The 41,328-nt window shown below is 70.0% G+C and carries 44 protein-coding genes (1 of these 44 only partly in view); 10 read left to right on the top strand and 34 right to left on the bottom strand.

Annotation, left to right across the window (positions count from 1 at the left end; translation table 11 throughout):
- Positions 1–29: 29 nt before the first annotated feature.
- The 25 genes from SSMG_RS41645 to SSMG_RS41525 form a co-directional block, all read right to left on the bottom strand.
- Positions 30–584 carry a hypothetical protein gene (locus tag SSMG_RS41645; RefSeq protein ID WP_009086492.1) on the bottom strand — a complete coding sequence of 185 codons (555 nt, stop codon included), beginning with the start codon at positions 582–584 and terminating at the stop codon, positions 30–32.
- A 591-nt stretch (positions 585–1,175) separates the two neighbouring features.
- Positions 1,176–1,667, bottom strand: a complete 492-nt coding sequence (locus tag SSMG_RS41640) for a hypothetical protein (protein ID WP_009086490.1) — start codon at positions 1,665–1,667, stop codon at positions 1,176–1,178.
- Between the two features lie 88 nt (positions 1,668–1,755).
- Positions 1,756–3,510, bottom strand: a complete 1,755-nt coding sequence (locus SSMG_RS45880) for a hypothetical protein (RefSeq protein WP_037719327.1) — start codon at positions 3,508–3,510, stop codon at positions 1,756–1,758.
- Positions 3,511–3,653: 143 nt separating this feature from the next.
- A complete protein-coding gene (locus SSMG_RS41630; RefSeq protein ID WP_009086486.1) occupies positions 3,654–4,865 on the bottom strand; it encodes a hypothetical protein in 1,212 nt (403 codons plus the stop codon).
- Positions 4,862–5,347 carry a hypothetical protein gene (locus SSMG_RS41625; RefSeq protein ID WP_009086484.1) on the bottom strand — a complete coding sequence of 162 codons (486 nt, stop codon included), beginning with the start codon at positions 5,345–5,347 and terminating at the stop codon, positions 4,862–4,864. Before SSMG_RS41625 ends, SSMG_RS41630 begins: the two co-directional genes overlap by 4 nt.
- An 86-nt stretch (positions 5,348–5,433) precedes the next feature.
- Complete coding sequence (locus SSMG_RS41620) at positions 5,434–6,366, bottom strand: hypothetical protein (RefSeq protein ID WP_037719325.1); 933 nt, start codon at positions 6,364–6,366, stop codon at positions 5,434–5,436.
- A 259-nt stretch (positions 6,367–6,625) separates the two neighbouring features.
- Positions 6,626–7,099: a hypothetical protein gene (locus tag SSMG_RS41615; protein WP_009086479.1), complete on the bottom strand. Its 474-nt coding sequence runs from the start codon at positions 7,097–7,099 to the stop codon at positions 6,626–6,628.
- A 318-nt stretch (positions 7,100–7,417) separates the two neighbouring features.
- Positions 7,418–8,317, bottom strand: coding sequence for a hypothetical protein (locus SSMG_RS41610; RefSeq protein ID WP_009086478.1), 900 nt, complete (start codon positions 8,315–8,317; stop codon positions 7,418–7,420).
- Positions 8,318–8,656: 339 nt separating this feature from the next.
- Positions 8,657–8,950: a hypothetical protein gene (locus SSMG_RS41605; protein ID WP_009086476.1), complete on the bottom strand. Its 294-nt coding sequence runs from the start codon at positions 8,948–8,950 to the stop codon at positions 8,657–8,659.
- A 117-nt stretch (positions 8,951–9,067) separates the two neighbouring features.
- Positions 9,068–9,343, bottom strand: a complete 276-nt coding sequence (locus SSMG_RS41600; protein ID WP_037719319.1) for a hypothetical protein — start codon at positions 9,341–9,343, stop codon at positions 9,068–9,070.
- A gap of 259 nt (positions 9,344–9,602) precedes the next feature.
- The gene (locus SSMG_RS41595; protein WP_009086471.1) at positions 9,603–10,754 is read right to left on the bottom strand and encodes a DnaJ domain-containing protein; all 1,152 of its coding nucleotides are present in this window, start codon (positions 10,752–10,754) and stop codon (positions 9,603–9,605) included.
- A 151-nt stretch (positions 10,755–10,905) separates the two neighbouring features.
- The gene (locus SSMG_RS41590) at positions 10,906–11,706 is read right to left on the bottom strand and encodes a hypothetical protein (protein ID WP_158688172.1); all 801 of its coding nucleotides are present in this window, start codon (positions 11,704–11,706) and stop codon (positions 10,906–10,908) included.
- A gap of 196 nt (positions 11,707–11,902) precedes the next feature.
- Positions 11,903–12,391: a hypothetical protein gene (locus SSMG_RS41585; protein WP_009086467.1), complete on the bottom strand. Its 489-nt coding sequence runs from the start codon at positions 12,389–12,391 to the stop codon at positions 11,903–11,905.
- A gap of 81 nt (positions 12,392–12,472) precedes the next feature.
- Positions 12,473–12,988, bottom strand: coding sequence for a hypothetical protein (locus SSMG_RS41580; protein ID WP_009086465.1), 516 nt, complete (start codon positions 12,986–12,988; stop codon positions 12,473–12,475).
- A gap of 109 nt (positions 12,989–13,097) precedes the next feature.
- The gene (locus SSMG_RS41575) at positions 13,098–14,063 is read right to left on the bottom strand and encodes a hypothetical protein (RefSeq protein ID WP_037719316.1); all 966 of its coding nucleotides are present in this window, start codon (positions 14,061–14,063) and stop codon (positions 13,098–13,100) included.
- Between the two features lie 269 nt (positions 14,064–14,332).
- A complete protein-coding gene (locus SSMG_RS41570) occupies positions 14,333–14,665 on the bottom strand; it encodes a hypothetical protein (RefSeq protein WP_009086462.1) in 333 nt (110 codons plus the stop codon).
- A gap of 72 nt (positions 14,666–14,737) precedes the next feature.
- Positions 14,738–15,142 carry a hypothetical protein gene (locus tag SSMG_RS45875; protein ID WP_158688171.1) on the bottom strand — a complete coding sequence of 135 codons (405 nt, stop codon included), beginning with the start codon at positions 15,140–15,142 and terminating at the stop codon, positions 14,738–14,740.
- 59 nt (positions 15,143–15,201) lie between these two features.
- Positions 15,202–16,245 (bottom strand): hypothetical protein, encoded by a 1,044-nt coding sequence (locus tag SSMG_RS41560; protein ID WP_100267209.1) that lies wholly within the window; start codon positions 16,243–16,245, stop codon positions 15,202–15,204.
- Between the two features lie 181 nt (positions 16,246–16,426).
- Complete coding sequence (locus SSMG_RS41555) at positions 16,427–17,308, bottom strand: hypothetical protein (RefSeq protein ID WP_037719312.1); 882 nt, start codon at positions 17,306–17,308, stop codon at positions 16,427–16,429.
- Positions 17,309–17,518: 210 nt separating this feature from the next.
- A complete protein-coding gene (locus SSMG_RS41550) occupies positions 17,519–19,126 on the bottom strand; it encodes a DNA cytosine methyltransferase (RefSeq protein ID WP_037719310.1) in 1,608 nt (535 codons plus the stop codon).
- 999 nt (positions 19,127–20,125) lie between these two features.
- Positions 20,126–20,629: a hypothetical protein gene (locus SSMG_RS41545; RefSeq protein WP_009086455.1), complete on the bottom strand. Its 504-nt coding sequence runs from the start codon at positions 20,627–20,629 to the stop codon at positions 20,126–20,128.
- A gap of 338 nt (positions 20,630–20,967) precedes the next feature.
- Positions 20,968–21,576 (bottom strand): hypothetical protein, encoded by a 609-nt coding sequence (locus SSMG_RS41540; protein WP_009086453.1) that lies wholly within the window; start codon positions 21,574–21,576, stop codon positions 20,968–20,970.
- 156 nt (positions 21,577–21,732) lie between these two features.
- Positions 21,733–22,302: a hypothetical protein gene (locus SSMG_RS41535; RefSeq protein WP_037719308.1), complete on the bottom strand. Its 570-nt coding sequence runs from the start codon at positions 22,300–22,302 to the stop codon at positions 21,733–21,735.
- Positions 22,299–22,829 (bottom strand): hypothetical protein, encoded by a 531-nt coding sequence (locus SSMG_RS41530; RefSeq protein WP_037719305.1) that lies wholly within the window; start codon positions 22,827–22,829, stop codon positions 22,299–22,301. The genes SSMG_RS41535 and SSMG_RS41530 overlap by 4 nt, the downstream gene beginning before the upstream one ends.
- Positions 22,830–23,276: 447 nt before the next feature.
- Complete coding sequence (locus tag SSMG_RS41525) at positions 23,277–23,591, bottom strand: hypothetical protein (RefSeq protein WP_158688170.1); 315 nt, start codon at positions 23,589–23,591, stop codon at positions 23,277–23,279.
- A gap of 260 nt (positions 23,592–23,851) precedes the next feature.
- Between SSMG_RS41525 and SSMG_RS41520 the strand changes: the two genes are divergently transcribed.
- Positions 23,852–24,364 carry a hypothetical protein gene (locus SSMG_RS41520; protein WP_009086444.1) on the top strand — a complete coding sequence of 171 codons (513 nt, stop codon included), beginning with the start codon at positions 23,852–23,854 and terminating at the stop codon, positions 24,362–24,364.
- A gap of 35 nt (positions 24,365–24,399) precedes the next feature.
- Positions 24,400–24,693 carry a hypothetical protein gene (locus SSMG_RS41515; RefSeq protein ID WP_009086442.1) on the top strand — a complete coding sequence of 98 codons (294 nt, stop codon included), beginning with the start codon at positions 24,400–24,402 and terminating at the stop codon, positions 24,691–24,693.
- A 225-nt stretch (positions 24,694–24,918) separates the two neighbouring features.
- On the opposite strand, the gene SSMG_RS44200 is transcribed toward SSMG_RS41515, so the two are convergent.
- Both SSMG_RS44200 and SSMG_RS41505 read right to left on the bottom strand, forming a co-directional pair.
- Entirely contained in the window at positions 24,919–25,803 is an 885-nt protein-coding gene (locus SSMG_RS44200) for a DUF3558 domain-containing protein (protein ID WP_234392923.1), read from the bottom strand.
- Positions 25,804–25,906: 103 nt separating this feature from the next.
- Positions 25,907–26,434 carry a hypothetical protein gene (locus SSMG_RS41505; protein WP_037719297.1) on the bottom strand — a complete coding sequence of 176 codons (528 nt, stop codon included), beginning with the start codon at positions 26,432–26,434 and terminating at the stop codon, positions 25,907–25,909.
- A gap of 487 nt (positions 26,435–26,921) precedes the next feature.
- On the opposite strand from SSMG_RS41505, the gene SSMG_RS41500 reads away from it, so the two are divergent.
- Positions 26,922–27,152 carry a hypothetical protein gene (locus SSMG_RS41500; protein WP_009086436.1) on the top strand — a complete coding sequence of 77 codons (231 nt, stop codon included), beginning with the start codon at positions 26,922–26,924 and terminating at the stop codon, positions 27,150–27,152.
- Positions 27,153–27,314: 162 nt separating this feature from the next.
- Here the strand turns inward: SSMG_RS41500 and SSMG_RS41495 are convergent, their stop codons facing one another.
- A complete protein-coding gene (locus tag SSMG_RS41495; protein ID WP_037719295.1) occupies positions 27,315–27,767 on the bottom strand; it encodes a hypothetical protein in 453 nt (150 codons plus the stop codon).
- 760 nt (positions 27,768–28,527) lie between these two features.
- On the opposite strand from SSMG_RS41495, the gene SSMG_RS41490 reads away from it, so the two are divergent.
- Positions 28,528–29,178, top strand: a complete 651-nt coding sequence (locus SSMG_RS41490; protein WP_037719293.1) for a hypothetical protein — start codon at positions 28,528–28,530, stop codon at positions 29,176–29,178.
- 159 nt (positions 29,179–29,337) lie between these two features.
- Here the strand turns inward: SSMG_RS41490 and SSMG_RS41485 are convergent, their stop codons facing one another.
- Positions 29,338–29,847, bottom strand: coding sequence for a hypothetical protein (locus tag SSMG_RS41485; RefSeq protein ID WP_037719290.1), 510 nt, complete (start codon positions 29,845–29,847; stop codon positions 29,338–29,340).
- A 352-nt stretch (positions 29,848–30,199) separates the two neighbouring features.
- On the opposite strand from SSMG_RS41485, the gene SSMG_RS41480 reads away from it, so the two are divergent.
- Positions 30,200–30,496: a helix-turn-helix domain-containing protein gene (locus tag SSMG_RS41480; protein ID WP_009086430.1), complete on the top strand. Its 297-nt coding sequence runs from the start codon at positions 30,200–30,202 to the stop codon at positions 30,494–30,496.
- 80 nt (positions 30,497–30,576) lie between these two features.
- On the opposite strand, the gene SSMG_RS41475 is transcribed toward SSMG_RS41480, so the two are convergent.
- Positions 30,577–31,002: a hypothetical protein gene (locus SSMG_RS41475; protein WP_158688168.1), complete on the bottom strand. Its 426-nt coding sequence runs from the start codon at positions 31,000–31,002 to the stop codon at positions 30,577–30,579.
- 722 nt (positions 31,003–31,724) lie between these two features.
- Here SSMG_RS41475 and SSMG_RS41470 point away from each other — a divergent pair.
- Positions 31,725–32,204 (top strand): hypothetical protein, encoded by a 480-nt coding sequence (locus tag SSMG_RS41470; RefSeq protein WP_009086426.1) that lies wholly within the window; start codon positions 31,725–31,727, stop codon positions 32,202–32,204.
- A 1,142-nt stretch (positions 32,205–33,346) separates the two neighbouring features.
- Here the strand turns inward: SSMG_RS41470 and SSMG_RS41465 are convergent.
- Both SSMG_RS41465 and SSMG_RS41460 read right to left on the bottom strand, forming a co-directional pair.
- Positions 33,347–34,342: a hypothetical protein gene (locus SSMG_RS41465; protein ID WP_037719285.1), complete on the bottom strand. Its 996-nt coding sequence runs from the start codon at positions 34,340–34,342 to the stop codon at positions 33,347–33,349.
- 571 nt (positions 34,343–34,913) lie between these two features.
- Positions 34,914–36,194, bottom strand: coding sequence for a hypothetical protein (locus tag SSMG_RS41460; RefSeq protein ID WP_009086422.1), 1,281 nt, complete (start codon positions 36,192–36,194; stop codon positions 34,914–34,916).
- Positions 36,195–36,504: 310 nt separating this feature from the next.
- Between SSMG_RS41460 and SSMG_RS41455 the strand changes: the two genes are divergently transcribed.
- Together SSMG_RS41455 and SSMG_RS47875 are read left to right on the top strand one after the other, a co-directional pair.
- Positions 36,505–38,001 (top strand): tyrosine-type recombinase/integrase, encoded by a 1,497-nt coding sequence (locus SSMG_RS41455; RefSeq protein WP_009086420.1) that lies wholly within the window; start codon positions 36,505–36,507, stop codon positions 37,999–38,001.
- Positions 38,002–38,385: 384 nt separating this feature from the next.
- Positions 38,386–39,084 carry a DUF4158 domain-containing protein gene (locus SSMG_RS47875; RefSeq protein WP_353611833.1) on the top strand — a complete coding sequence of 233 codons (699 nt, stop codon included), beginning with the start codon at positions 38,386–38,388 and terminating at the stop codon, positions 39,082–39,084.
- Here SSMG_RS47875 and SSMG_RS41450 read toward each other — a convergent pair.
- Complete coding sequence (locus SSMG_RS41450) at positions 38,981–39,373, bottom strand: hypothetical protein (RefSeq protein WP_009086416.1); 393 nt, start codon at positions 39,371–39,373, stop codon at positions 38,981–38,983. The two genes, SSMG_RS47875 and SSMG_RS41450, sit on opposite strands and share 104 nt — an antisense overlap.
- A 308-nt stretch (positions 39,374–39,681) precedes the next feature.
- Here SSMG_RS41450 and SSMG_RS41445 point away from each other — a divergent pair, with 308 nt between their 5' ends.
- A complete protein-coding gene (locus SSMG_RS41445; RefSeq protein WP_037719282.1) occupies positions 39,682–40,134 on the top strand; it encodes a hypothetical protein in 453 nt (150 codons plus the stop codon).
- Between the two features lie 113 nt (positions 40,135–40,247).
- On the opposite strand, the gene SSMG_RS41440 is transcribed toward SSMG_RS41445, so the two are convergent.
- Entirely contained in the window at positions 40,248–40,490 is a 243-nt protein-coding gene (locus tag SSMG_RS41440; RefSeq protein ID WP_037719280.1) for a hypothetical protein, read from the bottom strand.
- Positions 40,491–40,694: 204 nt separating this feature from the next.
- Here SSMG_RS41440 and SSMG_RS41435 point away from each other — a divergent pair, with 204 nt between their 5' ends.
- Positions 40,695–41,328 carry the 5' portion of a hypothetical protein gene (locus SSMG_RS41435; protein ID WP_158688167.1) on the top strand. The gene runs 584 nt beyond the window's last position, so only the first 634 of its 1,218 coding nucleotides appear in the window; the start codon lies at positions 40,695–40,697; its stop codon lies beyond the right edge, outside the window.

Raw genomic sequence — 41,328 nt, 5'->3', positions numbered from 1 at the left:
CCGGGGACGACCCCGTCTGCGTGGTGCGGTCAAGCGGAACGGCGGAGGGCGCGGGGCAGTCCTCGGCGGGAGTTCGCGAGGGCCCTGCGCTCGGACAGGGCGTCGTGCTCCCCGTCCCACCGGCGCATCAGGTCGGCGAAGTCGGCTGCGTCCTCGGCGAAGCCGATCGCACCGTTTTCCCAGGCGCGGCGCAGCATGTTCTCGACGTGGCGGGCGGTGTTGTGGTCGTGGATTCCGTTGTGGCTGATCCGGTCGTCGATATCGAATTCCCGCAGCGCCACGGGCTGGCCGAGCAGCTCGCCGAGCAGCGCGTGCGTTTCCTGCAAGCGGACTTCGGTTCCGGGGCAGCAGCGACCGGGGTAGACGCTCGCGACGCTCGGGGCGCACTGGCTGCACGGGGTGAAGAAGTCGGAGTCGGCGAGCCAGACCACTTCGAACGGGCGCCGCTGGAAGTCTGCCTCGCCGGGGAACCGCTCGACGTACATCGCCCACACCGTGCGGGTGTTTCGTGGCAGTTCCGGATACGCGGCGTTGAACAGCTCGCTGGCGTTCGAGGCAGAGGTATAGGAAAGCGGGATGCGCATCGTTGCTCCTGTGCTGAATGAGTTCAATCTGTTGGGCCGAATTCCGGTTTGTCATTCCGGTCCGTGCCACTTCCACAACCGTATCGGCGATTTGGGGCGGCAACAGCGGTCTCAGTGCCCTTCTTGAATTCATGCGCTTTTTCGGGAACGGCTCCCGTTTCCGCCTCGGGAGAAGGGGCGGCAGAGATCCGCTGAGGGCACGGCAGCACTCGGCGGTGCAGCGAAGGACGCAGGCCAGCAGAATCGGGGAGGTGCCGTTGAGCGGCGGCGGGGCCGTCCCCTTGCCCGAATCCCGGCCAGGGCAAGGCTTCATCAGTCGGGCCCTGCGTGGCCGTCGGCCGGGGCGACCTGATCGGCTCCGGGGTTGCCCGACCGTCCCGCCGAACGACGGGCGCGCGATGGCCTGCGGCGGCTCGGCGACGGTGCGGCCGGGCATGCGCGAAGCCGTTCTCGGGCAGGGAATCGGAGCATGGACAGCTCGCCCGACCCGGGCCGACAGGGGCCGGCCCGGGTGGTGAGCCGCATTCGCAATGGCGGACGCCGGGCCTCGGATACCCGGATGCGCGGCCCAGGCCGCTCACGCCCTCGGTGCTACCTGTCCTGATTGGACGGGCGACCGTCCCACAGCCAGTTCTCGACCTGCTCTGTGACGTACCTGTAGTCAACGCCTTCGACGTCGGCGGTCTCGGCTGTGTCCAGACCGCCGAGCGAGTAGTCCAGGCACGCGTCGACCCAGTTGAGGACGGTGTCGGGCAGTTGGCCCGACTCGATCCACCGCGCAATGTCCCGCTTGGCTGCTTCCACGATCCGGTCGAGCCGCTCGACCGGGAGAGTCAGGTCGGACACGGCTGTCTCGCCCCGGTATTCGGTGTCCGCCCACTGAATGTCGTCGCCGTTGGCGGCTTCGACCCAGCCGCGCGGGCCTCCGCTGCGGACCTTCTCCACGTCCCCTTCGGTGTAACCCATGGCGAGGAGGTCTTCGATCATGTCCCCGCGAGACGGGAAGTCGTCGGTTATCCAGACCACCCCGTCGTCCGGATCTTGCTTGTTCTGGATGGCCTCGGTGATGTACAGCTTGAACATTCTCGCTCCCTCTGGCGGTTTCTTCGGGCGGGACAGACCTGCCGGTGCTCGGCGTCCGGGCTCGGACGCCGAGCACCGACGGACGCGATCAACCTCCTGAACCGCAGAAGTCGCCGGTGCAGGGGTAGACGTCGGCCAGCAGGATCCGGCCGGTGTCGCCGTACGGCCGCCAGGCTGTCGCCTTCCCGAATCCCAGCCCGTGCAGCGCTTCGTCGGCTTTCTCCTCCATCGCGACCGGCCCGGGGCCGACGAGATCGCCGCCGGTGTCGTCGAGAACGACGACCGGGCCGCCGAGCGACCAGCGGGCGACAAGCCGCGGCGGCGCGGCGACGGTGCGGCTGGGCATGCGGGAGGTCTCGTTCATCCACGGCAGGCCCATGGCGCGGTCGCGGTCGGCTGCGGGCTGCGCGGCCAGCGCGAGCCACCTCGACCGGCTGAACGTCGGCTCGCCGTGGGCGTCGCAGGGGGCGCTGAACAAGCCGAGGTCGCGGACGTAGGTGTGCACCTCGCCGGGTTCGCTGTCCCGGGGCGCGTCGTAGACGGTGAACGCGACTTCGGGGGCGGCCTTCATCAGCGCGTGGGCGAAATCGCGGGCCATGCGGTAGGCCTCGGGGTGGGCCTTGAACCACATCCCGACGTGCAGGACGTCGGCGGCGCCGTCGCCGTCGTAGAGGTAGCTGTATTCGCGCAACGCGGCGAGAACGGCGCGCACCCTGCGCGGCGGGCAGTCGTGAATCGCGGCGGCGGCATGGGTCGTTTCGGTCATGGCAGGTCGTCTCCTGGGCATCGGTGCGCGGGCGATCGCGGGGGAAGAGAAGGGGAGCGCGCGGCGTCGGCCTTGTTTGCGGGCCGGGCGCGGAAGACCGTGCGCGCAGGCGTCAGCGGGGCATGGCGAGCCGACGCCTGCGCGGTGGACGGCGGGGTTCGGCCTAGACGCGGATGGCCAGTTGTCCGCTCCAGAGATGCATGGCGATCGCGCTGATCGCTTCTGTGCCGCGTGTTCACGGCGCGACCGGCTCTGGAGAGCGTCGGCCGGGACGGGGAAAGCCCCGACGACGACCCTGGCGCCCGGGATGTCCAGCCGTTGCGCTGCGCGTTTCGCGCGGGCCTCGGAGCAACAGTCGCCGACCGGCGCGGTCGCGGTGTGGCGGCAGCGCGAGCGGTCGGCCTCGCCGCTCGGATCGACGCCGAGCACCTCCGGCCGCCGGTATGCGTACCCGGGCTTCGCGGTGGCGGTGGCGATCCACAGCATCGTTCCGGAGCGGGCCGCGAGTTCGGGGATCACCGAGCGGGCAGTCATCGCGAGCGGGCGAGATTTCCTGCCGTCGTAGCAGTCCCATTCGGTGCCGTCGGTGCGCTTGACGCGGAGCCCACTGGCGGTGATCGCGATGCGCACGGCGCCGAACACGGTCGTGACGCGCACGGTCCCGGTCAGGACGTCGGCACGGGCGTTGTGCCCGGTCTCGCGCAAGGCTGCCGCCAGGCCGAGGGTCCGCCACCGCACGGCCAGCTTGGTGACTCGCACGTGCTCGATCAACCCGCCTTCGTCGTACGCGTCGTCGGCGCTGTCCAGCAGCTCGTCGGCGCGCAGGTCCAGGACGTCGATCCAGTCCAGCACGCACCGGCAGAACTTGTCGGGGTCGGGCTCGGTGCGGTCCCGGCCGCGGCCGAGGCAGCGCGGGCAGTGCTTCACCGCGTACGTCCGGTGCGCGTCCGCGACCGGCACCAGGTCGGCCGCGCTGAAGTCGTTGACGACCTCGTCGCACAGCGAGTCACACGGCTCGCCGGGTTCGGCGCCGCAGGTGCAGGAGCGCGTGCTGGGGTCGTCCTCGTGCTCAACCATCGGGTGTCTCCTCAATTGAATGCGTTCAATCTGTCGCTGCTGTTCCCGGGGCGTCACCCCCGGCCTCGGCCGCTGCCCTTACTCTATTCCACAAAACGACTGTCGCGACCGTCCGCGAACACCTGAAAAGAATTCGCGCGCATTTATGCGTCGACCAGCTTCGGCTGGGTGAAGGCGTGCCATTTCTCCTCGAACCCGGGACGTTTCTTGTCGTCGGTCCCGGCTTCGCTGACGACGTAGAAGCGCTCGGTCATCGGGTAGCGCTCGACGGCGGGGTACCGGCGCAGCCAGGCGCGTTCGATGCCCTCCTTCCCGGTCCGTTCGATGCCGACGCGGTGGTCGCGGGCCAGCTCGGCGAGTACCTCGCGGGCTTCTCCGTACTCGCCGGTCGTGGCCACGGTCTTGACGCTGCGCCACGGGCTTCCCTTGAGGCGGGGGTTGCGGCCCTTGCCGTCCTTGCGGGCGTCGATGCCGCGGCGGACCTCGTAGACCGACCATGCGGGCACGGTCTTTTCCCATTCGTCGTACAGGTCGGCGACCTCGTGCAGGTTCTCCCGGTACGCCACTTCGTGCGCGCCGATCGACCCGAACAGCAGCATGCGCGGGTTGAGCGCGAGGCCGTGCCGGGCGACGGCCAGGGCCTGCGCGCCGGCGCCGGGCTCGGCCCGCCACCGGGCGACCAGCTCGGCGCGGCCGGCCTTGGCAAATTGGAACGGGCACCAGAGGCAGCAAGAACGAGGAAACCGGAATCCGAGCGCTTCTTCCAGCATCGCGTCGCACGCCTGCCGGTCGTAGTCCCACGTGATCAGCGGGTACTCGGGATTGCGGGAATTGGTGCCGTAGGTCGAATCGCGCAAGGCTCTCGCCTGCTCGTCGGCCGAGAACCCGATGACGTGCCGGAAATCGGGAGCGAGGCGACCGGCGGCGATCTCGTCGGCCATGAAGGCGTCCAACTGGTCGCCTTTCGCGCGGGCCGAGCAGATCCGTCTGCCGTGGGCGACCTGCGGCACGGTCCCGGCGCGCAGCAGCTCGTCCGACAGCCGCCAGTGGTTGCCGCGCATGAACATCCGCCGGGGAGCGGTCGAGTCGTCCAAAATTTCGTAACCGGCCGATTTGGACTGCCCAGCTCGCGCGATTTGCACGTAGCGCAACCCGACCTCGCGGAACCACGGCAGCACGACCCGGTTCATGGCGCTCTCCGTCGCCTCGTACTCGTTGCCGGTCATCGAGGTCACCGCCAGGCACCGCGACCAGTCGAAGTCACGCGCCCCGGGGACCGTCATGTACTCGTGGATGATCTTGACGCTGTCCAGCCCCATGCCGAAGCTGATGCACACGGTCGCGGGACGGGTCACTCCTGCTCACCGCCGAGCGGCTTGTCTTCGAAGCCGTGCGCGGCGAACCACTCGGCGAGGTACTGGCTCACGTCCACGGCGGGCCACCGGCCGTCCGGCTCCGCCATCCTCGTCGTGATCTCGCGCCACAGCGCCCGCACCTCGGCGGCTGCCGCGCTGTCGTCGTCGGCCAGGCGCGGCGGTGCGGCGGCGCACTGCGGGGCCGGGTCCTCGGCGAGCGCGAAGGACCAGTGGTTGGCCGCGTCCAGCACCGCGGTGGCGGTCGGGGCGGCGCAGTCCGGCGCCGCGTCGCGGAGGAGCTCTTCGAGTTCGGTCTCGCCGAGTTCGGCCAGCAAGTAGGTGATCTGCGCTTCGAGCCCGCCGTTGTTGATGGCGCTGGCGGGGAGACTGTGCAGGTCGTGGACGACGTCGTTGAGGTCGAGCGGGTCCAGGTCGAGTTCGGCGGCCAGCGCGAGCAGGTTCTGCAGGGGCGTTTCGGGCATGACGGTCTTCCTTTGCGGAGTGGCTTTCGGGGACGTCGCGGGCCGGGCGGGCCCGGCCCGCGACGGATCTGGTCGAGCGGGGATGCTCAGACCGTCGGAGAGGCCCAGAGCAGGTCGGTGACGGGCAGCGCCTGCACGAGGGTCGCGGCGGCGAGGCGAACGTCTCCGCCGAAGGCGTCGGCGACCTGGCGCAGGGTCAAGCCGCGCTTGGCCAGAGCCAGCGGCCAGAACTTGACGTGCATGCGGAGGTCGTCGGCGACCCCGTACATTTCCCCGCCGCCCAGGAGTTTGACCATTCCTGCGGCCAGTCCGTGCACGCTGGCGATGGCGCTGCGCCAGGTATCTGCCCCGATCTCTCCGGGCCGGTCGCCGAAGCCGAAAAAGCCGTTTCCGGGAATTGGAAGGCCGAGGATGGCGGGGACCGTGTGCCAGTCGGCGATCGATTCGAGCGGCCGGTAGCGGCCTTCGACCAAGCCGCGCGAGTACTCGCGCACAGCGCGGCGGGCTTGCGGGGTCCAACCGTCGACGGTCGTGGTGAGCAGTCCGTGGATTCCCGGCGGGACCCGGGACGTGACGCTGTCCTCGCCGCGCAGGCTCAGCGCGGGCGGCAGGACGGTCATGTCCGCGACGTAGTGCACGGACACGCGGTCCTCCCTCGTCCAGCCGGGCAGAAGGTCCGGCGCCCGGTGCCGCAGCACCTCCTCGAACACCTCACCGGCTCGCGCGACCGCGCCGTCGGCATCGGCCCGGCCGGTGGAGGCATTGCGGCGCCACAGGTCGTCCTCGCCCGCCCGCACGCGGAGGACCAGGCAGGTCCCTTCGGATCCGTCGACAGCCTCCGCCAGCAGCGAGGTCGCGGTCGGGAACTCCGCGCGCAGCAGCGCGTACGCGTGCTGAAGGGTCCAATGGACGTGTTCCTTGATCGCGTGCTCGACCGCGTCGAGTGCGAGGTCCGAACGCCGGTCCAACTCGTCGGCGGGCTCGTGCCCGCGGCAGGCGGGATCGTTGGTGGAAGCCATAAGAAGACAGCGCCTTTCGATATCGTGAATGCGTTCAATCTGTTGCGGCGAAACGGGCGTCACCCTCGTTCTGCCGACACCACAACTCTATACAGTCTGCGCGTTTCAGCAGAGCGAACGGAACCTTCTTTTTATTTTCACGATCATTTTACGGGGAACCGTCGCGCAATTCCGGAGCGGCGAAACGGCCGGTGGAGCGGATCGTGGCCGGGCTCCCTGCGCAGGGAGCCCGGCCACGGGCAGGAGTGGAGGACGGCTGTCAGGACAGGTACGCCAGGACCAGCCACTGCGGCCGGTCCTGGCGCGGGGTGATGCCCAGCGCGGCGAGCGCGGCCGCGAGCCGCCGGTTCCGGAGTTCGAGGTCGGCCGGGTCGAACAGTTCGGCGGGGTTCAGCGGCATCGAATCGCCTTCCTCGACCGAGACGCTGCTCGTCGCGAGTGCGTAGGAAGTGTCGTTCGGGTCGCCGTGCCTGACGATGTGCACGTCGAGTGATTTTTCCGCTGCTTTTCTGCGGTCGTGGTAACCGTCGGCGTGCTGGTCGGTTTCGGTGAATCCCGCCAGTGCGGCGAGCAGGCGTCCGGTTGCCTCTTCGACGAAGTTGTCTTTGTCGCCGTCGATGTCGTGCCAGGCAATGGCCGGATGGCCGTGGTCGTCGGTCTCTTCGACTTTCCAGCCTCGTTCGTCGCCGCCGAGGTCGTAGCCGTAGGCCAGGATGGCGTCTGCGGTGTCCATCGGTTCCTCCTGTGGTCGGTGTGTTCGGTGCTGCGGGTCAGCGGGACCGAGGCCGGGCTAGAGGTGCGCTGCGGTCAGCCCCGCTGGCCAGGAGCAGCCAGCGCGGCCGACCGTGGAGCGGACTCAGACCCAGCACGGTCGAGCGGGCGGGTCCTCGCGCAGCCTCGCGGCGCCCGTAGCGAGCGGCCGGTGGGCGGCCGCGTCGCGGGTTCCCTCCGGGGATGGGTCGTGGGGACGTGGCGGGCCGGGAATGGCCCGGCCCGCCACGGATCAGGTCGGAGCGGGGATGCTCAGACCGTGGGCGAGGCCCGGCTCAGGTCACCGCGCAGCGAACGGGTGGAGGACGGCCGCGGCGAGCCGGACGTCGCCGTCGAAAGCGAGGGAGACCTCGCGAAGGCTCACGCCGTGCGCGCGCAGAGACGCTTGGCCGAATCGGACGCGGGCGCGGAGGTCGTCGGGGGTCCCGTAGCTCTCCGGGGTGCCCCAGCACTTGACCACGCCTGCGGCCAGGCTGTGCACGACGGTGATGCCGCTGCGCCAGTCTTCGACGCCGAGCTCGCCGCCATCGCCGTAGCCGAGAAAGCCTTCTTGCGGGACGGGGTGGCCCAGCTGCTCGGGAACCGTCGCCCACTTGGCGATGGAGTCCAGCGGCCGGTAGCGCCCTTCGACCAGGCCGCGCGAGTACTCCTGCACGGCACGGCGGGTTTCCTGGCTCCATCCCTCGGACGTCTCGGCGAGCAGCCCGCGAATCCCCGGCGCGACCTCGGACGCCGGGCCGTGGTCGCAGCTCGTGTTGAGCGCGGGCGGAAGGGCGGTCAGGTCCGCGACGTAGAATCCGGCCTTGCGGTCCTGCGTGCTCCACCCGGGCAGACGGTGCGGAAGCTGGTGCCGCACCGCGTCTTCGAACAGCACACCGAGGTCGAGGACCATGTTGTCCGCGTCGTCCCGGCCGGTCCTGTCTTCGCTGCGCCACAGGTCTGCTTCGCCCGCGCGCACGCGCAGGACCCGGCAGGCTCCGTCGGACCCGTCGATCGCCTCGACCAGCAGAGAGGTCGCGGCGGGAAACTCCGCTCGCAGCAACGCGTAGGCATGCTGCAGAGTCCAGTGGACGTATTCCTCGACCGCGCGCCGGACTGCGCCGTGCGCGAGAAGGGCACGCTCACCGAGCACCGCGACGGACTCCAGCGGGCGGCAGGCGACGATATCTGGTGAATTCACGGAACGGTTTCCTTCGATTTCGTGGACAGGTTCAATCTGTTGCGGAGAAACGGGGGGGTCATTCCCGCTCTGCCGACACCTCGTACTCTACATTCGATCGCGCAGAACAATGGGCTTCCGTGCACGGCCAATGCAACTGGGAACAAATTTTCTGCATCCCGGACGGGGTGCAATCCTCGGGCCGCTTCGCCCCGGTCGCGGGCGGATGCGCGGCGGTTGCGGTCCGGACGAACGAGAGGGGCGTGCGCAGTCTGCGTCCCTGCGGGGAACGCGAAGCGGGCCGGCGCCACATTGCGGCGCCGGCCCGGGGGACGAACGCGGTAACGCTGGCTTCGCCTGCTACATGTGGATGCCGCCGATGACGTCGTAGGCTTGGACGACTTTGGCTCCCGGGCTGACGTCGCCGATGCGGTTGACGACCTTTCCGGGCCGCGACGAGCGCCGGGCCGGGGCACCGTTCCCGGTCTGGGCGGTGTCGGCGGCGGGCTGGTCCTGGAAGCGCTCGCGCAGCGCCTTCATCGCCTGGGCAGCCGCCTGTCGGCCGCCGGAGTCGTTGACCGCGGCGGCGATGCCCAGAGCCTCTACCGCCAGGGCAATTTCGGAGTCGGACAGTTCCACAGTTGTGGTTGGCATTGCGGTTTCCCCCTTCTCGATGTACGGATCATTTTGCTATGGCCACACGGCTCGGCGCCGGGCCGGAGAGGGCAGCGCCGTTCGGGCTTCCTGCCGCACCGCCTGGGGCGCGGATCGTCACTCCAGCACCGCCTTCGTCAGGGAGTACAGGTCGCGGGTGAACACCGGCGGCATCTTGCCCTCGAACTCGGGCGTCACGTGCGGGTGCACGCCACCGTCGCCGTATGCCTCGATGAAGTCGTTGACCCGGTGTGCGGCGCTCACCGGGTCCGGCAGGTGGTCGGTGTATTCGTCGATTCCGGGCGGGTGATCGGGCGACTGCTCGAACTCGTCGGGGTCGTCGGGCTGCACGGGCAGGATTGCGTGAGCCGTCGGGCTGGACGGGTTGGTCATCGGTTTCTCCACTGGTTGTGCGACGGAATTCTGCGGGGCCGATTCGGGTCGCGCGAGGTGTCGCTCTGCCCGCCGACACCACACACGTTACGGACAATTCCGCGAACCGGACGATTGCCCGGCCCGACTGTTCCGGACAAAAGCAGATTCTCTGCTCTTATTTTCGAGAATCGCCGGTTCGTTTCCGGGACACGGAACTGTGCGGGAAACGGCCCGCGCGGGCAGGTGGCGTCCGCGACGCGGCCTGCCCGCGCCGGTGTCAGAACGGGGTGTTTTCGCGGTCGTAGCGGGCACGGGCCACGGGATCGCTGAGGACCTTGTACGCCTCCGCGACCTGTGCGAAGTCGTCCCTCGCGGCGGCGTGCTGCCGGGCGCTGGCGGTCGGGTCGAGGTCCGGGCGCAGCGAGCGGACGCGGGCGCGGTAGACGGCGTCGACCTCCGGGGGTTTCACGGCGCGGTTCTGGGGAAGGCCCAGCCGCTCGTAGAGATTCGGCAGGCGCCCGGCGGGTTCGGCGGCGGGCGCGGCGCCGAACGGATCCGCGACGGCCAGGGCGACCAGGCGGACGTCGCCGCCGAACGCCTCGGAAACCTCGCGCAGGCGGACGCCGTTCCGCGCCAGAGAGCTCTGGAAGATCGGCACGATATGGTCCAGGGAATCGGCCGGGCCGTAGCCTTCGCCGGTTTCCCATACCTCGATCGCGCCCATGGCGAGGCCGTGCACGTAGGCGATGCCCTCCGTCCAGTGCGAGGCGGTGAGCGTGGCGTACTCGGCGCGGTAGGCGGGGGCCACGGTGGGGGCCAGCGCAGCGGGCACCGCTTCCCGCTCGGCGCTCTCGTCGAGTGGCAGGTAGCGGGCTTCGACCAGGCCGCGGCAGTACTCGCGGGCGGCGAGGGCGACCTGCCACGGCCACGAGTCCACGGTTTCCTGCACCACTCGGGAGATCCCGGTGGGGAGGCTGTCCTGCTGGTCCTGGGCGGGCACGGTCGGTACGGCGGTCAGGTCGAGCACATAGTGCCCGGGCTCGGCGGACTTCGGCGACCAGCCGGGCAGGGTTTTCGGCGGGTGGTACTGGAGCGCGTTGTCGATCTGCCAGCTGACGTCCTCGACGGCCTCGTCGGTCGCGTTCGGGGCGTCGGTCGCGGACGCGGCCTCGGCGGCGGTCCACAGCGGGTCTGCCCCGGCGTTCACGCTGACGATCCAGGCGCTGAGGGTGCGCCGCAGTCCGGTGTCCACGACCGCCGAGGTGGCGGCGGGGAACTGCTCACGCAGCGCCGCGTAGGCGTGCTGGAGGATCCAGTGGGCGCGTTCGACGGCGGCCTGCTCGACCGCCTCCTGCGCGGCGGTCGCTCGTCGTTCCAATTCGGACAGATGCTCGGAGGTTGTCCAGGAACGAGGGGTGGTCGGAGGCATGAGAAAATAACCTTTCGGGATTCGCGGATGTGTTCAATCTGGCGAGGCAGAGCGGGGCGTCACCCCCGCTCCGCCGACATCACCTACCGTACGGTCACGCCCGCGAGAAAAAACGAATCCGGGCGGGCTTTTCCATTCCGGATCAGTTTTCTTACTCGGTCCCTGGCGCTCGGTTCTTCTTCGCCGCGCGGCGTTCGTTCTCTTGTGCTTGCCATTCGCTGAACCGGCGGCCGTCCAGGAGTTTCAAGAATTTCGGGATCCGGTTCGCGGACATTCCCACCGGTGCCTCGCCGAGCACGGCGAGGCGGTCGTCGCCGAGTTGCGAATGCCACCCGGCCGCCGCGATGGCTTCCTCGGAGGGGAAGACGTCGGCCATCCGGTCGGTCTTCGGGTCGAGGTCGGCGTCCTGGGTTCCGCCGAGAGAGAAGGTCCACAGGAAATTCGGCGGCGGGTCGGGGGCGACGAGCCGTCGGAAGCGGTCGAGTTCCTTGGTGTAGGCGTAGAAGTGGCTGTCGGGGCGGGCGCGCATGATCCGCATCCACCGCAGCGTGTAGTCGTCGGAAAAGAAGTCGCCGGCGTCGTGCACGCGGATCCATTTCCCGTGAAAGCGCCGCGCGCCGAGTTCGGCTATCATCGCATCTTCGAAGCCATCCGGGTCGTCGAGCACGAAGCGCAGGTTCGCTTGGTGCTTGCCGCGCACTTGCGGCCACAGATAAGCGCCGGAACGTGCGTAGCAGACTTTGCTGCAAATGCCCGCGCTCGGGCACGTATTGTAGGTAGTGCCGTCGTCGAATCGACCGGCCCAGGCAGGAATGGTCCAATTCCACACGCCGATTTCTTTGAGCTGGCTGTTCTGGGTCAAGAGCCGCGCCGGGCGCTGCGCGCGACCTGGTTCATCGCTCACGGGATTTCGCCTTCCGAACTGCTGGATTGGTTCAATCTGTCGCGACATCCGAGGCGTCACCCTCGTCTGCCGACACCACCAACCTAGACAATCCGCGCAGACCCACGGCGCGAACGGGACCATTATTTTGTTTTTGTGGGCATTTTTCCGGGGATTTTCGGCGCGGATTCCGAGTCTCGACAACGCGGCCCCGGGCCGGGCTCCGCGGTGCGGGCCCTGCCCGGGGCGGGTGCGGTCGCGCCGGTCAGCTGCCGTAGGCGAGCAGGAGCCAGCGCGGGCGGTCCTCTAGCGGGGTGAGGCCGAGCGCGCCGAGCGCGTCCGCGAGTCGGCGGTCCCGCCGCGTGAGGTCGGCCGGGTCGGACAGTTCGGCGGGGTTCACCGGCGTCGCGTCGCCGGCCTGCACGTCGATGGTGGTCGTCGCCAGGGCGTAGCAGGTGGAGTACCGGTCGCCGTGCATGACGAACTCCACGCCGAGGGACTTCTCCGCTGCTTTTTTGCGGTCGCGGTACCCGTCGGCATGCCGGTCGGTTTCGGTGAATCCGCCCAGCGTGGCGAGCAGGCGCCGCTCCGCCGCTTCGATGATGTCCTCGTCCTCGTCCTCGTCTTCGGTTTCGGGGTCGTACCAGGGGACCTTGGGCTGTTCGTAGTCCTCGGCCTGCTCGACTTTCCAGCCGTCTTCGCCGCCGCCGAGGTCGTAGCCGTAGGCGAGAGTGGCGCTTGCGGTGTCTCCCATGGTGGTTCTCCTTCTGTGATCGGCGTGTTCGGTGATCCGGCGCAGCGCGCCCCGGAACGCGGGCGGGGCTGCGGCTCGGGGTCAGCCCCAGCAGGCCAGGAGCAGCCAGCGCGGCCGTTCCTGGAGCGGGGTGAGGTCCAGCGCGGTCATCGCGTCCGCGAGTCGGCGGTCCGAACGCTCGAGGTCGGCCCCCTCGGCAGCCAAGGCGGCGGGCTCCACCACGGCAGGGGTCTGTTCGATCGCGCAGGACGACCGCGCCGTGAGCGCGTACGAGGGCTGGGCCTCGCTGCCGTACTGGATGATCGCGAGGCCGAGGATCTCTTGCATTGCCTCGTCGATGAAAAGCCCGTCGGGGTAGAGCTGGGCGATGAAGGGCTCGCGGACGCTCCACATGCCTTTGACGTCGAGCCCGGCCAGCTTCTCGAGCAAGCGCCACTCGGCCTGAACGAGGAAATCGTCGTCCTCGCCGTGGTCCGCCTCGTACCATTCTGCGGCCAGCCGGTTTTTCTCGTCGGCTTCCTGCACCCGCCAGCCGTGTTTCTGCCCGCCGAGGTCGTAGCCGTAGGCGAGATAGGCAAATCCGATGTCTCGTCGCATGCGGTTCTCCCGTGATCGTGCGGGGCGGCGTGGGATTGCCTGCGCCCGAAATTCGCTGTCCCGTGTCGCCGGTCTATTTGCGGCGGCGTGCGGCAACTCCGAAGCGAGGTCAGTGCTGCAGCGAGTCGGCGGGGGCAGGACTCGTCTCCAGTTCGGCGAGGACAGAGTTGGCGGCCGTGCACACCTGGTCGACGTGGAAACGGGCCGCCTCAGCGAGCGCCGTGTTCTCGTCGGCGGGGAAGTCCAGTTCGGACCATCCGGAGGTGATCCCGACCAGGCGCTGGTCGCCGTGCTTGTTGTGCAGGACCACGCGGTATCCGGCGCTGTCGCTGTCGTCATCGCCGATGACCTGCAGGTCGATGCGGGGGTCACCGGTCAGCACGTGCTGGGCGAGAGCGTCGCAGACAAGCACCGATAGGTCGTCGCCAGGTGCTTCGGCCGCGCGGTCGGGAAGCCTGCCCTCCCAGTCCTCAGGGCGGCTGACCCACTGCGTCAAGGCGGCTTCGTCGACGGCGAACGGGATCGGATCGTCTTGTGCCACGACGAATGCGGGCGAAGTGTGCGCGGGCGGGAGGGGAACCGGGTGCCAGTGCACTTCCTCAGCGGAGACCAGGTTGCAGCACGCGTGGACGTGGTAGACGGGATTGAGCCCGGCCGCCGTGCCTTCCTGGACGCATTCTTCGTGGATGGCTGCGGTGAAGTCCGCGATCTCGCCGTTGTCGTCCCGGATCAGGTAGATCCCCGCCCCGTCTGCTGTGCGCGCGATCAGATAGCGGTAGCCCTGGTCGGCGAGCCGCGTGGCGGCAGGGCCGGGAAGGGAGGCCAGCACCGCGGCGACCGCAGGTTCCTTGGCCACGGCACCGCACTGGTCGCATCGCTCGTCGATGCCGACCATGGCTCCGCATTTCCAGCACCGGTCCCTCAGTCCTGCCGCGATTGCGAGTTCGTCGAGCCACGGCAGGTGGCGGCCGTCTGCTGCGGCGTAGAGCCGCTGCAGGACTTCGTCGGGGGTGATGGTCTGCGATGTTCCGATGTCGTCGCCCTCGGCGCGGACGGCGTTGGCGGTGTCTCCCATTGTTTCTCCTTCTGTGGTCGGTGCGTCCGGTGCTGCGGGACGGGCCGCTCCGGCGGCCGTGTGTGGGGTCGGGCTCCGCGGGGGCCGCCGGAGTAGTGCGTGAGCAGCCACTGCGGTCGGTCCTGCAGCGGAGTCAGGCCGAGTGCGTTATCGCGGCGCCGAGCTGGCGATCGCGGGGATCGAGTTCGCTGCGGTCGGTTGGTGCGTGTGAAAGCCGCAGCGATGGCGCACGCGCGGATTTCCCGCGCCTGCGCCAAAGCGGCTTGCGACTATCTCGTTTTGCTCCGGTACGTAGCGTCGTCGGCAACCGTGATGGTCACGGCCGCGAGGAACCCCGATGCGTCAACGGTCACGCCGTCGGGCAGCTGGTCCAGCCGAATGTATCCGCCGACCGCGATGCCCATTTGCTTCAGGACACCTCTGAGGGCACGCGGGAAAAGGTCGCTGTTCGCGAGTCCGCGCAATGTTGCATGGCTTCGGAACTCGGACATCGCGCAATGCCGAATGCCGATTTCGGGCACCTTGATGCGCGTGTAGTCACACGTCCCGTCAACGTTGTACAGCGTCTCGGGTTTCGCGCGAAACTTGATAGTTGCTGGCATAGCTTTCCTTTCGTCCGCGTTGGTCTAGCTGCCATGGCGAACGCGCGGGCTTCCCGCGCGCCACAGAGGCGCCTAGGCCACGTTCTCGACCGTGTGAAGGCCGTCGCTGTCGAGTGACACGCGCATATCCAGATCTCGGCATGTATCGCACTCATTGATATGGGCCACGACCTCGTCCGGTGTGGCGTCGGGGATTCCGTCGTTCAAGTGGGCGGATGTCTCGAACTTGAGAAACAGGTCGTCACACTCGATCGGCCCCCACCAGTGAACATCGCCGTGTGCCCACAACGATTTCTCATTCACGCTATTCTCTCCCGCCGCGTATTTCGAGATGCCGGTTCCCGACCGGCTTACGCCACCTAATCTATAGCTTGCGGAATTGTCCCGGAGATCGAATCGGTTCCCAATTTTTTCTGTGTGCGTTTTCGCCGGGTTTTCGGTGCGTCCGGGATTTCCGGGTGAGGAAACCGTGGTCACGGGCTGTGCTCGGGGGTGCGGAGCCCGGCCCGTGGCCACGGGGCATGCCAGCGGCGGGGTCAGCCGCATCCGGTGCAGGACAGACTGGCCGGGTCTGCGGTGTGGGAGGTGCTGCCCGGGCGGCGTCCTGGCCGGTCGAGGCGGGTGCGGACGCGGGCGGCGAGCGCGTCGAACTCGGGGTTTTGTTCGTCGAGGACGACGCCCGGTTCCGGGCCGCCGGGCGCGGCCGCGAGTTCCAGCACCCGCGACATCGGCAGCTCGAGTTTGAACCGGTGGCCGGTGCGTTGCTCGACTTCGTGGTAGAGGGCAGCCAGTCGCGGTCGTCGGCGGGCGGCGAGGACGCATTCGCGGCGGCTGCCCAGCACACACAGGGAGCAGGACAGGCGGCGGGCTCCGGCCCGGTCGCCGCGGCCGGGCGCGCTGTCGTACCACCAGTGGTAGGGCACGCCGCTGTCGAGGATCGTCCGCCACACCTGCGCGGTGCTGTAGTCGTGCACCGGGAGGTGCTCGTCGACGTGGCGCTGGCCGTTGGAGGCGGTGCACCGGTAGGTCGGCCTGCCCGCGCGCCGGGGGCTTTCCTCGGCACGGATGCCGAGGACGTTGAGGATGCGCACCGGGCGGTCGAGGCTGCCGCGCAGGGCGCGGACCAGCGGGGTGAGCGCGGCGGAGATCTTGGAGGTCTTCAGGTCGCTGGTGCACCAGCGGCGGGCGGCGTCGGGGAACTTCCCGGTCATCGCGACCATTTCGAGGAGGGTTTGGTCCCGCCAGGTCTCGCCGTCGCGGACGGTGCGGCGGGTCTCGATGTGCCGGTCAGGACGCAGTCCGTAGGCGGCGGCCTGCTGAGCGACGAGTTCCCGGTTGCTCGGGTAGTAACGGCCCTCGAAAAACGCGCCGGGGGCTTCCATCAGTCCGAGGTCGGCGTGCACGGTCCACACGCGGTCGCCGACACCGGCGGCGCGGGCCCGGGCGAGGGTGACGTCGAGCGCGGCGTGGGCGTCCTTGCCGGACATCCCGATCAGGATCAGGTCGTAGTCGGACAGGTCCGGCTCGTCGGCGGGCGTGATCGTGCGCCGGACGGGGTCGAGCAGGGAGAGCTGGGGCATGGAACGGATCTCCTTCGGCCAACAGGGTGTGACGGCGGGGCGGGGGAGGCTGCTCGCGTGGGCGAGGCATGGCATTCCGGCCGTGTGCGTCGCGGCTGCCTGCGGTGTCCCGCCGGGGCGACGACGGCGAGCGCGGCCCGGCGCGGGCCGGGCTCCGGAGAGGGAGCCCGGCCCCGTCGGGCTAGCAGTTCGCGAGGAAGACGCGTCCGCGCGCGCGGGTGGCGCGCACGAACGCGGCGGCTGCGGCCAGGACGTCGCCGCGGTAGGCGCGAGCGAACGCGGACACCGTCGTCCCGGTGTCGGCGAACAGCTGCTCGGGCATTCGCACGGGCTCGCTCGGGGTGCGCTTCTCGCCGAAGGTCGCTCCGGCCGTCGGGTCGTAGATCAAACCGTCGGCCAGGCCGTGCACGAGGCCGATGCCCAGCCGCCACGCCCGGTGGCCGATGGTGGCCTGCGCGCCAGACCGGACGGCTAGCGGACCGAAGGGGCGTTCCCAGCCTTGGTCGGTGCTCAGTTCGACGGTGAATTCGGCGGGGCAGCCGAGCGCGGCGGCGAGCGGCTCGTGGGGGAGCGAATCGGCAACGGGCTCGACCTGGCCGGAGACCAGCCCGGCCGCGTAGATCGCGGCGGCCCGGTGCTGCGGCTGCTCCTGCATGTCCAGGTATCGCGCGAGCGCGACTTCCGCGCCGGTCAACGGTCCCTTGGGCAGATAGCGGCGCACGCCCTCGGCCACCTTGTCCGCACAGGACTCGCGGTGCCCGAGCAGATTCGCGATCAGGGTTTCGCGGTCGCCGGGGCTGAGCACGACGAGCCCGGTCCCGAGGGAAGCCTCCAGTTCGGGGTGGGTGACCACGCCGAACTGCAGCATGGTGGTGCTCCGGCGCGCGAACCGGACATCGCGGATCACCGAGTCGCCCGGGGATTCGGCGCCGTGCCCGTCCGTGTCGTTCTGGACCCCGCTGAGGCCGAGCAGGGTCACGGGAACGCTGCCGGGCACCACCGCGGCGTCTGCGGGGTCGGGACGCTCGTCCATCGTGGACGAGACGAAGTCGAGCACGGTCATCGCAAAGGGCCTTTCTGCTGGATTGTTCAATCTGTCGCCGGAGATTTCCGGGGTGTCACTCCCGTTCGCTCCGACACCTATAAAACTTACGCGAAGCTGGTGCCGCATAGGGGGTTTTCCGTCACCCTGGAATTGTTCGTGTGCATTTTTTCGGGGACGGAAAGGAAGTCGGGGGCGGCCGGGGTTTCCGGCCGCCCCCGGGGAGGCGGGTTACGCGGCGAGGTCGTACACCGGGTAGCCCAGGGATTCGCCGACACGGCCGTAGAGCCACTCGGCAGCGGGGGGAGTGACCGCATTCCCGAGCTGTTTGGCCTTGGCGCGGCGGCTGCCGGTCATCTCGTAGTCCTCGCGGAACGCCATGGCGGCTTGGATCTCGTGCGGTTCGAGCATCCGGAAGGTGCAGTCCTCGACGGCGACCCTCGAACGCATCTCGTGTCCGACGATGCTCTGGTGGCCGCCGGTGGTCAGCGTGCGGGCCGGTTCGGAGACCGGCGAGCACATCTGGCCGTCGCGGGCGCCTCGGGTTCCGTTGTGGCGGACCAGCATGTGGTGGAAGCCGTTGGCGCAGAACGCCGCGAGCGGGTGGTCGACGGGCCGGACCTCGCGCTTGCTGCCGCCGCCGCGCAGGGTGGCCACGAACGCGATGCCGTAGCGGTCGCGGGTGGTGAGAGTGCCGACCGGCTGGCTGGCCGGGGTCGCGCTGGTGGCGGTGCCGTAGTAGGGCACCAGCAGCGCGGTCTCGGCGCGGGTGGTCATCGTGCGCATCGGCCAGCCCACCGGCGCCGCCTGCTTGCCGTCGCGCCCTTCGGTCGGGACGAGCATCGCGCCGTCGGGCATGCCGAGCAGGCCCTCGGTGTCGCGGGTGGTTCGGGTCCGCATCGGGTCGGTGACCGGCATCGGGTCGTTGTTCCAGGTGCCCCCGGCGGGGACGAGCTGGTCCACGGCGAACCTGTCGAGGCCGAGCCGGATGCGGGCCATGGTCGCGGGCTTGAGGGGCTTGTCCCGGTCCCCGATGCGCTGGCCGGGCATCGACCAGTCGATCGCGGCCGCGGCGGGGGAGACCAGCGGGGCCACCTCGACGCCGCGGCAGGACCGTTTGGGGCAGCGGTAGTAGTACTGCTTGCCGAAGCGTCCCCACCGCTCCTCCGGCCACGCCTTCGTGCGCGGCTTGAAGGTCTGCACGCCCTCCACGACCTCGTCGCACGAGCCGCAGTACGACTGCGGGCGCAACTGCAAGTCCGGAGCGTTGTTCCCGGCGAGCCAGAACACGACGTAGATCCGGTCCCGCGACTGCGGCGCGCGGCCGGTCACCACGCCCGGGAAGTGCATGCTGTTGGCGTAGACGACGTGGTGCTTGTAGCCCATGGCGTGCATCGCGGAGATCCACGCCTTCCACATCACCCAGTGGACGGCCTCGACGACGTTTTCGACGATGACCGCTTTGTATTTGTGGAATTCCGTGAACCGGACGACGTCCCACATCGTCGCCCTCGACCGTTCGGCGGCCTCGATCGGCAGCGTCTCGCCGAACATGTCCGGCTGCAGCATGTCCTGCTGCAACGACCGTTTCACGCCCTTGGCGCCCGAGTGGTTCGTGCACTCCGGCGAGGCCCAGAGCAGATCCGTGGTGGCGAAAAAGCGAGGATTGACCTGGGAGATATTGACGATGGTGTGGATGGTGTCCGGGAAATTGGCGGCGTGGGTCTCGATCGCCTGCTCCCAGTGATTCGCCGCGTACACGGTCTTCAGCCAGGGATGCACCGCACCGCCTTGCGCTTCGCCACCGGCGCCGCAGAAAAGATCGGTCGAACTGAGCACAGAGGTACTCGCTTTCGCATAGAGCTGGATGAATTCAATCTGTTTCCGCTCGGCCGGGCGTCACCCCGGCCTCACATGAACAAGACTAAACGAATTCCTGCTATGCGTGACGAAAATGCGTCGAAACAATCGAATTGAATGCGGATTTTCGGGAGAGAAAGAAATGCGGTCGCGGGCTGCTGTCGGGCTTGCCGCCCGACCTGCGTCGGCCGGCGGGGTTCTCGGCCGTTCCGCGGCTTCCGTGCTAACCTGGCGGCTGGCCTTCTCAGGAGCTCTTTCGCTTTGGGATGGTTCAATCTGTTGAGTGCGGGGCGGTCCGGGACCGGACTGTCAATCCCTTCGCCGCCTCGGGCGGGGCTCCGGCCCGCTCCGCGCTCGCCTCTCCAAGCCTCGGCTCTGCCGTGCGCCGGACGACTGCCTCAGGTGCGTCGTGTCGCCGACCGAGCCACTGGCGAGACGGGCATCGCCCTGGCCATGCGGCCCGCCCAGCACGACCGCGACCAGCTCGGTCGCGAAGGCGACGATGCGGGGCGACCTCCGCGCGTGCCTGCGGCGGGCCCGGCCGGTTCTCGTCGGGAGCTGATGCTACGTCGACGGCCGTCCTCGGCCTGCCCTTCCTGCGTGCGTCGAACAGCCTGGCCCGCCGGACGCGCGAGCGCGGGGCGGTGCGAGAACCGCCTGGAATTCCCCCAAGGGGGCCCGGTCCTGGCGGCTCTCCCAATAGCTCCTGACGGACGACGGCTGTCCTTGCTCGCCCGGCGAGTCCGGCGAGTCCGGCGAGTCCGGCGACGCAACATGAACAGCGGCGGCTGCGCGCGTCGCCCCGTCATTGCCATCGAGCTCGCCGCCTACGCCGGGCAGAGCGAATCTGGTCGCGCAGCAAGCCCGAACCGTCAGAGCGCCGATCGGCCGCGTACCGCGGGCCCGAGAACGGGAGGTGCGGTGGCGAGAACAGCAGACAGGTGGATCGGGGTCACCTGCGGGTCGGCGAGGGCGCTGTCATCGTCGTGCCAGCACACATCGCTGTGCTACTGGACCCATTCGGATTCGCGCCAGCCGGCGATGTCCGGTCGGCGGCCGTCGGTGAGGTAGGCCCGGACGACCTGGCGGAGCCGGTCGCGGCTCATCGCGTCTTCGGGCCTTGAAGCGGAGCGCCCCCTGGGCGCTGAACGGCAGTCCGGGGGTGTCGGTGCGGCCGTCGCCGCGTGCGATGTACCCGATCGGGTGTCCGGCGGCGTCGATTTCGCGATAGTAGACAGCGCCGACGACGCGCGCGGCGGCGACGAGCATCATCGGGGCCATTTCCGGATGCAGCGGGTCGTACGGGCGCGCGCCGAGGTGGATCTCGCGGTGGCCGCGAACGTGCGGCGCCGCGTCGGCGGGCGGGCCGGTCACGATCTGCTCGACCAGCTCGTCCACGTTGTGCAGGTGGTAGACGGTGCGCCACTCGCCGGGGTGTTCGTCGAACCGGACCGTGACGGCCGGGGCCGCTACCGTCGTCATGGCGCCGCCTTCCCCTCGAGTGTGACCGGAGTCTGGCCTCCCGGAGGAGGGAACCGGGCTGCGTGTGTGTGCCGGCAAGCGATTCGCAGCCCGGCCGACCGATCCCTACGAAAGGCGACGTTCTGCCTCGTTCCCACGATAGAGCATTCCGCATCCGCACGACGCGTTCCGATTATCGCAATCCGAAATGCAATGACAGGAATTTCGGCCACTGGCGGGCGGTCCTGCGGGGGTCGTCGCCTGGCACCGGGGCGATGGGGCGGGGCTTCCTTTCGGCTCTAGCTGCGAGCGTGCTGCGTTGAAACGGATTCGCCGGTCTCGCGTTCGGGTGTCGCTGCTCAGCCGTCGACCGCGGCGAACGGCTTTCGGCACACTCCGCACAAAACCGGCCCGGCTTCGAGAACGGACGGGGACATGAGCGCCTTGCGGGGCGGGGTGCAGCCGCAGGCGATCGTCAGACGCTTGGGCCTCGCGGCGCTGGGCATCTCGGCCTGTCGCTCGTTGTCGGCGTGCTCGATCGCGGCGCTGAGGCGGGCGACGACGGTTTCGTACTTGGCCCGGGTTTTCGGCGTGGGGCTCGTTTCGGAGAAGCCGAGCCGTTCGTGCTGCTGCACGTCCAACCCCAGCTCTTGCGCCAGGGTCGCGAAAACCATGCTGTGGTACCGGCTTTCGCGGGTCGTGTTGTCCAGTTGCCGTTCCTTCGCGACCGCGTGTGCCGCTTGGTGCAGCAGAACCCCGAGCACTGCGGCGGCTCCTTCCGACACCGCTTCGCGCGGGACGGACACCACGCGTCTGGCCGGGTCGTAGCGGCCTTCGGCCGGTGTGCGCTTCGCGCCGACCTCCACGGTGGCGTCGGGCACGTCGGCGCCGTTCTGCCGGATTGCCTGCCACACCAAGGCGAGCGCGATCCGGAGATCGTCTGGCCGGTCGGTGTTCGAACTGCTCATACTCGTCCTCGTCCTCGCCGCCGGGCCCTGGGCGGCCGGGGTCCGGGTGCGGACGATAGCGGCTCGCCCGCGCCCGGACCCGGGAGGCCGAGAACTCCGTGTCTCAGATCGACCGGCGCGCTGTCCCATGCGCTTGACCGCACGGGCTGCGGACCCTTACCTGTTCCGTGGTCGGGGTTGTCGGACGACGATGTCGCTGGCAAAGGAGGTGAGCCGCGCTTGCTCGGCGACGCCCACCATCACTCGACCCGCCACGGTCGTCACCACGGGCCGCTGTGCCTCCTCGATGCCGACCTCGCCGCCGATGGTGCACACCTGCGCCTTGTCGAACCCAGCTCCCGTGCACAGCACGGACGCGTGCACGGTGTCGACGGCGATGCTCGAACCCTCGGGCACGAACGCGGCGATCCGCAGTGGCGCGATCCGATCCTGGTCGAGAGCGCCCGGCGACAACAGCGCGTCCAGGATTGTCTGCACGCGCGCGCCCTGCGCGTCGGCCACCGAGGCGATGACGTTCACGCGTCCGGGCACGGAGGTCGTCTCGGCCTGGCCGATGACGTCGGCAAGGCCCTCGTCGATCCCCGGCGTCAGCGGCTCCAGCACCACTGACGCCGTCTCCGTCTCGGCGATCGTCACCACCCGGATCATCCCGGGCACCAGCGAGACCACACCGAGCACGACCGGGCCCGGCCGGGTGTGGACGTGGATCCTGCGCAGCGTGCTCACGCTCGCGCCCCCTTGCACGGTGACGACGCGGCGACCAGCGCGGTCACCGTTGCCGTGGTCGCCGCGCGGCTGGCCCCGAGACCGGCCTCCGCGAACAGCGCGGACGCCGCCAGCAACCACGCGATCGCGGGGGCGTCCGCCGCGATTCCTCGTCCGGCTGCGCGGACGGCGGTCCACTTCAGCACCGCCGCGCAGGCTGCTCGTGCGTCGGCCACTTCGTCCAGGGCGGCGCCGCGCGTTCCCGACCAGATCGGGGACCGCCGCAGTTCCTGGTCCGCCAATTGCAGCGTGAACGCCATCACCCGCAGTTCCGGCGCAGCGGGCGGGCGCGTGCCCAGGGAGCGGCTGGTGGCGCGGGCAGCCGCGAGCCAGCTGCGCCGGATCACCGGCGGGCCGAAGCTGGCCGCGGTCGCCTGGGCCGCGGCCAGCAGCGCGATCGCGTCCGGATGACGCCTGCGCGCCGGCCAGAACGCCTGGTCCGCCGCCCGCGCGGCCACGCGGTCGATGAGGGGTGCCGTGGTAGACATGGTGTGCTCCTGAACGGGTTCCGTTGTCGCAGATGTGAGCTTTCGGGAGTCGGCCGGGACGCCATCGCACGTGGCTCCCGGCCGCCTTTCGTTGTCCGCCGCCGCCGTGTCAGGCCGTCCGTCATCCCCCCCTTCCGCGTCGGATGCCGCCGCGCTCCGCAACGCTTCCGGGGTGTGCAGCACAGGCACTACGCCCGCGAGCCGGATCGGAACGCCTGTCGCGCTTCGCTCGGCGTCCGCCCGCTGCCGAATGCCGCGGCGCGCCCGTTCGGCAGCTTCCAGAGCGCCAGGTAACAGGCGCTTTCCGCCGACAGGGCTTCGGGAGGGATCTCGTGCGCTTCGCGCATCTGAAACTCCGACCTCACTGCGCTATCCCACCGGAAGCCCTTGTTCTCGTCCGGTTCCGGCCTCCGCCCGGTCCGGCCCCGGCGTTTCCTTCGCCGGAGCTCACCGGATCCGCGCCCCCGCGATCGAGGTCCACAGTTCCGCCAGGGCGACGACCTGCTGTTCGTAGTCGCCGACGACTTCCATCGGGCAGCCCTCGAACCCGCAGCCCGCCGACAGCACAGCGCGATCCGCTTCTACCGGCACGCCTCGGAAAATCTCGCGGACCCCGCGCTCGTGGCTGCCGAACAGCACCGTCAGCACCCCGTCGTCCGGGTCCCCGAAGTCCAGTGCGCGCACGTCGGCGAGGAGGCGGGACCGCAGGTCGTCGCGCCAGCCGGGACTGGCCATGTCCAGCAGCGCTGCGCCCGTCCGCACCCGCTCGGCCAGCACCTTGCGCGAATCCGGGCCCGGCGACCAGCCCGGCGCGCAGCCCGTCGAGGTCCGCTGTCAGCAGAAAGGCGTTCTCAAGGATGTCCGTCGTGTTCATGCGAAGCTCCTTTTCCGTCTCGCTTCATCACGGTAACATATTCGTCGTGTACACGAAGAATATGTTACCGTGATGAAGCGAGACGGCAGATGAATGAGCCGTCCGTGCCCTCCCGAGTCCGGCCCCGTCGACGAAAGGCGCACAGGCCATGACGAACACATCTGCTTCCGGCCACCCGTTCCCCGTGTACTGGCTGGTGCCCGCCGCGTCCGGCGACCTGCCGACATGGCAACGCGCCGCGGCGGCCGCCGCGGCCGCCGGGATGACAATCGCGAAGTTCGCCGCCGCCGCATTGACCCAGAAAATGGCAAGCGGGGACACCCTGATCTCCGTCCAGGTGAAGGACCCCCGGCCGCGCACGGTGAGGTTCCACGGGCACTGGCTGGTCGAACCGGAGAGCGCGCGCGACGCGGCGCGCGACGCCCTCGATCCCGTCGGCCCGGGCTCCTGGACCGTGGGGATCGCCGAAACCGCGCGCGGGCGGTTCGCACTCGTCCTCTATCACTACGAACTCACGGACGAATTGAGCGTGTTCGATTCCCTTGAACAGCTCTCCGTCGCGACCGAAACGGACGAACGGGTCGAGTCCGAAGATGTCGAGCGCGCGCGAGAGGAAATGAGACGGCGGCAAGAAGACGCGGCCAACTACCTTGACATCTGACCGGACCGGCCGCTCGGCCACGAGTTTTCCACCCGATGAAGCAGGTCGCGCTGAACGAACTTTTGCTGGCCGATATCGCGAAGTATCTCGCGCATCTCGTGACTGACGGGGACGACACCGACAACGTCACCTACTACGCCGAAGCCTGTGAGGATCGGCTGGTGGTGACGGTCGGAACCTACGACGAAGACACGACTCGCGAGTTCGAACTCCCGGGTGCGCGAGGCGCTTCCCGGCAAGTGAACGCGAGTCAGCCCCTTGGGCGGTGGCCGCGAGCGCGATCGCCGCCCAAGGACGTTTCGCGATCGAGAAACTGGTTTGAGCACTGACGAAGGAGGCCGCTGCCGGTTGCACAGCAGACGGTCGAGTTCGGCCCATTCCCGCGTCCGATTGGTAAACGCCGCTGACGCCGGGGGCAGTTGCCGCGGGACCGGCGGCCGCTCGTTCCGCAATGGACGTGGACGTCGCCGTGGACCGCTCCGGCCTGCACCACCGCGCCGGACACCTCGCCGACGACGTCCCGGTGCATGTCGCCTGTACTCACGCCATCTCCGTCACCGGGGATGTTCCTGGAGGTTTCCGATGGTTTTGTCGAGCACGTCGCGCGCGACGCTGCACGGGTCTGTGTTGTCGCCCCCGGGCAGTATCACGATGCTCGCGTCGATCGTCTCGTGGTCGTTGACGCCGACGGCGACCCGGCATTCGCCGTTGCGGTGCTGGTCGTCCTTGCTGCCGAATTCGATCGCGGGGTAGCCGCGGATCGGGTCGAGGGAACGACGGTCCGCGTACGAGTGTGCGATGTCGGCGATGCCGTTGCCGCCCCGGACCGGCAGCAGAACCTGGATCACGACGCCGTGGTGGTCCCACCCGCACAGCGGTTCGTCGACGATCTGCACCCTGGGGACGCCCCGGCTGCCGGAGCCCAGCAGGCCGTCGGCCTGGTCGGGGGTGAGGGCGTCACACGGGGCCTGCCTCAACCGGCCGAGGTCGAGAGGATGCTGCACCATCGGCACTGTCGGTGCCGTTGGGCCGGGGGAGCGTCCGGTCGAGGGCCGGGCGGGGGCGTCCGGCGCCGAAGCGGTGGTGCAGGCGGAGAGGCTTGCGATCGCGATTCCCGCGATCGCGAGGACCGCTTTGCGCGCTGCCGCACGGTGTCCCGCAGGTCGCGGAGCGCGTGCGAGAGGGCGAGAGTGCTCGGAGGCGGTATTGGCGTGCAAGGACAACTGGATGCCGCGGCCTTTCTGGGCGATGCCCGGTGTCGTCGTGGGCGAAACTATTGGATCGCAACGACGTCGACCGGCGAGTCGACTCGATGGGGTGACCGACCGTGCCGCGGGCCCGGCGGACGCGGTCGAAGCAGGGTATCGCGCACCAGCGGGTGCCGAGCCGTGCGCACCACGACCACGCGTGACAGACAAACGCGTCGCCCCGGCCGTCACCAGTGAACTCTCAGAACGTCCCCGCCAGTATCGCCTGGCCAGGCACTCCACCCCTACTTTGCGGCTCGGGCCAGCTTCGGGAGTCCCGGGCCCTCCGGACCGGTCATCCGTTGCCGCCGTCCCGGCCGGGTCCCCCGGCGGGCGGGATCGGGGTTTCTGGCGCCGCTCCCGGCTGCCGCAGTTGCTCCCGGAGTTCCTTGGGTGTGGTGTCGAGGGCGTAGGCGAGCTCTTCCCAGCTCACCCCCTGCCGCACGATCTGCCGCATCGTGTTCGCCTCGAGGTTTCGCGCGGCGTCGCGCGCGAGACGGATCACGTGCGCTGCTGCGAGCGCGTCCGCCCGCTCCAATTCCGGGCCATTCCTGCTGCCCCAGGCTTTGGCCAGAAACGCATGCAGCAGACTGACCGGGTCAACCTGTGGTCCGTCCGGGGTGGCGACCCAGCGCTTCTCGTCGTCGTTGCCGTAGCGCGTCGCCAGGCGCACGCGAGCGTCCTCGCCCTCCCGGCAGAGCGCGAGCAGCGTCTCGAGGCGCGTCGCCCTCAGGCGATCGCGTTCGGCGAAGAACGCCTCGGCCTCAGCGCGGCCGGCGGCGCGGGCCGCCTCCAAGGCGTCCGATTCGTCCGATGCGGTCATCCTGATCCTTTCCGCTGCCTGACAGCCCGGGTTCGGCCACCGATTTCGGTGACAGTCATTGCGGCCTGTCACTTGCGTGCTCGGCGACGATCACGGTCTCCATGGCCGCGACCCGCGTGAACGCCTCCGACTCCGCGCCGTGGTGCTCGCCGGAGGTCGACGAGGAGGCATGCGGGGTCGACGCTCCGACACGGCGTCGCGGTGGTGGGGGCGCAGGCCGTTCCACCACCGCCGCAGCGCGGTCTGTTTCTGCACTGCGACGACCCTTCCTGTTCTCGGAGGCCGGGTTCCTCGCGGTTCATTCCGCCCGCGGCCGCATGAACCGTTGCCCAGTGTGCCACCGCAGGAGCCCGCCGGGTGACTGCTCGTCGACATCCTCGGAGCGCCGTGCACGATGTGCTCCATTGCGCGGTCTATGTCAATTTCGGAACGGCGATGCCGGGGCGGTCGAGGTCTTGCGCGAGAGGAGTGCCATTGGCTCGCGACTATGCTCGAGTTCCAGGACGAGGCGCTCGCAGAGGCGACGGGTGCCTCGCGGGAGCAGATCGTCGCGGACGCCGTGCACCGGTTCAGGCTCCAGGAACGCGAACACGGGTTCCCGGCCGGGCACTACTGCACCGGCGGGGACTGCGCCGCGTGCCGGGAAGATCTGGACAATCTTTTCCAGAGCCTTCGAGGAAAAGCTGCACGACGAAGAGGACTCCAGATCACCGGCTGACCGAGGAGCTCCGCTCCGACGTCGTCGGTGAGCCCGGTTTCAGGCGGGTTTCGTTGTGGGCCGGGACTTCTTGCCGTTTCGGCGGCGTCGGGGCGGAGGTGACGCCCACCCCGGAAGACAGGAGCCGCCGGCGTGATCGGCTGCCGCGAGCGTCGGCTGAGGTCAGGCGCGGTCCGCGATTGAGCCGATGCCGCGGTGCGAGATGACCACGGCCAAGGTCCCCAGGTCGCATGCATGGATGGCCCAGCGGGCATCGATGTCGAGGTTCAGTCCGAGCCGCGTGCAGGCTGCCGCGGCCGTGGTCAGCTCGTCATGGTCCATGCCGTAGGGGTAGTGCACCACCGCGACCAGGCACCCATTGCGGTACCAGCGGTCGGGATGGTCCTGCCCGGCCAATGCCTGCTCACCGTCCGCGCAGTGTCGTTCCAGCGGATCACCGGCCGCCGGGCAGCGGCTGCCGGTCAGCGTGCACGGGCACTCCCAGCGGCCGCTCGTCACCCGCTGAGGCAGCCGGTCGTAGCGACGTGACCGCAGCCCCGCCTGGTGCAGCCGGGCCAGAGCCGCGGCTTCGGCGTCGGTGAAGCGCAACCCGAGTTGGGAAGGAGAGGCAGCCATAGCCGACACCGTAGGGCGCCTCTCGTTGCGCCGGGACGAATCTCCGCCGTTCGGGTCAGGGACGCCGCCGCCCTGCTGGGGAGCGGGCAGTGCACTTGCGAAATCCGTATTCCCACGATGCTCAAACTGCGGATACCACTTCGTCGTCACCCTCACTCCCGCCAGCGACCATGCCCTTGCCGCTGCGAAACCCGACGCGCCGGCGGGGACGTAGCCGCGGTGCCAGGAATTGTCGGTGCGGGTCGATATGCTGTGCGCGGCTGGACGCCAGCCGGTCCGAACTCGTTCCGCCCACGCGGGAACGTGCGCTCCTCGGGCGAAGATGTCTCAGACTCAGCGTCTCTTTGCCTTGCTGTGGCGTGAAAACGGCTGCGGTGGCGGCGGCGTCGGCGTCCTCACCGGGAAGCGAGCAACCCATGCCACGCGACGAACGAGCCTTGACCCGCTCCGTCCGCAAACGGGCCGAGCAGCAGGGGCTGTCCTATCAGCAGGCCCGCAGCGACGTGATCACGATCCACGAGATCTGTCGAAAGCCGCGTCGGATGAGGTGCTGGCCGGGCCGCCCTGGCCGGTGCTCGACCTGCTCGGCCCGCACGTGCTGCTGTGATCGTGCTCCTGGCGCGGCCTGATCGCAAGATGCCCGCAGTCACACTCCTCCGGACGAGGCTGGTCAGCGCGGTCCCCGGACGATTCCTGGACAGTTCCGGGCCAGTTGCTGCGGATGCGTGCGGTTGCGGGGAGGACGGGGTCTGCTGGGGAAATGACCGGTGCGGGACTGGCGGGCTATGAGGCGGCCGCGGTCGCGGCCGGGGCGTGGTGGTGCCGGTTGCGGGTGCCGCTCGACGATCCGGGCGAGGCGGTCGCGGCCGTGGCCCGCGCTACCCGCGACGCCGGGATGCCGCTGACGGTGGCGTTGCGCGGCGGCCGCGGCGACGTCAGCGCCTTCCTGCTGCGCGCCCCCGACCTGCTGCCCGCGGAGAGGGTCGACCAGTGCCGGCGGATGGCCGAGGCGCTGGCTGCGGAAACGGGGTGGCGTCGCCTCGGACCAGACCGGCCCGATCAGCCGGTGGCGCCGCTGGGGCTGAGCCGGTTCGTCGCCTTCGACGGCGGGCTCCGCGGTTGCTCGGCCGACGATGCGGCCCGCCGGTTGTTCGCCGTACGCGCCCCCGGGATGCGGGCGCGGCCGGCGTGGCTGGTCGTGCTCAGCGCGGCCGGTTGCATGGCGCGCCGAGAGCCCGGAGTGCTGGCCATGCCGTCCGGGCTGGAGCAGGCCGCCGAGGCTGCGGCCGCGCTGGGGCTGCAGCGGTGGTGCGTGCTCGACCCGGCAGCCGACGAACACGTCGTCTTCTCCCGTTCGCGCACTGACGCCACCGCGTCGTCGGCGGCGAGCAGGTCGAACACCGCGAAGTAGACGACCGCATCGGACCGCGCGCGGAGTCGGTGCGCAGGGCCAGGATGGCGGCCTGGTCCTTGCCGGTGCGTGCCTGTGTCGCGGCCATCCGCTCCGCGAATGCACCGGGCGATATGCGTTTTCCCCGGTCAGCGCGGTGGCCGGGGACGTCGCTGCCGGTCATCGCGGGAGGCGTGCGGCTTGTGCGGTGATCAGGGCGGCGCAGGCGGGTGTTGCGATGTGGTCGAGCCGCAGCGGGCCGCGGTCCAGGGCGGGGTCGCGCAGCTGCTGCCGCAGCGCGAGTTCCGCCCACTGCGGGGAAGCGCGCAGGGCCAGCACGGTGGCGGGCGCGTGCAGGGTCAGGATGGCCTGGTCGCGGGGGTTGAGCACCAGGCCGGGCGCGGGCGGGCAGCGGTAGGTCCGTCCGTCCAGCAGCCACTCGGCCTCGCCGCCGTCGTCGGGGTCGGGCGCGGTGAAGAGGTAGGCGGGGGCCGAGTCGATGTCTATCTCGACCGGGTGCGGGTAGCTCAGCCGCCACAGCGTGAGCCCCGGCTCGACGGCAGTGACCCCGTAGCGCAGCTCGACCCGGTCGGCGAGGGCGCGCACGCGGTGGCGGGCGCCGAGCAGATCGCGCTGGACGGCGGCGGCGTCCTCGGCGGTGGCGGCGACGCCGGCCTGTCCCGTGGTCACGTCGCCGGGCCTCCGCTCCATCGCTGCGCCGGGGGCGGCCCCTCGGCAGCCGGGGGAGGTGCCAGCCGAGGGGCCGCCGGGACGAGCCGGGGGGAAGCTCGCCCTTTGTGGGCACCGTCGATCGTGGTAGGCCGGTCGGCGATGGGCAATCGGCCGAACGGGTTCAGGGCGGCATCGATGTGAGGACATTCACCCGACCGCCCACGCTGTCTCGGTGTCGCTTGTGACCAGCATTTACGCGCGGATCGCGTGAACATGATCACCACGTTCGTTGCTGGACGTCCATGGCTAGACGATCGTGCTGCCGTGATCAACTCTGGTTCTTCGCGGCAGGCCGCTCGATCATCGCGGGGTGCCGAAGATCGCCTTGACCGCGCAGTGGGCCGCCGCCGAGGTTGGCCGGCGTGCCCGGGCGCGCCGGGAGCTGCTCGATCTCTCCCAGGAGGACGCGTCCTATCTGGCGGGCGTGTCGACCACCTGGTGGTCGGCCTTCGAGCGCGGCATGCGCACCCGCGCCGAGTTGCCCCAGCTGCTGGGCGCCGCGCACGCACTGGGCATGGACTCCGGCGAGCTGCTGAAAGGCCTGCTGCCCGACACCGTGCGCGAGCCGGCGCAGGTGCACCAGACCCGACCCCGGCCCCGCCGCTGACATCGCCCGGCGCTTTTCGGAAGAACCTGCTCGCAGCGGTGCCGCGAGCAGGTTCTTGGCGTAGGTCCCTTCCCGGCGTTCTAGGGCTTGGTGTAGGTCAACTCGTCGCCTAGCACGTAGACCTCCTCGTTGCTGAAATCCTGCCTGTCGGTCGTCAGCAGGCGGTAGAAGTTTTTATTGCTTCCGAATGGCCACGGCACCAGATAGTAGTAGGAGTGATCGCTGGTCGTGCCCATGTCGTCGTGATATGAAAAGCGACCGGAAATGGTCTTGCCGAAGGTTTTCAGGCATTCGTGCCAGTGCAGCGGGCTGTTGCGGCGCTCGTTCATGTAGAACCCCGCGATTCCCTTTCCCTCATAGGTGTACAGGTGCGTGGGACTGCTTCCCGCCCAGGACTTGCATCCATCGGACGGGGCGGCGGCGGCCGAGCCGGTACCGGCCAGCGCGGCACCAGGAATCAAGGCGGTCACCACAGCCGCCGCAGCGAACCGGGTACGTGTGCGCATCATAATTCTCCAATCCGCAAGCTGGAAGGAAATAATGATCTGACTCGACCTTGTAAGTGAGCAAGAAATGACAGCCGAGTGGGTGTCATCTAATAGTGCCATTGACGTCATGCCATTTTGATTGGCCGCGCCCCGTTTTTCTCTCCCCGCCAGTCCCGTGACTCTGGCGAGGTCGGGTTCCTTCGGCTACGGAGCGGCATCGGGGTACCGTGCCGCCGCCCTCGACGAGTCCGGGTGCATCCCCGCGCCTCCCTGCCGACCGTCTCCCACTCGAAGCTAGCGCCGATCGCCGTGCAGCGGCACCGCCGCCACCCGGGCGGTTCAAAGCAGAACACCGCCGCCCAGGGCGATCGTCGTCAACAGTCCGGGAAGGGCAGCCGCACCGGGTCGGACCGAGGACCGTCCGGATTCGTGTCCGACATCGGGGACCGGCCCCGGCGGATGAAGCGGCCGGAACACCCGCCGGCTCTTGCCGTACGCACCGGACGGTGTGCACCGCCAGCACGGTCGCGATCGCAAGTACAAGGCCGCCGGCAGCGGCGAGCAGCACCACGCCGATCACACCGGCGCCACGCGCAGCATCCGCTCCGGGCGGACCGCCAGGCAACAGCGCTGAGCGCTCTGTCACGGCCGCCTTCGTCTGCTGGCGGGTAAACGCTGGTGAACGGCCGGCCCTGCTCGGGCTGTGAAAGCAAGGGCCGGTGTGCGCGTAGCCTGCGAGCATGGGGACGGCGAGAGTGCCAGCGGGCTTCTGGGAACGGTGGGACATCTGCCCCACGATGTTCAGCGCGAGCTGCGCGCCCGCAGTCGATCAACGGCAGCTCGGCCAGCTCATCGCCGACACGGTGCCCGCGGCCAAGTGGCCGATCGGTGCCGTCATCACCCGGATCGAACCGAAACCCGACGAAACACTCGCGGTCGACCGGTTCGCCTGGCGGACCGGTCAGGTGCCGATCGAGCGAGCAGCCCTCTACCTCACCGCCCTGTACGCCGCTCCCGGAGAGGGTCGTCCCGGCGCGGCCGTGCTGCAGCTGATGGCCTTCGAAGCCGTCAACACAGCCGTCAAGGCCGCGTTCGGATCCCAGGTCAGCATGTCCTGCGTGCCCGTGGTGACCCTGGACATGCTGCAATCGCTGTGGATGACCGGGCGCGACTACTTCTGCACCGCGGGGCCGACAAGCGCCGGCCCCGCGAAGTTCTGAGTCCTCGCAGAAGCCGCGACCGGGCCGGTAGCGCCGCAGCTTCCCCGCGGTCGCCGCCGCGGAACCGCCTGAGCAGCATTAGCAGCCGTGAAATGCAGGCTGAGGCTCGTCGCTACAGCGGCGTTCTTATGCCGCCGACGCTCGCACCGGGTGTGCTCCGAGAGAACCTTCGTCGCTGGCACCGGTTGGCCACAGGCCGCCACGAGGTCCAGCAGTGGGTGATCCCCACGGTGGCTGGACTGTGGACGTGGTGGGCCACGTGCCGCACGTGCGGCGCAGAACGCGGCGGCTTCCAGCGTTCGAGCGAAGCGGCTTTCGCATGCGCCGATGCTCTGGTCGGCAGCCGCGACGACTGCTTGCCGTATGCCTGGATGAGAGCGAAGGAGGGGGCGAGTTCCTGCCGACCTGGCGACGGACGGCCAGGTTCTGCTGCGCCAATGGGCCGGAACCAGGGTCATCGAACTGCCCGAGCCTGCGAGGGGCGGGGGTTTCACCGTCGCCACAGACGGGGCGTTCGCCACCGAGTCGCGAGAGGCGGCCTGGGGCTTCGTCACCGACGCGGGATGGTGCCGAAGCGGACGGACCACAGCGGAAGACCGCCGCGGAGCCGAATGGCCCGAGCTGGAAGCGGTCCATCACGCGCTGGGTTTCTACCCCGACGGCAGCGACGTCACGTTACTGATAGACAACAAAAACGCCGGGAGCGTAGCGCAAGATCTCGTCGAATCGGTTGAGTCCGGACGGCGGATTCGTTCGCTCGGACTGCCCGGCTGGGTAGAAGTCACGCGTGCTAACGCGATCGTTCAGCACGTCAGGCGACTGTCCAGCGTGCGCGTGCTGTGGGTCCGAACGAACACCAACGAACTGCACATACACGCCGACATGCTGGCTCGCGCGGCGATCGGGAAGCCGCCGAAAGGGCGGCGGCGCGGTCGAGCCGGTGGATATCGCGTGGCGGTACGGCGGCCATGGTGATTCCGATCGTGGCGGCTACGCCCGGTCCGGCTCGCCGTCACCGAAGGACCTCGTCCGGTCGAGTTCTTCGAGCGACGGGACTCAGCCACAGATCTCTTTGTAGATCACCTGGCCGCCGCTGCGGGCCGTGCGGCGCTTCGATTGCCTCCGCCGGGATTTCGTCCTCTTCACCTCGGGCGGACTGTCTGGTCTTTCGACGGTCGCGGTCGTGCGGTGCCGGATTCGAGCGGGATCGTCTCGGGCATGGCGCCGTCGTCGGGTGCGGTCGGCAGCCAGAGCAGCGGGCCGGGTCCGCCTGAGGAGCCGGGAGCGAGGCGGACGGCGATCTGGCCGGGGCGGCGCGCGGGCCAGCCGGGGGCATCGAAGATCGTGCCGGTCGCGAGGTCGCGGCCGGGGTCGACGGCGATCGCGCGGACGTCGCGGCCCTGCAGCAGGCCGATGCGGCGGAGTATTCCGCTGCCGCGGACGGCGCTGCGGGTGCGGGCCAGCTCCTGACCGGTGTGGAACCGATGCCAATGTTCGTTGGGGGCGATGCGGTCGGGCTGGTGATGCCACTCGGGGTCGTCGCGGTCGGTGTACGTCCCGAGCAGTTCGGCTGCGAGGCCGCTCCACAGTTCGGCGGTGATGCCCCGCAGCAGGACCCGTCCCGGCGCTTCGGCGTCCTCGTCGAGCATGGCCAGCGCCAGCCCGGCTTTTGTCGGTGTCGCGCGCAGGCAGGGGACGCCAGCGACCTCGTCGACGAGATCGCTGTAGAACCAGCCGGTCGTCACCGATCGGGTCCCGTTGGGCCAGACGTGGATCGCCCGGCCCCGCGCCGCAGCGTCGAGGTAGCGGGTGAGCGGGAGGAGGCTGTGCAACACGGGCAGCAGTGCGTCGGGGTGCAGGTCCAACAGCAAGCTGTCCGGTCGGGGCGTGACCGAGCGGATCCCCAAGACCGTTCCGTCCGGCCATTCCGTCGCAGCCGCGAGGTCTCCCCGGCCGAGGTTGGCGAGGATGTAGTGCTCCAGTTCCCGCTGGCACCGGCCGTAGAGCGAAGGACGGGTCGAGGGCAGCACGCCATAGCGGGCGAAGTCGACCGCTGCCCGTTCGTGCTGTTCGAGCGTCAACGCGCGCCGGGCGAGAATCTGGCTGCGGCGATGGCGCGAGGAGGACGAGGAGGGCACTGCGGCTCCTGACCGTGCGGTCGTCCCGGCGTCGACCGACGTCAGGCTTGGGGCGAGGACACATTCGTCGTCACGCAGCACGGGTCGGGAGATTCCCTGCTGCCCCGGGGGCTGCTTCGGCTCGGTGCCGCCGCCGGGATCGGGTGTGCGGCACGTCGTCGCTGGGACTCAGGACAGCCCCGTGGGCCGGAAGGATAGCGGCTCCGCCCGGCGCGTGCGCCTCCGGGGCGTCGGGTCCTATTCATTGCTCCGCGCTTGCGTCGTCGCGGGGATCGTCGGCCAGTCGTGGCGCGCGGCGATTGCGCGTTGAGCACGCAGGCGCCGACGTATTCGGCCTGGCCGCTCACGGTGCGGGACACCGGCTCCACCGTGTGGCGGCGCATGGTCGAGCGCACCGACTCCCGGCTGATCTCCCACAGTGCGGTCGACCTCGTCTCGGGTCATGGTCCTGGAACTGTCGACGTGCAGCCGCAGCAGCGGCGTGAGTTCGTCGACGGTCAAGCGCGCTTTCCGCTTGACCCCACCGAGCCGGGCGCGCAGGGCCGCGGCGTTCCGGAGCGGGCGCGCGGGGTCATGGGGTGTCGAGCAGGCGGGCGAGCTGGTCGGCGAACCAGGCACGCGTGCCGTCCGCGACGTCGGCCGGCTGGCTGGTCTCGGGCCGGGGCACGGCGATGTCGCTGATCAGTTCTTCCAGGCCGGTGCGGAGGCCGGCGAGGGCGGCGGCCGCGTTCTCGCGGTCGGTCTCGGCGGCGGCGGCCCGGACCGTGGCGGCGCCGAGTTCGCGGTTGAGCGCGCCGATGGTCTCGGCCTGCTCGCGGGCGTCGGCTGCCGCGCTGCGGCGGGCGGCGTCCAGCTCCGCGGTGAGCCGGTTCCGTTCCGCAGCGTGTTCGGCCGTGGCGCGCTGGAGTTCCTGGTCGAGGCGCGTGCGTTCGCGGTCGATCCGTTCGGCGAGGGTCCGGTCGTGGTCGGCCTGCGCGGCGGCGAGGGCCTCGGCGTGCTGCTGGTGGAGGCGGCCGATCTCCTCGCTGTGGGCCCGGGCGGTGTCGCGGACCCCGGTCTGCAGTTCCTCGAGGCGCTGCGTCTGCTGCTCGACCGCGGCGGCGAGGCGGGCGTTCTCCTGCTCGGCCAGGTCCTTGGCGGTGAGGGCGGCGGCGCGCAGTTCCTCGGCGGTCTCGCGGCGTTTCCGTTCGGCGTCCAGCTGGCCCTGGGCCTGGTCGCGCTCGCGGGTGGCCTGCGCGGCGATACGTTCGGCCTGCTCGGCTTTCGATGTCGCGGCGGCGGCCCGCTCCCGCGCCTTCTGGGCTTCCTGTTCCGCGGTCCTGGCCGCTGCCTGGGCGACGGATACCTGGCCCTCCATCTCCCGGACCCGGGCGCGCATGGCCTCCACCTCGCGGCGGGCTGCGGCGACGTCGCCGGCGAGGGCTTCCTGGATCCGGTCGGCCTGCCCGGCGAGCGCGCCGAGCGGTGCGAGCACCTCGGCGGCCCTCGTCCCGAAGGAGGCGACCTGCTCGGCGAGGCCGTGCAGGTCGATCGGCGGGCCGGGCGCGTCGGCGCGGCCGCGGGTGGCGGCCTCGACCTGCCAGGCGGCGGCGACCTCGCGGCACCGCATCCGCTTGGTGCCGCCCTTGCGGTCGGGGACCCGCCACAGGGTGTGCTCCGCGTGGCAGAACCGCTGCGGCTGCCCGCCGCCCTCGGCCGCGCGGGGGAGGACCCGGCCGCACGCCTCGCACTGTCCGGTCCCGGCCTCCTCGGGCGGCACGCCCGGCCCGTCCAGCAGCCCGTCGGCCGGCGGCGCGGGCCCGGATCCCGCCGCGGCGGCGTTTCCGCTGGTCGGGGACGGTTCGTCGATCATGACCAGGGACGATACCTCAAGAATAAATTTTACTCAACCTAGTCAGTTAATACAATTTTACATTGTGAGTGACCGTCGGACGTATGCCATAATGTGCGTTATGGATCATCTGAAACCCGGCGGCCGCCCCACGCGGCCCCAGCGCGTCCGGGCCGCGTGGGGCACGGAGGGGCCCGGGGGAGGGGCGGCGGGGCACGCCCGCGGGCCGCCGAGGCGTCACCGTGACGAAACGCGCCCGGGCGTGCGGACGGCGGCACCGGGCCCCGGCGCCCGCTCCGTGCGGCGCTCCGGCCGACGGAGCGCGGTCCCGATGACCTCCGCGCATCCCGACGACCGGAGCACGGGGCCGGGGACGGCGGTTGCGCTGCGCGCGGGCTCCGCCCCGGAGCCCCGCGGCGGAGCCGGGTGGAACCGGCAGGGGGCCGTGCTGGACCCGGCCACGGCCGCGGCGGTCCGGGAACTGGGCCAGGAGCTGCCGCTGCTGCCCCCGGCGCTGCTGCTGCCGCTGCTCCAGGCCCTGCGCGCGACGCTGCCGATGCCGCGGCCGGGGGAGCAGCACACCGCGCGCAGCCTCTCGGTGCAGTGGCTGGGCAAGCGCTGCGCGAAGTCGCCCGCCACCGGCGAGGCCTACTGCCGCGCGCTGGTGAGCTGGCTGGATTTCTGCCAGGCGGGCGGGCTGGATCCGCTGGGCGCGCGCACCCCGGACGTGGACACCTGGACCGGGCGGCTCGCCGGCCGCGGGGCATCGGCGTCGGTGATCAACCAGCGGCTGGCCGGGGTCCGGGGCTGGTACCGGTACCTGCGCCTCGGCGGGACGGCGACCGCCGACCCCGTCTCGGACGCGGACCGCCCCTCGGCGGCCGCCGTCGACGAGTCCGAGACCCCGTACCTGACCATCGCCCAGACCGGCGCGCTCCTGCGCCAGGCGCGGTGGGAAGTCGACGACGCCGGAGACGACCCGGCGAAGCTGGAACTCGTCCTGCGGGTGGCCGCGCTGGTGTGGCTTCTGCCGGTCACCGGCGTCCGCAGCGGCGGCGCGCTCGCCGCGCGAGTGCGTGGCCTGCACTACAACGGCGGCCGCCGGCGCCTGCGTTACCGGTTGAAAGGCTACGAGGGCGAGGTCTCCGACGCCCTGCCACCGCAGGTCGCCCTGGCCCTGGACGCCTACCTGGACTGCCGTGCCGCCCGTCAGGGCCTGCCGGCCCTGACGCCGGACGCGCCGCTGTTCGCCACCGGCTCCGGGAGGCGCTGGGACAAGCAGGGCGCGACGAAAGCGCTGCGCGGGCTCGCCGGGCGCGCGGGGATCCCCCACGCCGACAAGCTGAATTTGCACGCGCTGCGCCACTCCGCCGGGTCCAGTGCGCACAACGAGCTGGGCATTCCGCTGGACAAGGTCCGGCGGCTGCTGCGGCACCGCAGCATCGCCACCACCCAGATCTACGTCCACGACGACCTGCGGCCGGGCCAGTCCGTCGCCGACAAGCTCGCCGCCGCGTACGCGGCCGAGATCGAACTGCCCGGCAGCGGAACCCTCGCCGCCTCGCCCTCCGGCCCGGGTGCGGCCACCCGCGCAGCGATCGCCGCGCACGCCCGGGTCGCCGCGCTGCACCGCGTCGCCGACGCCGGGGACGGCCTGCCCGCTGCGGTCGTGGCCGAGGTCGCCGCGACCTTCACCGCCCTGCTGGACCGCTGCGACGGAGCCGACCCGGCCCACGCCCCGTTCGCCGAGACCGTCCGCGCCCTCGTCGCCGGCGGCCTGCCGTCCCTCGCCGATCCGGACGGCCGGGTGAGGCCGGCCCGCCCCTGACCCGGTGCAGCTCCGCGATCGCGGACACCGCAGAGCACAGCCCTGACGCACCGCTCTTGCTGAACGAGGTGCGCCGTCAACTCAAGGCCCCCCGTCGCTGACGCAGCGCGCGTGAGCGACGGGGCCTGAGGTTCCGAGGGCCTACGCGCCGCCGCGCCGTCCGGGAGCGTCCTCGTGACCGGCGACGGTGCGGGCGCCGAGCCAGGTCGTGTCGGGGGCCAGCCGGGATACGAGCGAAAGGGCGCAATGTGCACCCGAATCTGCTGGTCAGGGAGACATGCTCAGAGATTCGCGACCTGCCTGGGTGATCAGTTCGGTGTAGCAAAACCCGCGCGGCAACGGACTGCGCGTGCTGGATAGGCTCCGCTGCGTTACGTCGGCTTGGTGCTCGGGGTCTGGGTTGTGACGGCGATCGATCGGACCGCGTATCCGCGGTTCAAGAGGGTGGTTCCCGCTCGGGAGCTGGCTGAGGCGTTCACGCCGACAGTCCCCGAGGTCGCGTGGGCGCGGGAGAAAACGCAGAACGATCAGCATCTGCTGGCCATGGTGGTGTGGCTGAAGTCGTATCAGCGGCTGGGGTATTTCCCGAAGCTGGCCGAGGTCCCCGCGGTGGTGGTCGAGCACGTGCGCGGCCTGCTGGAGCTGCCCGGCGAGGTGAGGGCGGTGAAGTCGAAGATGGTCGCCCTCGACCCGGCGTTCGACCCGCTCAACTACGAGGGCTGCCGCAGCTTCCGCGATTTCCTCGCCCGGCTCGGCCACCGCGTGCGCACCGTCGGCCGCTCCGGGGGGTGTCCTTATGTGGTTGTCAAGCCGCTGCAGGGGCGGCCATCGAGCCCGCGCCAGGGTCGTACTGGGCGATGCACGAAATCGTGCAGCGCAGCCCGGAGGAAGTTCGCCGCGGCGAGGCACCCGCCTACGTCCGGCGGATCCGCTGATCCTGTACGGGCTGCTGCGCGGCTTCCTCAAGCCCGCCCGGCGCTCACTTGTTCGGCATTCGCCGTGCGAGGCGAGCCAGCGTCGTCCTCGACAGCTCCACTTCAAGGGGGCGGTGTTTCGGCAGGTACTTCAGCTGGCTCGGGTTGATCCGCAGCACCAGCTCAATGTGTTCGCCGTGCTCGTCGTCCGAGATGTCTGCGGATTCGATCTCGCCTGAGACCGCATCCGAGTGGCCAACGATGTTGAACCCCAGCGCGCCTTGTTCCTTCTCCAGCGCCGCGAGCAGGGCGTCCGGCCATCCGGCGGCGGCGTGCATCACCACGTTGACCGTGGCGCTACGGCGGCTCGCATCTTCCGCGCGGATCGCGGCCAGGGCAGTAGTCCAGTTCTCGCCCGTCTCCTTCATGCGGGCGACGACGCGCTTGTCTCGGGCCACGGGACGTTCCTCTCGGTGATGGTGCGAGCACAGCTTCGGCCGCGCAGTGATTCATGATGCCGCACCGGCGTCGGAGCTGATGCACAGCTGTTCGCCACCGAGCACAGGCGCTTCCGCGGCGTCCGCGCCGACCAGGCCGGGGCCCCGGTAGCATCCGCCGAAAATCGGCGGATATGCCTGACCAGCGCAGTCAGGCATATCCGCCCGATTTTTCCCGAGTGCTACGGGGACCCCGGGGGCGACATCACCCTCGCCCTGATCGACCCGCCCGCCGCCAGTCAACCGCCACAACCAGGAGGAACGACCTCGTGACCAGCGACGACGACTGGGTCTACCACGGCTGCACCCCCGAAGAGGGAGATCGCCGGATCGACGTGGAGACCTCGGCCAGCGGACCGACACAACGGGAATCGGCGACTGTGCTGCGACGGCTCCGACCGCAGATCAGCAGCATGGAGGGGCACACCTTCGGGTGGGGCTACAACGGCAACGGGACCAGCGTCGCGGCCGCGGCGATCCTCACCGACCTCCTGGAGCTGCCGGCGGATCTGTGGTGGGGAACCATGAGCACCCGCGGCGAGGACACGACCCTGGTCGGCCTGCGCGAAGCCCTGTGCCGCGAAGTGCTCGTCGATGCCGCCGACGAATGGCGGCTCTCGCGGATCGCGCTCCTGCGCTGGACCTGCGGCTGGTACACCCTCAACCACCTCGGCCCCTACCCCGCCGTGGTGGCCGGGATCCGGCCCGGTTTCCGGCGGTAACCCACCGGCCGGGCAAGATGTCGATCGCTCCGGGCACCAGGCCCCGGGGCGGGTGGGTGTCCCCGGCGGGCGCCGCAACTCGGCGAGCGCCGGGGACCTGCCCGCACTCCAGCTCAGTCGTCGTCTTCGGGCGGGTTGAGGACCAGGTCACGCAGCCGGTCGAGTCCGTCGCGGCTGAGCGTGCGGATCTCGGCGAGCCGGTACTGGATCTCCAGGTCCTTGCGGGGCCAGGCGAAGTCGTGGTCCTCACGGTGGCTGTAGCCGGGCTCGCCGCCGCCGGCGGGTTCGGGCTCCCACTCGTAAATATCCCCGGTGTCCAGGTCGATCAGGTCCGGGTGCGCCACGTCTGCGGTCATGACCGCCAGCGTGGCATCCGGGACCGACAGAACCCGGAAGGCACCCAGGCGGGTCGACCGGTTCGATGCCGATCGCGACCGCGCCGTGAAATCATCGCGCCGGGCGGTCCGCGACCTGCTGCGCAACCCGGTGCCCGTCTGCGCGGGGTCTGCTTTCGCTACGGTGGACGGACACGCTCGGTAAGGGGATGTGACTGTGTCGTGGTGAACGTTGCGGCGGCGGATCTCGCCGGGGAGCCCTGGACCGCGCCGGAACCGGCGGAACTGCCGGAGTGGCGCGCGCGGCTGCGCGAGTACTACGGCACACAGGCCGGGATGCAGGGCCTGTGCACCGCGATCAATTCCGGCCAGGCGACGTTGCTGCCGGTCGTGCCCGGGACCGAAGAGTTCAGCCCCGGCGTGATCGCCGCGCAGCTGCTGGGGAGGTTGGAGGCCGAGACCCTCGGCGGGGCCGAGCTGTACTACGCCACCGCGGACATGACGTCGCTGGCGCTGGCGGCCGCGTCGACGCCTCCGGCCGAGAAGGCGACCGCGCGTCGCCTGCCTTCGCCCGCCGGGCTGCTGCTGTTCGAGCAGCCGATCGGCGGCTACGCCGAAAGACTCGACACCCTGGTCGGCGGAGCCTCGTTCGACGGCAACGGCGAGGTGGAGATCACCACGCCGATCGTGGCGGTGTCCTGGTCCTCCTGGACACCGGGAGACATTGTGGTCGAGGGAACGCGGCCGCGGTGGCTCTGCCAGACCAAGTCGGGTTTCGAGCAGGTCCCCGACGATTTCGAGGGAATCCGGCTGACGTTCTACGCCTCGGGCGAAAACAAGTTCGCCACCCTGCCCGACG

Source organism: Streptomyces sp. AA4, assembly GCF_000158875.1.
GTDB lineage: Bacteria > Actinomycetota > Actinomycetes > Mycobacteriales > Pseudonocardiaceae > Amycolatopsis.
This window is presented reverse-complemented; position numbering and strand designations above follow the sequence as displayed.

Excerpts from the sequence above, each read along its gene's own strand:
- SSMG_RS41645 (WP_009086492.1), bottom strand. The coding sequence starts at position 584 with ATGCGCATCCCGCTTTCCTATACCTCTGCCTCGAACGCCAGCGAGCTG.
- SSMG_RS41640 (WP_009086490.1), bottom strand. The coding sequence starts at position 1,667 with ATGTTCAAGCTGTACATCACCGAGGCCATCCAGAACAAGCAAGATCCG.
- SSMG_RS45880 (WP_037719327.1), bottom strand. The coding sequence starts at position 3,510 with ATGGTTGAGCACGAGGACGACCCCAGCACGCGCTCCTGCACCTGCGGC.
- SSMG_RS41625 (WP_009086484.1), bottom strand. The coding sequence starts at position 5,347 with ATGCCCGAAACGCCCCTGCAGAACCTGCTCGCGCTGGCCGCCGAACTC.
- SSMG_RS41620 (WP_037719325.1), bottom strand. The coding sequence starts at position 6,366 with ATGGCTTCCACCAACGATCCCGCCTGCCGCGGGCACGAGCCCGCCGAC.
- SSMG_RS41615 (WP_009086479.1), bottom strand. The coding sequence starts at position 7,099 with ATGGACACCGCAGACGCCATCCTGGCCTACGGCTACGACCTCGGCGGC.
- SSMG_RS41605 (WP_009086476.1), bottom strand. The coding sequence starts at position 8,950 with ATGCCAACCACAACTGTGGAACTGTCCGACTCCGAAATTGCCCTGGCG.
- SSMG_RS41600 (WP_037719319.1), bottom strand. The coding sequence starts at position 9,343 with ATGACCAACCCGTCCAGCCCGACGGCTCACGCAATCCTGCCCGTGCAG.
- SSMG_RS41595 (WP_009086471.1), bottom strand. The coding sequence starts at position 10,754 with ATGCCTCCGACCACCCCTCGTTCCTGGACAACCTCCGAGCATCTGTCC.
- SSMG_RS41590 (WP_158688172.1), bottom strand. The coding sequence starts at position 11,706 with ATGTCGCGACAGATTGAACCAATCCAGCAGTTCGGAAGGCGAAATCCC.
- SSMG_RS41585 (WP_009086467.1), bottom strand. The coding sequence starts at position 12,391 with ATGGGAGACACCGCAAGCGCCACTCTCGCCTACGGCTACGACCTCGGC.
- SSMG_RS41580 (WP_009086465.1), bottom strand. The coding sequence starts at position 12,988 with ATGCGACGAGACATCGGATTTGCCTATCTCGCCTACGGCTACGACCTC.
- SSMG_RS41575 (WP_037719316.1), bottom strand. The coding sequence starts at position 14,063 with ATGGGAGACACCGCCAACGCCGTCCGCGCCGAGGGCGACGACATCGGA.
- SSMG_RS41570 (WP_009086462.1), bottom strand. The coding sequence starts at position 14,665 with ATGCCAGCAACTATCAAGTTTCGCGCGAAACCCGAGACGCTGTACAAC.
- SSMG_RS41560 (WP_100267209.1), bottom strand. The coding sequence starts at position 16,245 with ATGCCCCAGCTCTCCCTGCTCGACCCCGTCCGGCGCACGATCACGCCC.
- SSMG_RS41555 (WP_037719312.1), bottom strand. The coding sequence starts at position 17,308 with ATGACCGTGCTCGACTTCGTCTCGTCCACGATGGACGAGCGTCCCGAC.
- SSMG_RS41545 (WP_009086455.1), bottom strand. The coding sequence starts at position 20,629 with ATGACGACGGTAGCGGCCCCGGCCGTCACGGTCCGGTTCGACGAACAC.
- SSMG_RS41540 (WP_009086453.1), bottom strand. The coding sequence starts at position 21,576 with ATGAGCAGTTCGAACACCGACCGGCCAGACGATCTCCGGATCGCGCTC.
- SSMG_RS41530 (WP_037719305.1), bottom strand. The coding sequence starts at position 22,829 with ATGTCTACCACGGCACCCCTCATCGACCGCGTGGCCGCGCGGGCGGCG.
- SSMG_RS41520 (WP_009086444.1), top strand. The coding sequence starts at position 23,852 with ATGACGAACACATCTGCTTCCGGCCACCCGTTCCCCGTGTACTGGCTG.
- SSMG_RS41515 (WP_009086442.1), top strand. The coding sequence starts at position 24,400 with ATGAAGCAGGTCGCGCTGAACGAACTTTTGCTGGCCGATATCGCGAAG.
- SSMG_RS41505 (WP_037719297.1), bottom strand. The coding sequence starts at position 26,434 with ATGACCGCATCGGACGAATCGGACGCCTTGGAGGCGGCCCGCGCCGCC.
- SSMG_RS41500 (WP_009086436.1), top strand. The coding sequence starts at position 26,922 with ATGCTCGAGTTCCAGGACGAGGCGCTCGCAGAGGCGACGGGTGCCTCG.
- SSMG_RS41495 (WP_037719295.1), bottom strand. The coding sequence starts at position 27,767 with ATGGCTGCCTCTCCTTCCCAACTCGGGTTGCGCTTCACCGACGCCGAA.
- SSMG_RS41490 (WP_037719293.1), top strand. The coding sequence starts at position 28,528 with ATGACCGGTGCGGGACTGGCGGGCTATGAGGCGGCCGCGGTCGCGGCC.
- SSMG_RS41475 (WP_158688168.1), bottom strand. The coding sequence starts at position 31,002 with ATGCGCACACGTACCCGGTTCGCTGCGGCGGCTGTGGTGACCGCCTTG.
- SSMG_RS41470 (WP_009086426.1), top strand. The coding sequence starts at position 31,725 with ATGGGGACGGCGAGAGTGCCAGCGGGCTTCTGGGAACGGTGGGACATC.
- SSMG_RS41460 (WP_009086422.1), bottom strand. The coding sequence starts at position 36,194 with ATGATCGACGAACCGTCCCCGACCAGCGGAAACGCCGCCGCGGCGGGA.
- SSMG_RS41455 (WP_009086420.1), top strand. The coding sequence starts at position 36,505 with ATGACCTCCGCGCATCCCGACGACCGGAGCACGGGGCCGGGGACGGCG.
- SSMG_RS41440 (WP_037719280.1), bottom strand. The coding sequence starts at position 40,490 with ATGACCGCAGACGTGGCGCACCCGGACCTGATCGACCTGGACACCGGG.